Origin of the sequence: Rhodococcus sp. BP-261, assembly GCF_019835205.1 — a bacterium.
Lineage (GTDB): Bacteria > Actinomycetota > Actinomycetes > Mycobacteriales > Mycobacteriaceae > Rhodococcoides > Rhodococcoides kyotonensis_B.
The window spans coordinates 1-52,920 of sequence record NZ_JABUCO010000032.1 but is presented as its reverse complement, the minus strand read 5'-3'; the positions used below and the strand labels follow the sequence as shown (position 1 = coordinate 52,920).

Below are 52,920 nucleotides of genomic sequence, written 5' to 3'. Positions count from 1 at the left end.
CAGTTACCCACCGCCCGGCGGATATCCCCCACCGCAGGGCAGCACCCAGCCTCCCGGTGGCTATCCGCCGCCCGGAAACTACCCGCCGCCCGGTGGATATCCTCCACCGCCGCAGGGCGGCTACCCGCCCCCTCCCGGCAATTATCCACCGCCTCCTGGTAACTACCCGCCGCCTCCTGGTAACTACCCGCCGCCGCCCGGGAACTACGGACCCGGCAACTACGGCGCAGGAAACTACCGCGGCGTGCCGACGACGTTGAGCGTCGGCGACGCGGTGTCCTTCGGCTGGAATCGATTCAAGGACAACGCCGGAGTCTGGATCGGTATCGCGGTGATCGCCGCGGTCATCCAGATCGTGATCAACCTGATCTTCGGCGGTACCGACACGTCAGGAGATCTCTCGGCCGGGTTCGGCGCCCTGGCCATCATCGGCACGGTGATCAGCACCGTCGTCGGCTACCTCATTCAGGCGTCCCTCATTCGCGGCGCCCTGCACGAGGTCGACGGCAACAAGCCCGCGATCGGGTCGTTCTTCCAGTTCGGCAACGTGGCCGCGATCATTCTCGCGAGCTTCCTCGTCGGCATCCTGGTGTTGGTCGGGTTCGTCCTGCTGATCATTCCCGGCATCATCCTGACGTTCCTGACGTGGTGGACACTTCAGTTCGTCATCGATCGCAATCAGGATGCGATCACTGCCATCAAGTCGAGCGTCAAGGCGATCTCGTCGAATGCAGGCCAGCTGATTCTGCTGGCACTGGCACTCGTCGGCATCAACATTCTGGGCGTGATTCCGTGCGGCTTGGGCCTTCTCGTCACCATCCCGATCACAATGATCGCGTCGACGTACGCGTACCGCGTCGTCTCGCAGTCCCTGCCCGCCTGACGGGTCGCGAACCGACACCGAAGCCCTCCTGCGACAGATCGCAGGAGGGCTTCGTGGTGTTCGTGTTACTCCGACGCGGCGTCCGCGTCGACCTTCTCGTCCCGCTTCTCCGGCTTCGCGTCGATACCGGATTCCTTGCGCTGCAACGGTGTGATCGGCGCAGGCGCGTCCGTCAGCGGGTCGACGCCACCGCCGGACTTCGGAAATGCGATGACCTCACGGATCGAGTCGACGCCTGCCAGCAATGCCGTGATGCGGTCCCAGCCGAACGCGATCCCGCCGTGCGGGGGCGCGCCGTAGCTGAAGGCGTCGAGCAGGAAGCCGAACTTCTCCTGCGCCTCGGCCTCGTCGATACCCATGATCGCGAAGACGCGTTCCTGAATGTCCTTGCGGTGGATACGAATACTGCCGCCGCCGATCTCGTTGCCGTTGCACACGATGTCGTAGGCGTAGGCGAGAGCAGAGCCGGGATCGGTGTCGAACGTGTCCATCGACTCGGGCTTCGGCGACGTGAACGCATGGTGGACTGCGGTCCACGCGCCCGAACCGACGGCGACGTCACCGCTGGCGGTCGCGTCGGATGCGGGCTCGAACAGCGGCGCGTCGACGACCCAGACGAACGCCCACGCCTTCGGGTCGATGAGGTCGAGCTTGCGTGCGATCTCACCGCGTACCGCGCCGAGCAGTCCTCGCGACGCCTTGACCGGTCCGGCGGAGAAGAAGATCGCGTCACCGGGCGCGGCACCGACGTGCGCTGCGATGCCGTCGCGTTCGGCGTCGGTGAGGTTCTTCGCGACGGGTCCGCCGAGAGTTCCGTCCTCGCCGACGAGGACGTACGCCAGACCCTTGTGTCCGCGCTGCTTGGCGAACTCCTGCCATTTGTCGAGCTGCTTACGCGGCTGCGACGCACCGCCCGGCATCACGACGGCGCCGACGTACGGCGCCTGGAAGACGCGGAACGTGGTGTCGGAGAAGAAGTCCGTGCACTCGATGAGTTCGATGTCGAAGCGAAGGTCCGGCTTGTCCGAACCGTAGCGACGCATCGCCTCGGCGTAGGTGATGCGAGGAATCGCCGACGTGAACTCGTGTCCGACGAGCTTCCACAGCGCGGCGAGGATCTCCTCGGCGAGCAGAATCACGTCGTCCTGCGTGACGAAGCTCATCTCGATGTCGAGCTGCGTGAACTCCGGCTGCCGATCGGCGCGGAAGTCCTCGTCCCGGTAGCAGCGTGCGATCTGGTAGTACCGCTCGATGCCGCCGACCATCAGCAGCTGCTTGAACAGCTGGGGGCTTTGCGGCAGAGCGTAGAAGCTTCCGGGCTGCAACCGGGCGGGCACCAGGAAGTCGCGGGCACCCTCGGGCGTCGACCGAGTCAGCGTCGGTGTCTCGACCTCGACGAATTCGTGGTGCGCCAGAACACCGCGCGCCGCCGCGTTGACGTGCGAGCGCAGGCGAATGGCGTGACCCGGGCCCTCGCGGCGCAGATCCAGGTAGCGGTACTTCAGACGCGCTTCCTCACCCGGCTGGTCGTCCAGCTGGAACGGCAGCGGCGCGCTCTCGGACAACACCTCGATGTCGGTCGCATCGACCTCGATCGCGCCGGTGGGAATTTCGTAGTTCTGGTTTCCCTCGGGACGCTCTTCGACCTTGCCGACGACCTTGACCACGTACTCGGCGCGCAGACGGTGTGCCTTCTCGGCAACGTCGCCCTCGCGGAACACGACCTGCGCGACACCGGAAGCATCGCGGAGGTCGATGAAGATGACACCGCCGTGATCGCGACGACGCGCCACCCAACCCGTCAGTGTGACTGTTCGATCGACGTGCTCGGCTCTGAGGGAGCCGGCGAGGTGGGTGCGCAGCACGGGTTTCCTTTCGAAAAAATGGGGTCGAGAGTGTTCGTCGAGTACCGATCCTACGGAGACACGTACCCGGACCGGAAACGGATACCTCGCCCGCATGGGAAGCTGCTACTCGACCGACGGTTCATCCGACTCCGTCGGGGCACGGACTCCGCGAGAGGATTGGGCGATGACGTTCAGAGAAGGCGCACGGGCGCAGCCAGGCCGAGTGTCGGTCGGCGGCGGCGGTGGCGGCCGCGGAGGCAAGATCGCACTCGGCGGTGGTGCAGGCGGACTCGTCATCCTGGTGCTCGCGCTGCTGTTCGGCGGAGACCCCGGCTCGCTGCTCGGCCAGCTCAGCGGATCGGCCGACAACTCGGGTCAGTACGAGTCGGGAACGGGCACACTCGAGAACTGCGAGACCGGCGCCGACGCGAATGCGAACGTCGACTGCCGAGTCAGCTTCACGGCGAGCAGCCTCGACACCGTCTGGGAATCGCAGCTACAGCCGCAGACCGGAGTCGCGTACGTCCAGCCCGCAGTGCGTCTGTTCTCCGGCTCGACCAACACCGGCTGCGGCAACGCCACGAGCGCCGTCGGCCCGTTCTACTGCCCCGCCGACTCCACCGCGTACTTCGACACGAGCTTCTTTCAGGTTCTCGTCGACCGCTTCGGATCCAGCGGTGGCCCGCTGGCGCAGGAGTACGTCGTCGCCCACGAGGTCGGCCACCACATCCAGAACCAACTCGGCGACATCGGCCGCGCTCAGGCGGATCCGCAGGGTGCGGAATCGGGCGCGGTGCGCGTCGAACTGCAGGCCGACTGCTACGCCGGGATCTGGGCGCACCACGCCGCCGTCATCGATGATCCGAGCACCGGCGAGCCGTTCCTCGAACCTCTCACCGACACCGACATCCGGGACGCGCTGTCCGCGGCGTCGTCGGTCGGCGACGATCGAATCCAGCAAGCGTCGAGCGGACGCGTCAACCCCGAGGGGTGGACGCACGGCTCGTCCGAACAGCGTCAGCAATGGTTCCTGGCCGGCTACCGCACCGGCCAGGTAGCCGCGTGCGACACGTTCTCCGCGCGTGACCTCGATGCACCTCCGGCTCTGAGATGACGTATCAGAACAGAGTCAACGCGGGCGTGCGAGCGTCCGCTGCCCGGCCCGGATCCGCCGGCACGTTCTCGGGCATCGACCGGGACTCTCCGACGCCGAAGCCGTGCTCGTCGAGCAGAGGGTCGATGCGCTGACGCAGCCATGCCTTGTATTCGGGCGTGACGTAGGCGCCGTGGCCGTACAGCTGTCGGTACCGACGCACCAGCGCGGGATGCTGCTCGGCGAGCCACGACAGGAACCAGTCCTTGGTGGACGACCGCAGATGCATCGGCATCGCGGAGACGGACGTGGCGCCTGCGTCGGCGAGCGCGCCGATTAACGCGTCGAGTTGCCGGGCACCGTCGGTGAGGAACGGAATGACGGGCGCCACCAGGACACCGCACGTCAGTCCCGCGTCGCGCACTGCCCGAATCAGGTCGAGCCGCGCCCGCGGACTCGGCGTCCCCGGTTCGAGTTGCTTCTGCAGATCCGCGTCGTGGATGGCCAGACTGACGTTGATGCGTACCTCGACCTGCTGAGAGGCAAGCGTCAGCAACGGGAGGTCACGTCGCAACAACGTGCCCTTGGTGAGAATCGAGAACGGTGTGCCGGACTCCGCGAGCGCGCGAATGATGCCGGGCATCAACCGATACCGGCCCTCGGCACGCTGATACGGATCGGTGTTGGTTCCGAGCGCAACAGGCTCGCGCTTCCACGACTTGCGTGCGAGTTCCTTGCGGAGCACCGCGGCGATGTTGGTCTTGACGACGATCTGAGTGTCGAAATCCGTTCCGGCATCGAGATCGAGATACTCGTGCGTCGGCCGAGCGAAGCAGTAGCGACACGCGTGCGAGCACCCGCGCGCCGGATTGACGGTCCACGTGAACGGAAGCGACGCGTCACCGTTGATCTTGTTGAGCGCACTCTTGCACAGCACCTCGTGGAACGTGATGCCCTCGAACTCGGGTGTCTGTACGCTGCGCACCAGACCCGACCGCTCCAGACCGGGAAGCGCGCCCTCGTCGGCGGCATCGAGCGTCTGACCGGACCATCGCATGCCCACTAGTCGAACATGTGTTCTAGGCCGTGTCAAGACGCCACGAATCACGACGGGAAGATAGCGTGTACCCGATCCCTTTCGTCGCCCCGAGGAGCGTTCCCCCACGTGTCTGCACCCATCGCGCCCACTCTCGAACCCATTCTCCGCCTTGGCCTGACGCTCGGCGTTCCGATCGACGTCGGCAGCGTTCCCGGCGGTGCGCGCGTCGTGACTCCGATCCTCGGCGGTGCCGCGCCTGGCCCGGACATCGAAGGGACACTTGCGGGTTCGGCGTCCGTCGTCGGGGTGACACGCCCGGACGGCTGCACCGAATTCAGTGCCGAGCTGACGTTGGAACTGACCGACGGCGGTTATCTGTCGCTGACGTACCGGGGCTTTCAGTTCGGGCCTGCCGAGGTGATCGAATCGCTGAACGGAACCGAGGAAGTCGACCCCGCGACGTACTACTTCCGCGGCACACTCGACATCGCGACATCGGTGCCGCAGTTCACTTACTTGAACCGTGCTCTCGTCGTGACGTCGGGTACCAGGTCGGCCGAATCCGTTGTCCTCGACGCCTTTTTGGTGACGTAGACCCGTCAGCTCGACAAGCCTGCCACTTCACGATCGGTGAGGGTGGCCATCGGCGTCCGCCCGGCTTCCCTCACCAGCTCGATCGCACGGTACAGCGGGCGTTCGTTCAGGCCCGCGTCCCGTGCCTCCGCCTTGAGTTGGTCGACGAGGACCGACGCGACCGCAGCCGCGGGAACCAGCTCGCTCGTCCACAACGCGTCGGCGAGCGCCCGTAGCGACAGAATCGGCAGCTCGCGGCCGCCGCCCTGGGTGTAGAGAGCGAGCGGGATCGAGACGCGAGTTCGCCCGTCGTACAGGCGAAGCGAGATCTGATCGATGCGCGCGGTGCGTACTTGGACCTCCGCCGAGACGAGCGTGGGTACGTCGAGCGCCCGCGTGCGGACGGCGCCACGCGCATGCAGGGTCGTGCCGTCGAGCCACAGGCGTCGACGCAGCCCCACCCACGCCGATCCCGCTGCCGGGACCGCGACCACGACGCCGAGGACGACCGCGACCGCAACGGGCAGAAAGAAACTCGCGATCACGGCAAGCAGGACGCCGACGACGACGGCGCCGACGGCCACCTTGCGCAGGCGTGGCGCGATCAGTTCGGCCGGTACGAGATCGAGGTCGACGTGATCGGCGCCCCGGCCGTCAGCCGGCAAGTTCGGACTCCAACACGGCGACGACGTCGGCCAGCGGCGTTTCCTTCTGCTCACCGGTCGACAGATCCTTGACGACCACGACGCGTTCGGCCAGTTCCTTGTCGCCCAGAACCAACGCGTAGCGCGCGCCGGACCGGTCGGCGGCCTTCATCGCACCCTTGACTCCGCGGTTGCCGTACGCCAGATCGACGCTGATGTTCTTGGTCCGCAGCTGTCCGGCGATCGCCACGAGCTGAGCCTTCGCGTCGGTTCCGAGCGGCACTCCGAACACCTCGCAACGCGCCGCGGAACCGGCCGACTTGCCCTCGGCGGCGAGAGCGAGCATGGTGCGGTCGACGCCGAGCCCGAAACCGATACCCGACAACTCCTGACCGCCGAGCTGGGCCATCAGTCCGTCGTAGCGGCCGCCGCCCCCGATGCCGGACTGCGCCCCGAGGCCGTCGTGGACGAATTCGAACGTCGTCTTGGTGTAGTAGTCCAGGCCGCGGACCATACGTGGATTGACGACGTACGGGACCTTCAACGCGTCGAGGTGTCCGAGGACCTCGTCGAAGTGCGCCTTGGCGGTCTCGGACAGGTGATCGAGCATAAGCGGTGCGTCGGCGGTCATCTCACGCACGTCGGGCCGCTTGTCGTCCAGCACGCGCAACGGGTTGATCTCGGCGCGCTTACGCGTCTCGGGGTCGAGCGGAAGCGCGAACAGGAACTGCTGCAACAGCTCTCGATACTGCGGTCGGCACGTGTCGTCGCCGAGCGAGGTGATCTCCAGCCGGAAATCGGTCAGCCCGAGGCTGCGGAACCCCGCGTCGGCGACGGCGACGACCTCGGCGTCGAGTGCAGGGTCGTCGACGCCGATGGCCTCCACGCCGACCTGCTGCAGCTGCCGGTAGCGACCTGCCTGCGGACGTTCGTACCGGAAGAACGGTCCTGCGTACGCGAGCTTGACGGGGAGCGCGCCGCGATCGAGTCCGTGCTCGATGACCGCACGCATCACGCCGGCTGTCCCCTCGGGGCGCAGCGTGACGGACCGGTCACCGCGGTCCGCGAACGTGTACATCTCCTTGCTGACGACGTCCGTCGACTCGCCGACGCCGCGCGCGAACAATCCGGTGTCCTCGAATATCGGCAGTTCGATGTGTCCGTATCCGGCGTTGCGGGCTGCATTCAGCAGGCCCTCGCGGACGGCGACGAACTCGGCCGAGTTCGGAGGAACGTAGTCGGGAATGCCCTTGGGCGCAGAGAACGTAGACGGCTTGCTCACGGTCACAGTGTTCCTTGTTCGGGGCCGGACAGTCCAACGAGGAAAGGGTTCGACGCCCGTTCCTGGCCGATCGTGCTCTGGCCGCCATGGCCGGGCAGGATCACCGTCTCGTCGGCCAGCGGCAACAGTGTGGTCGCGATCGAGGCCAGCAGTTGCTCGTGGTTGCCGCCGGGTAGGTCGGTGCGCCCGATCGAACCCGCGAACAACGTGTCGCCCGTCAACGCGATCGTTGCCGTGCCGTCCGGGGTGTCGACGTCGGTCGTGAAGACAACCGATCCCTGCGTGTGCCCCGGCGTGTGCAGAACCTCGAACGTGATGCCCGCGAGCTCGAGTGTGGAACCTCCGACCAGATTCTCGACCGTCTCGGGCTCGTGGAACTCCGCGTCTCCCAACAGCGCGGCGAGCGTCGGACCTGTCCCGCGCAGCGGATCGGAGAGCATGTAGCGGTCGTCGTCGTGGATGTAGGCCGGGATACCGAACTTGGCGCACACCGGTGCGACCGACCACGTGTGATCGAGATGACCGTGTGTCAACAGCACCGCGACCGGCGTCATGGACGACGAGTTCAAGAACTCGATCAACGGTTCCGCAGCATCCTGTCCGGGATCGACGACGACACATTCGGTCGCATCGTCCTGCGCGAGGATGTAGCAGTTGGTCTGGAACATCCCCGCCGGGAATCCGGTGACGAGCACAGCACTAGCTCCTAAGGGTTGCGGCCAGGTAGTTCGTCCACAGTAATCCGGTCGTTCCTGCAGGCTCCACTCCGGCACTGTGCGCCTGTGATGCCCGTCAGTCACTTCTCAGGAAGTAATGGCACACTCACTCACGGCCGGTTTCGGCCCTGGACGAGCAGGAGGATACCGAAGTGCCCAGCAACGAGCAGCGGCGTGAGGCGGCGAAAAGGAAACTCGAGCGGCAGCTCGAACGCCGTGCCGAGCGTGCGAAGAAGCGCAAGCAGCTGACGATCGCAGGATCCGTACTGGGCGTCGTCGTTGTGGTCGGAGCGGTCGCCGTGGTGTTCGCGTTGACCCGAGGCGGCGACGACGAGTCGGAGACCACCGCGTCCGCCACGCCCTCCTCGGACACGCTCATCGCCGACGGCCGGTCCGAGCCGTTGGCCGACACCGTGACCTGCGCCTACCCTGCGTCGGCACAGCCCGCGGCGAAGGAGAACACTCCCCCGCGCACCGACGGCGTTCCGACGTCGGACGAACCGCTGAGCTACAGCATGGCGACGTCGCAGGGCAACATCGGCCTGACCCTGAACAACCCCCAGTCCCCGTGCACCGTGAACAGCTTCGTCTCCCTGGCCAATCAGGGCTACTTCGACGGCACCTCGTGCCACCGACTGACGACGAGCGCCTCGCTGAGCGTGCTCCAGTGCGGTGACCCGGCCGGTACCGGAATGGGCGGCCCCGGATACGAATTCGCCGACGAATTCCCCGCCGACCAGTTCGCCGAGGGTGACCCGGCAGCCGACGAACCGATCACGTACCCCCGTGGCACCATCGCGATGGCCAATGCCGGACCCGGCACCAACGGCAGCCAGTTCTTCCTCGTGTACGGCGACTCGACGCTTCCTCCCGCGTACACAGTGTTCGGCACCATCGACGAGACGGGACTGCAGACGTTGGACAAGATCGCAGCCGCAGGCGTGGAAGGCGGCGCCCAGGACGGCAAGCCCGCGCAGCCCGTGGACATCACGTCGATGGTGAGTGACCTGTGATGCGCCGTACCTCACCCGCAGTCCTCGCCGGCGCAGCCGCCGTCGCCCTTCTCGTGGCCGGCTGCTCGTCCGACGGTTCCGGCACCGCGTCGTCGACGACGTCCGGCTCGGCCGGCTCGACCACCTCGGCCGCGCCGACGACGGAGCAGCAGCAGCTCGACCTCAGCCGGTTCGGTTCTCTGCCCGCTGTTCCGTCACCCGAGGCGTCGACGACGACGTGCGACTACCCGGAGGCGACGCCCGCCATCAAGGACAACACCCCACCGGCGACCGACGGGGTGTCGACGCAAGGCACCGTCGACGTCGCGATCACGACGAGCCAAGGCCCGATTCAGCTGGTTCTCGACCGCGGCGAAGCTCCGTGCACCGTCAACAGTTTCACCAGTCTGGCGACGCAGAGCTACTTCGACGACACGACCTGCCACCGGCTGACCACGACGCCGGGACTCGAAGTCCTGCAGTGCGGTGACCCGTCCGGGCAGGGCAACCGCGGCCCGGGCTACGAGTTCGCGAACGAATACCCGACCACGGCATATCCCGTCGGAGATCCCGCGTCGTCGCAGCCGGTCGTGTACCCGCGTGGCACCGTCGCGATGGCGAACGCCGGTCCCGACACGAACGGAAGCCAGTTCTTCCTCGTCTACGCGGATTCCGTGTTGCCGCCGCAGTACACCGTGTTCGGCACGATCTCCGAGGAAGGACTCGCCACGCTCGACAAGGTCGCAGCCGCGGGCGTCGCGACCCCCGGCGGAGACGGTGCGCCGAACGCCGAGGTCACGCTCGAGACGGTAGTCGCGCAGTAGCGCCACGTGAGTGCGAATGTACAGCGGGCTGTACATTCGCACTCACGGGCGGCAAAGCCGCCTTACGCCGCCGACGTGAGCCGGTAGACGTCGTAGACGCCTTCGACGTTGCGTACGACGTTCAACACGTGGCCCAGGTGCTTCGGGTCGCCCATTTCGAACGTGAACTTGCTGATCGCGACGCGATCGCCCGACGTCGCCACCGACGCCGACAGGATGTTGACCTTCTCGTCCGCCAACGCCTTCGTCACGTCGGACAGAAGCCGATGCCGGTCGAGCGCCTCGATCTGAATCGCCACCAGGAACACCGACGACGCCGACGGAGCCCACTGCACGTCGATGAATCGTTCCGACTGCTCACCGAGCGACTTCGCGTTGGTGCAGTCGGTCCGGTGCACACTCACCGAACCTCCTCGCGTCACGAAGCCGAGAATCTCGTCACCCGGGACCGGGGTGCAGCACTTGGCGAGTTTGGCGACGACGCCCTCGGTACCGGACACGAGCACGCCCGCATCGCCGACGTGACGCGGCCGCGTCGGAATGGTCGACGGCGTTGCCCTCTCGGCCAACTGCTCCTCGACGTCACCGACCCCGCCCAGGTGCGCGACGAGCCGCTGGACGACGTGTTGCGCGGACACGTGGCTCTCGCCGACAGCCGTGTACAACGCCGACACGTCGACGTAGCGCAGTTCGTGAGCGATGGTCGACATCGACTCGGCATTCATCAACCGCTGCAACGGAAGACCGCCGCGGCGGACCTCCTTGGCGATCGCATCCTTGCCTGCTTCGAGTGCTTCCTCGCGGCGCTCCTTCGCGAACCACTGGCGGATCTTCGTCTTCGCGCGCGGCGAGACGACGAACCCCTGCCAGTCACGGCTCGGCCCGGCGTTGACGGCCTTCGACGTGAAGACCTCGACGACCTCACCGTTGTCGAGCGTGCGTTCCAAGGCGACGAGTCTGCCGTTGACGCGGGCGCCGATACAGCGGTGCCCGACCTCGGTGTGCACGGCGTACGCGAAGTCCACCGGACAGGACCCGGCGGGCAGCGTCACGACGTCGCCCTTCGGCGTGAAGACGAAGATTTCCTTGACCGCGAGGTCGTAGCGCAGTGATTCGAGGAACTCGCCCGGGTCGGCGGCTTCACGCTGCCAGTCGAGCAACTGACGCATCCACGCCATGTCGTCGACCTCGGCGTTGTCGCTGCCGTGCTTGCCGCGTGTCTCCTTGTAGCGCCAATGCGCGGCGATGCCGAACTCGGCCGTCCTGTGCATGTCGCGGGTGCGAATCTGCACTTCGAGCGGCTTGCCCTCCGGACCGACGACGGTGGTGTGCAACGACTGGTAGACCCCGTACCGCGGCTGCGCGATGTAGTCCTTGAACCGGCCTGCCATCGGCTGCCACAGCGAGTGCACGACGCCGACCGCGGCGTAACAGTCGCGAATTTCGTCGCACAGGATGCGAACGCCGACGAGATCGTGGATGTCGTCGAAGTCGCGCCCCTTGACGATCATCTTCTGGTAGATCGACCAGTAGTGCTTGGGACGCCCCTCGACCGCGGCACTGATGCGCGACGCGGACAGCGACGCGTTGATCTCGGCACGCACCTTCTCGAGGTAGGTGTCCCTCGACGGCGCCCGATCTGCGACCAGGCGGACGATCTCGTCGTACTTCTTGGGGTGCAGGATCGCGAACGCGAGGTCCTCGAGTTCCCACTTGACCGTCGCCATGCCGAGGCGATGCGCGAGCGGCGCGATGACCTCCAGCGTCTCCTTGGCCTTGCGCGCCTGCTTCTCCGGCGGCAGGAACCGCATCGTGCGCATGTTGTGCAACCGGTCGGCGACCTTGATGACGAGCACACGCGGGTCGCGGGCCATGGCGATGATCATCTTGCGGATGGTTTCGCCCTCGGCCGCGGACCCGAGAACGACCTTGTCCAGCTTGGTGACGCCGTCGACCAGGTGCGCGACCTCTTCGCCGAACTCGTCGGTCAGCTGAGTCAGCGAATACCCGGTGTCCTCGACGGTGTCGTGCAGCAGCGCGGCGACGAGCGTCGTCGTGTCCATGCCCAGCTCGGCGAGAATGTTCGCGACGGCGAGCGGATGGGTGATGTACGGATCGCCCGACTTGCGCATCTGCGTCGCATGCCGTTCGTCGGCGACGTCGTACGCCCGCTGCAGCAGCGCGAGATCGGCTTTCGGGTACAACTCCCGGTGCATGGACACCAGCGGCTCTAGCACCGGCTTGACCGCCGTGCTGCGTCCGGCCGTGATACGACGCGCCAGTCGCGCGCGGACTCGTCTCGACGCCGACGTCGGCACCGCGGGCGTGGTTCTACCGGTTGCCGCCCGAGACGGCGTGGCCTGCTGCTCCCCCGCGTCGTTCTGCTCGGTCTCCGGCCTGGATCGTTCTGGCACGGATCGGTCGACGGAACGGGTCATGTGATCGCCTCCTGCCGCGCTGTCTGCGTCGTGTCGCTCCCGCTTGGAACGCAGTATGGGACAACTTTAGTCCTCACACCTGCTTCAGGCAGGTGACCGGGTACCCCTCGCATCGCGAACGTCCACCGAGCGCAGCGATCTCGAGGACGACGGCGGCACCGACGATCTCGGCGCCGCGCCCTCGCAGCAGCTCCGCGGCCGCGGCGATGGTGCCACCGGTGGCCAGCACGTCGTCGACGACGAGAACACGGCGGCCCGAGACATCAATCGCCTCGGGGATCTCCAGTTCGGCTGCGCCGTATTCGAGTTCGTATCGCTGGGACACCACCGGCGGAGGAAGCTTGCCCGCTTTGCGCATGGCCAGAACTCCCGAACCGAGTGCCAACGCCACGCCTGCCCCGAGCAGGAATCCGCGGGCGTCGATACCGGCGACGAGATCGGTGCCCTCGCCCGCGACGGCCAGCTCGTCGATGACGGATGAAAGACCGACGGCGTCGGCGAACACCGGGGTCAGATCGGCGAAACGCACACCCGCGGTCGGGAAGTCGTCCGCCCACCGTACGAGTCGGTCGATGTTCTTCGACGCCGTGCTCTCGGTCGTCACGGACGGGTCGCTGTGTCTACTCACCGAAGAAGTATCCACCTGTCCATGTTCCAGCCGATACCCGCGGCCGTCGGATCGACGACGACGTTGCCCATACCGTCGGCCACGGCCGCGGTTCGCGGGGCCGAGAACAGTGGCAACGACGGCATGTCGTTCCACAGAATGTTCTCGCCCTCGGTCGACAGCGCGAGACGCGAGGCATCCGAGGTTTCCACGGACAGTTGGTCGACGATCGCGTCGATACGACCGTTCGCGTAGCCGCCGACGTTGCTGCCCGCACCGCTGTGCAGACTGTCGTGGGCAGTCGCGTCGGACACCGAACCCGCGGCACCGGACGCCGACGCCGTGGAACCGAGAATCGCGTCCACCTCGCCCGTTCGGAGTGCCGTCGGCGAGAACTGCGGTGAACCCGCGTCCTGCACCGTGATTCCGGCCGGTGCGCACGCGGCCGCGATGTCCGCGACGATCTGGGCGCGACGCGAATCCGGCGCGAGGTATCCGATACGGACGGTGAGGCCGTCGATGCCTGCACCGGCGAGTTCGGCCGTCGCCGTGGCGATGTCGGGCTGACGGAACCGGTTCGCCGCCGTCGCCGCCACCGGCGCGTACAGCAGATCGTCGACGCGAACGAGACGCGAATCGACGACGCCCGACCCGACACCGGTCGTCTCGTCGAAACCGGGGTGACCGTAGCTGTCGAACAAGGACTGTCGCGGCGTGCACAGCGCGATCGCACGACGCGCAGCCGACGGGGCGAGTGCACCGCTCGTCGCGAACGTCAGTTGCTCGATGCCGGTGGACGGATAGTCGGTACGTGCGAACCCGTCCGCCGGGACGTCGTTACCCGCCCCGTGGTCGATGACTTCCAGTTCGCCGTCACCGGCACGAGACTGAATGTCGGTTCCCTTGGGCCACACGACTATTCGATCGGTGGACGGGGCGATGCCCCACCACTTGTCGTTGGCGACGAGTACGAGACCGCCGTCCGCGGTGTAGGAATCGACCCGATACGGACCGTTCGACGGCAGCAACGACGTGTCGACCGAGCCGGGCGTCAGATTCCACCCGGTGTTCCAGAATTCGGCGATGCGGCCGACGACGTCGAGGTCGTCCGACGCGATCGGCGCGACGACGTCGGGAACGCCTGCCACCCGGGCTGCGACATGGGCGGGGAGAATGTCGGTGGCGCCGAACAGATTTCGCCAGTCCGAGTACGAGCGCCCGGCCCGGAACGTGACCGTGGCTTCCTTGGCTCCCGCGCTGCAGGCGACCTGATCGATGTCCTTGTACCCGGCCGTCGACGCCGCGTCGAACAGTGGCAGATCGTTCTCGCCCGCCACGAAGCGGCCGCTGTTGGCAGCCCATGTCAGCACGAGATCGTCGCACGTCATCGGAACCCCGTCGGAGTACACGGCCTGTGGCGCGATCACGTACCGCACCGTCAGCACGTCGCCGGGCACGACGGCCGCACTGCCGATGTCGTTGTCCGCCAGCGCTTCTCCCTCCGGCCCCAGATAGCTGAACCCGGTCTGCACCCGCGGGAACGCTTGTCGCGCACCCGATGCCGCGCCGTCGACGGTGTTCGCGTTGTACGTCGAGACGACGTTGTCGAGCGCGTACCCGATGGACGGAACCTGGTCCTCGGCTGCCGAACAGCCCGCTACGACCGATGCCGTGACGACGGCAGCCACCGCTGCCGTCGTCGTGCGCACTACCCCGATCCGTGCGTGCATCAACGCCTCTTCTTGTTCCGCTTTCCGGTCGGCCGCGAACCGGGCGTCGGAGTCACCGACGCGGGAGCCTTGGACGCGACGGCGACGGCAGGCGTGGCTCCCCCGCCGCGCTGGGCCGCCTCGGCGCGCTTGGCCAACACCTTCCTGGTGTGCGCTGCGACCGGACCCCACTTCTCCTTGAGCGTGACGAGCAGCGGCGTCGCGAAGAAGATCGACGAGTACGCGCCGACGATCATGCCGACGAGCTGGACGAGGGCCAGGTCCTTCAGCGTTCCGACGCCGAGCAGCCACACCGCCACGATCATCAACGCCAGCACCGGAAGCACACCGATGACGGTCGTGTTGATCGACCTCATCAACGTCTGGTTGACAGCCAGGTTGGCCTGTTCGGCGTAGGTCTTGCGGTTCAGGTGCAGGATGCCGCGAGTGTTCTCCTCGACCTTGTCGAACACGACGACGGAGTCGTAGAGCGAGAAACCGAGGATCGTGAGCAGACCGATGACCGTCGCCGGCGTCACCTCGAATCCGACGAGCGAGTAGACACCGGCTGTGACCAACAGGTCGAACCCGAGCGCGGCGAGCGCCGCCAACGCCATGTCCCGTTCGTAGCGTATCGAGATGTAGATACTGACGATCACCAGGAACACCACGAGCGCGATCAACGCCTTCTGCGTGATCTGACCACCCCACGTCTCACTGACGTCGGACACGCTGATCGCGTTCGGCGTGGCGGTTCCGCTGCCGTCGACGGGCTGGAACGCGTCGAACAAGGCAGTCTTCACGCTGTCGACCTGGCCTGCGTCGAGGGCCTCGGACCGCACCTGCACGGTGGCCGCGGCACCGGAACCGACGGTCTGCACGGACACCGGCTCGAATCCGAGCGTGTCGGAGAAGACGGTCTCGACCTGTTCGGTGCTGACATTGTCGGCGGCCGGGAGCTGGATCCTCGTTCCACCCTCGAAGTCGATGCCGAGCGTGAAGCCGCGGAAGACCATGCTCAGCAGGCAGATCAGGACGATCGCACCGGTCAGCAGGTAGTAGAAGCGCCGACGTCCGACGACCTCGAATGCACCGGTACCGGTGTAGAGGCGATTCAGCCAACCATGATGCGGCTGAGCGTCCTGTGCGACGTCGGCGTCCTTCACGAGCGTCGAACCCTCGACGTCGCTGCGGGGAGAATCGGACATGTCATGCCCCCTTGGTCGGCGCGGCGGCCGCAGTGTCGGGCTTCGGTCGCGCGGCCGCACGTTTGCGTTCCTGCGCGATCTCGGCGACGGCGCCGAGGCCGTTGACCCCGGGCTTGGACCAGAACGTGGACTTGGACGCCAGGTAGACGAGCGGCCACGTGACGAGAACGACGACGACGACGTCGAGGATCGTCGTCAAGCCGAGTGTGAACGCGAATCCACGCACCTGGCCGACAGCGAGCACGTACAGCACAGCGGCGGCGATGAAGCTGACCGCGTTACCGGACAGGATCGTCTTGCGGGCGCGGGCCCATCCTCGCGGAACGGCGGACCGGAAGCTGCGTCCCTCGCGAATCTCGTCCTTGATGCGTTCGAAGAACACCACGAACGAGTCGGCGGTCATACCGATGCCGATGATCAGACCGGCGATACCTGCCAGGTCGAGGGTGAAGTTGATCCACCGACCGAGCAGTACCAGGATGCCGTAGACCATCAACCCGGCCAGGACCAGTGACAACGCGGTCAGCAGTCCGAGCGCCCGATAGTAGATCAGGCAGTACACCAGCACGAGGGCCAGACCGATCGCGCCCGCGATGAGGCCCGCCTCGAGCGATGCAAGTCCGAGAGTCGCGGACACCGTTTCGGCTTCCGACGACGCGAACGACAGCGGCAGCGATCCGTACTTCAGGGTGTTCGCCAACTCGGCCGCGGACTGGGCGGTGAACTGCCCCGTGATCGACGTCGCGCTGCCGGCGGGGGTCGCGCCCTGGATCTGCGGGGCGCTGACGACCTTGGAGTCGAGCGTGAACGCGGCCTGACTACCGATGTTGGCACCGGTGAACTGTGCCCACGTGGTGCTTCCTTCGGAGTCGAAACTCAGACTGACCTCGTGACGCGACTGCTGGGTGTTGAAACCCGACGTCGCATCGGCGATCTGCTGTCCGTCGATGATGCTCGGGCCGAGGATGTAGACCGCGGTACCGTCCGTGGAGCACGCGACGAGGGGCAGCGCCGGGTCGTCGTTACCCTGCAGCGGGTCGGGCGCGTTGCAGTCGATCGTCGCGGCCGCAGTCTGCTGAACCTGAGGGTCTTCGCTCTGCCGCGAGGCTTTGGCCTCGGCGATCTGTGCGGCAGCCTGCTCGCTCTCGGTGCCTTCGGTCGCGGGCTCCTCGGACGAAGTGGTGTCCACAGCGGGGGCTTCGGGAGAGGGAGTCGGGTCGACTGCGCTCGGGTCCTGTGCCGGGAACGGGCGTCCCTGCGGGACCGAATCGCCTGCAGGTGCCGGTGCCTCGGTCGTCGGCGCGGCCGGAGCCGGCGTTTCGGTCGCAGGCGCCTGCGCGCCGGCCGACGGCTGCAAGGCGCTCTGGACGGGCCGAATGAACAGACGTGCCGTCTGTCCGAGCGATCGAGCCTGCGAGCTGTCGTCGCCGGGAACCGTGATGACCAGGTTGTCGCCGTCGATGACGACCTCGGACCCCGAGACGCCGAGACCGTTGACGCGCGTCTCGATGATCTGCTGAGCCTGCTTCAAGCTGTCCTGGCTCGGCGCGCTGCCGTCAGGGGTTCGTGCGGTCAAGGTGACGCGCGTGCCGCCCTGCAGGTCGATGCCCAGTTTGGGACTCGGCGACTTGTCTCCGGTGAAGAAGACCAGTGCATACACGGCAGCCATCAGAACCGCGAACACGGCTAGATAGCGACCTGGATGCACCGATCCGCTGGAAGGTGCCACGGTGTGTGATTCTCCTCTGGGCTTTCGGACGGCATGCTGGGTTGGACGAGGGGGACGCGTTCCCCGGCACGCGAAACCGCTGCCGGATCAGGTCCGACAGCGGCGACGGTGCTGGGCCGAGGTCACTCCTTGTCGAGGCGACGTGTGGTCTGCGAGGTGGTTTCGTCTGCGGGAGCCTGGGGTGCCGGCTTCTCGAGCGACGGAGTGGAGTCACCGATGCCGGACAGGTCGTCGGGCGCGGAGAATTCCTCGTCGCCCTCGGTGTCGGCGGGAAGAACTTCGCGGACGACGGCGCGCGACCACGTGGTGACGATGCCGTCGGCGATTTCGAGGTCGACGGTGTCGTCCTCGACGAGCACGACACGTGCGTACAGCCCGGCGGTGGTGACGACCTCGTCGCCGATCTTCAGCGAATCCTGCAGCGCCTGCGTGTCGGCCATGATTTTCTTCTGCTTGCGGACGTTCAGGAACATCGGTACGAGCAGGGCCACGATCAGGAGCGGGAAGAGCAGTTCCATCTTTACGTCAGTCCTCGAAGTTTCGTAGTACGGGGTGTTCGGAAAGTCATCGGTACGTGCGGTGCGCACGCTCGAACTCCGCAGCGGAGTCCGTGCATGGCCCCCAGTGTGCCATTACCGGGGTCGTCCACTGCTCGGCTCCCACCGATTATCAGCAGATTATTCGAATAGGCCCTGTTGAGGCTCGCTCGCCCGAACCGTGATACCGCCGATGGCGAGATCCGGAGGAGGCACGAGACCCAGGTGCTCCCACGCGGCTGCCGTGGCGACGCGTCCGCGCGGGGTGCGCGCGATCATTCCGGCTCGGACCAGGAACGGCTCGCACACTTCCTCGACCGTCGCAGGTTCTTCGCCGACCGCCACTGCCAGCGTCGACACGCCCACCGGCCCTCCCCCGAAGCTGCGGATCAGCGCGCTGAGGACGGCCCGGTCGAGTCGGTCGAGGCCCAGGTCGTCGACGTCGTAGACCACGAGCGCCGCTTTCGCGGTGTCCTTCGTCACGGTGCCGTCGCCGCGCACGTCGGCGTAGTCGCGGACACGTCGGAGCAGACGGTTGGCGATACGAGGCGTGCCCCTGGACCGTCCCGCGATCTCGGCGCACCCGCCCTTGTCGATCGGGACACCCAGGATTCCGGCCGACCGGAGCAGAATGCGCTCGAGTTCCTCCGGCTCGTAGAAATCCATGTGAGCGACGAAGCCGAACCGGTCTCGGAGCGGGCCGGTCAATGCGCCGGACCTGGTGGTGGCGCCGACGAGGGTGAACGGCGCGACTTCGAGGGGTATGGACGTGGCGCCGGGACCTTTGCCGACCACGACGTCGACCCGAAAGTCCTCCATCGCGAGATACAGCATTTCCTCGGCAGGTCGAGCGATGCGGTGGATCTCGTCGATGAACAGAACGTCACCCTCGACGAGGTTGCTGAGCATGGCGGCGAGATCGCCCGCCCGTTCGAGCGCGGGCCCCGACGTCAAGCGCAGGGACGTACCGAGTTCTTGAGCGATGATCATCGCCATCGAGGTCTTGCCGAGACCGGGAGGTCCCGACATCAGAATGTGGTCCGGAGTGCCACCGCGGAGCTTGGCACCGGACAGCACCAGTTGCAGCTGCTCCCGCACACGGGGTTGGCCGATGAAATCCGTCAGCGACTTCGGTCGCAGGCTCGTTTCGATGTCGAGATCGTCCGGGGTGGCCTGGGCGGTCACCTGCGACTCGTCGATGTCGGACTCGTCGGTCATTTGCTCTTGCTCAGGTAGGCCAGAGCCGACCGCAGCGCGGCCGATGTCGACGCGTCGGGCTGCGCCGCGAGGACCGAATCGGTGGCGTCCTCGGCCTGTTTGACGGCGAAGCCGAGTCCCGTGAGCGCTTCGACGATCTGATCACGTACCGGTGAACCGGCGGCGCTGCCGGACGGCAACGGAACACCCGACGATCCGACGATCGCGTCGACCTTGTCGCGCAGCTCGACGATCATGCGTTCGGCGCCGCGCTTGCCGATCCCGGGCACACGCGTCAACGCCGTCACATTGCTGTCCGCGAGTGCCGTACGCAGCGCATGCGGGTCGAGGACCGCCAACGTCGCCATCGCGATGCGCGGCCCGACGCCGGACACCGTCAACAGCAGCGAGAAGAGGTCACGCGTCTCGTTGTCCGAGAAGCCGTACAGGGTCATCGAGTCCTCGCGGACGATCATCGTGGTCAGCAACCTCGACTCGGCGCCGCGGCTCAACGTTCCGAGAGTCGCGGGCGTCGCGTTGACGCGGTATCCGACGCCCGACGCTTCCAACACGGCGTGATCGAGGGCGATCTCGAGGACTTCGCCGCGTATCGACGCGATCACCGCGCACCTGCCTTTCGTGCCACCTCACGCTCGGCTGCGGACTTGCGTGCCGCACGTGCCTTGCGCTCCTCGGCGAGCCTCGCTTCGTACTTGCGCTTCTGCTCCGCCGCCATCTTCTCGGCCTGTGCCATTCGGGCGATCATCGGAGCCCGCCAACAATGACAGATCCCGAGCGCGAGAGCATCCGCGGCGTCCGCGGGCGTCGGTGCGACCTGCAGGCCGAGAATACGCATCACCATCGCGGTGACCTGCGCCTTGTCGGCACTTCCGTTACCGGTGACGGCTGCCTTGACCTCACTGGGCGTGTGGAAGCAGACGTCGATGCCGCGCCTGGCGGCTGCGAGGGCGATGACACCCCCGGCCTGAGCCGTACCCATCGCCGTCCGCACGTTGTGCTGCGCGAAGACACGTTCGATCGCGACCACGGAGGGCTTGTGGGTGTCGAGCCAGTACTCGGCTGCCTCGGAAATACGGAGTAGACGCTGGGAGAGTTCCATGTCCGCGGGAGTACGGACGACGTCGACGTCGAGCGCGGTGACGCTCCTCCCGGTACCGCCTTCGATCAAACTCAACCCGCAGCGGGTCAAGCCGGGATCGACGCCCATCACACGCACTCTGGCACACCTTCCGCCTACGAACTGTTGTTCGATAGCGTAGCGGAGGGACGCCCGGGCGGGCGTGTGCGACACCCGCCCGGTGCGCCGACCTAGTCGACGTCGAGTTCGGCCAGCACCTCGTCCGAGATGTCGACGTTGGAGTACACGTTCTGTACGTCGTCGCTGTCCTCGAGTGCGTCGATCAGCTTGAACACCTTGCGTGCGCCGTCCGCGTCGACCGGAACGCTGACCGACGCCTGGAAGCTGGCCTCGGCGGAGTCGTAGTCGATGCCCGCGTCCTGCAGAGCGGTACGGACTGCGACGAGGTCGGTCGGCTCACTGACGATCTCGAACGTGTCACCGTTGTCGTTGACTTCCTCGGCACCGGCGTCGAGCACGGCCATGAGGACGTCGTCCTCGGACTGACCGTTCTTCTCGAGGGTGACCAGTCCCTTGCGGGAGAACAGATAGGACACCGAACCCGGGTCGGCCATGTTGCCGCCGTTGCGCGTCATCGCGACACGCACCTCGCCGGCTGCGCGATTGCGGTTGTCGGTGAGGCACTCGATCAGCACCGCGACACCGTTGGGGCCGTAGCCCTCGTACATGATGGTCTGCCAGTCGGCGCCACCGGCTTCCTCGCCCGCACCGCGCTTGCGTGCCCGCTCGATGTTGTCGTTGGGAACCGACGTCTTCTTCGCCTTCTGAATGGCGTCGTACAGCGTCGGGTTACCCGAGGGGTCTCCACCACCGGTGCGGGCCGCCACCTCGATGTTCTTGATCAGCTTGGCGAACGACTTGCCGCGCTTGGCGTCGATCACAGCCTTCTTGTGCTTGGTGGTGGCCCATTTGGAGTGGCCGCTCATACGATGGAGCCCCTTTCGTACTGCATACAAGTGTCTGCACAGTTTACGCGCGCCCTCGGGCGTCCGACGCCGCGATGGCGGTCGAACCCGATCAGGCCGCTAGGACGAGGTCCACGAACAGCCGGTGCACGCGGCGGTCACCGGTGACCTCGGGGTGGAAGCTGGTCGCCATGACGCTTCCCTGACGCACCGCGACGACGCGCCCCTCGGCTGGGCCGTCGGGGACGGTCGCGAGGACCTCGACGCCGGCGCCGACGCGTTCGACCCACGGTGCGCGAATGAAGACCGCGCGGACGGGATCCCCGTCGATGCCGACGACGTCGAGGTCGGTTTCGAAGGAATCGACCTGCCGACCGAACGCGTTGCGTCGAACGGTGATGTCGAGGCCGTCGAGATGCTGTGCGTCGGGCCGAGTGTCCAGTATCTCGCTCGCCAGCAGGATCATGCCCGCGCAGGACCCGTACGCGGGCAAGCCGTCCTTCAACCGGGCGCGGAGTGGTTCGAGCAGGTCGAACACCGAGAGCAGCGTGCTCATGGTGGTCGACTCTCCGCCGGGGACGATCAGACCGTCGACCGCGTCGAGTTCCTCGGGCCTGCGCACCGTGATGCCGTGTGCTCCGCTGGTTTCCAGCGCTACGAGGTGCTCGCGCACGTCGCCCTGCAGCGCCAGAACGCCGATCGTCGGCTCGGTCATCGAGGCGTGAACGGGTCTGTGGCGGACTTGCTCGTGTCACGTTCGAACCGCATCAGCCCCTCCTGCACGACGGCCGCGACCATTCGGCCCTGCCGATCGAAGATCCGGCCCTGCGCGAGAGCACGACCGAAATCCGCGGACGGCGACGTCTGGTCGTAGAGCAACCATTCGTCGGCACGGAACGGGCGCAGGAACCACAGCGCGTGATCGAGCGACGCGGTCTGCGTGACGACGTCCGGGTGCGGCACCTTCGCCGAGCCGATGAGCGTCATGTCCGACATGTACGCCAGTGCACAGACATGGAACACCTGGCTGTCCGGCAACCGATCGCGGTAGCGGAACCACACTCGTTGCTGCGCCGCGAAACTCGCATGCTTGTCCTGCTGATCGTCCGGGATACGCCGGATGTCCCACTCCTTCCACTCCGCGTAGAACGAGTGGTCGTAGTCGGGCAGTTCACGCGGATCGGGCAGAGATTCGGGGTCGACGGCACGCGGCATCGTGTCCTGGTGCGAGATGCCGTCGTCGTCGACATGGAAGGACGCCGACATCGTGAAGATGGCCTTGCCGTCCTGGATTCCGGTGACGCGCCGAGTGCAGAACGACCGGCCGTCGCGGATGCGATCCACGAGGTAGATCGTGGGTTCGGTCGGCTTCCCCGGTCGAATGAAGTAACCGTGCAGCGAGTGCACCCGATACTGCTCCTCGACGGTGTTCACCGCGGACACGAGCGCCTGACCGGCGACCTGTCCACCGAAGGTGCGCTGGAGCAGACTCGGGAACGTTCTGCCTCGAAAGATGTCGTTCTCGATGCGCTCTAGTTCGAGAATGTCCTCGATACTGGCCATGGGTCACCTTTCTCTAGCTGCCGAAGAAGGCTAACAAGCAGCCGTACAGGCAGGATGGTCGACGTGCCTGCCGTTCAACCGATCTTTCCGGATCGTCTCGCCCATACGATCGTCGAACGAACTCCGCGCGGACGTCGCGCCGTCGTCGCGATCGACGGCGCGGACGCGGCCGATCCGGTCGAATTCGCCACGCGCGTCCGTGATGTCGCCGCGTCCGACGGACGGTCGGCGACGGTGATCGACCTTCACGACTTCGTCAGACCCGCGTCGTTGCGCTTCGAGTACTCGCGGACCGACGAACTCACCTACCGGACCACGTGGTTCGACTTCGACGCCCTCGACCGTGAGGTGATCGCACCGCTGCAGCCCGGCGGTCGTGGCCGAATCCTGCCCCGGTTGTGGGACGAAGCGACGGACCGCTCGGCCCGCGCCACGCTGGTCGACGCGGCCCCGGACCACCTGGTGATCGTCGCCGGACCGATGCTGCTGGGACGGGTATCCGCTGCCGTCGTCGTACATCTGACGCTGTCCGCGGCGACTCTTCGCAGGAGGACCGGTGAATCCGAACAGTGGACTCTCGAACCGCTGGCCGAGTACTACCGGGACGTGACCGACCGGCCCGATTTCCTCGTCCGCTGGGACCATCCCGACCGGCCTGCGATCATCCCCTCGTGAGTGCGAATGCGTGCTGGAGCACGCATTCGCACTCACATGCGGTTCACCAGCCGCGCTCGGCCAGACGGTGGCCGACGGGCAGATCGTCGACGTTGATGCCGACCATCGCCTCGCCGAGACCACGCGAGACCTTGGCGAGGACATCGGGGTCGTCGTGGAACGTGGTGGCCTTGACGATGGCCTCGGCGCGCTGCTGCGGGTTGCCGGATTTGAAGATTCCCGATCCGACGAAGACACCCTCGGCGCCGAGCTGCATCATCATCGCCGCGTCGGCAGGCGTGGCGATGCCGCCCGCGGTGAACAGCGTCACCGGCAGCTTGCCTGCCTTCGCGACCTCGACCACGAGATCGTAGGGCGCCTGCAATTCCTTTGCGGCCACGTACAATTCGTCCTCGGGCAGCGACGTGAGTCGTCGGATCTCGTCACGGATCTTCCGCATGTGCGTGGTTGCGTTCGACACGTCACCCGTGCCCGCCTCGCCCTTGGAGCGAATCATGGCCGCGCCCTCGGTGATCCGGCGCAGCGCCTCGCCGAGGTTCGTGGCTCCACACACGAACGGGACGGTGAACTTCCACTTGTCGATGTGGTTGGCGTAGTCGGCCGGGGTGAGGACTTCGGACTCGTCGATGTAGTCGACCCCGAGGCTCTGCAGTATCTGCGCCTCGACGAAGTGACCGATGCGTGCCTTGGCCATGACGGGGATCGAGACGGACGAGATGATGCTGTCGATCATGTCCGGGTCGCTCATCCTCGACACGCCACCCTGAGCACGGATGTCGGCGGGCACGCGCTCGAGTGCCATCACCGCGACGGCGCCTGCATCCTCGGCGATCTTGGCCTGTTCGGCGGTGACGACGTCCATGATCACGCCGCCCTTGAGCATCTCGGCCATACCGCGCTTGACCCTGGCCGTTCCGACGCCGCCGTCGCCGCTGTCGGTGTGGCTGTTCACTGGCACGATGGGGGTACTCACGACGAACTCCTGTAGATATGGGAACGATGGCGTTGCCGGCACTGCTGCTCACGGCGCGACCGAGTGTAGGCAGGAGTGGACCGGCATTCCATAGCCAATCGGGATTTTCTGGACCTCTCGACGCCGTCGTTCTCAGCGAATCGCGCGGACCTCGGGTTCGACGCGTCGCGCCAACACGATGTTGACCTCGTCGAGCAGTTCGGCGAGATCCTGCGGGTAGACGGTCTCCCCCGTCGCCGCCAGCGACCGGATGTCGTCCTCGGTGCACCACCGATGTCCGGTGACCGTGCGCCGTTCCAGATCGGTGAACCCCGAGTGCTCGGGCTCGAACTCCTGCGTGCGGTAGGCGAAGAACAATTCCTCGGACCGCAGAAGCGTCCCGTTGAACGGGAACGTGGCGACGCGTCGCCACATCGGGCCCTTCAGATCCGCCGCCGCCGCGACGAGCCCGGTTTCTTCCAGTACCTCGCGTGCCGCCGCCTCGCGCAGGTTCTCGCCGGGTTCGACGGCGCCGCCGATCGTGAACCAGAAATAGACGTCGGGAACGGTCGGATCGTGGCCGCGCAGCAGCAGCACCCGTCCGCGCTCGTCGACGAGAACGACACGCGACGACGTCCGTTGCACGGCTCGACCCTCGGTTCCGTACGTCGCGGATGCAGACCGCTCGACGATCTCGAAGTAGGCAGGCAACGGCGCCGTGCCACCGAGATGCAGGACGCGGACCGGACGGGTCGTGCGGAGTGCCAGCGTGTCGCGCACCGCGTCGTTGTGGAACCGCCTCGCGATCAACACGCGCGCTTCGGCGTCGGCCAGTTCGGCGACGAGCTGCGGCGGAAGTTCGGTCGAATCGACCGCGGCGAGCGCGACGGACAGCGCGTTCTCGGCGTCCTCACGGTGCACGCGGTCCGCCCGTTCGGCGACGTCGGCGAGCGACGCGAGTTTCCTCGATTCGGTGAGCCGAGCGCGCGTCGCCGCCGACACCGCACGCGCGACGACCGCTCGACGCGCCAGCGCCGCGTCGAGCGACTGCCACGCGAGATCGGTGCGCACGTGCAGTCGGTCGAGCCGGTTCGCCGTCCCGTAAGCCCAGAGCCCGACGACCAGAATCACCGCCGCGATCGCCCCGAGAATCAGGATGGTCAGTGCCGAGAACGTCATCAGCTCGCCGCCCTGACCTTCTGACCTCCGACGGTCACCGTCTCGTACACCCGCATGATCTGTTCGGCGACCACCGGCCAGTCGTACTCGACGACGACCGCGCTGGCCGCGTCGACCAGTGCTTGCCGTGTGGCGTCGGACGACAGCACCGAGTCGAGCGCCGTCGCCAACGCTGCAGAGTCGTCGATCGGAACGAGCACCCCAGCGGTCCCGTCGCGCAACACCCGCCGGAACGCGTCGAGTTCGCTCGCCACCACCGCGGTTCCCGACGCCATCGCCTCGACCAGCACGATGCCGAAACTCTCGCCGCCGAGGTTGGGGGCGCAGTACACGTCGGCGCTGCGCATCGCCGACGCCTTGACGTCGTCGTCGACCTGTCCGAGGAACGTCAGGTGCCGCGCAAGCGGGCCTGCGTCGCGGCGCAGCTTCTCCTCGTCTCCACGTCCGACGACCAGAATCTCGAGGTCGGGGTGGTGTTCGACGAGCGTCGGTAACGCGCCGAGCAGGACCGCCATGCCCTTGCGTGGTTCGTCGAAGCGTCCGAGGAAAAGCACGGTTCGGCCTGCGCGTGGGTAACCCGAGAGCATCGGGGCGCGGGCGAACGCCTGCACGTCGACGCCGTTGGGGATTTCGACGGCGTCGCTTCCGAGCGCTTCGACCTGCCAGCGGCGGGCCAGCTCGGAGACAGCGATGCGTCCGCTGATCTTCTCGTGGTACGGCCGCAGCACCCCTTGAAAGGTGCTCAGTACCAACGATTTCGTCGTCGACGTGTGGAAGGTGGCGACGATCGGACCTTCGGCGGCCTTGAGGGCCAACATCGACAGACTCGGCGCGTTCGGTTCGTGAATGTGCAGGACGTCGAAGTCGTTCTCGGCGATCCAACGCCTGATGCGCGCGTAGGTGACGGGTCCGAAACGGAGCCGTGCAACGGATCCGTTGTAGGGAATCGCGAGCGCTTCGCCCGCGGAGACGACGAACTCCGGCAGCGTCGTTTCCTCGGATGCGGGCGCGAGGACGCTGACGCGATGGCCACGCTCGATGAACACGTCGGCGAGCTGTTCGACGTGGGCCTGGACGCCGCCCGGAACGTCGAACGAGTACGGGCAGACCATTCCGATCTTCACGTGCCCTCGATTCGATCGCGCCTGGCCTGGCTCAGGTCGGACAGCCACAGCGGCTGCAGCATGTGCCAGTCCTCCGGGTGCGCGGCGATGTTCGCCGCGAACACGTCCGCGAGAGCCTGTGTGGCGCTGTCGATCCCGGCCGTGACGTCGATGCGCGGCGAGATCGAAAAGCCCCAGCCGTCGCCGTCGAACCAGCAGTGCACGGGAAGCAGGTGGGCACCGGTGTCGATAGCGAGCTTCGCAGGGCCTGCGGCCATCCGCGTCTGCTCACCGAAGAACTCGACGGGAACACCGTGTCGGGCCAGATCGCGCTCACTGAGCAGGCACACGACCTTGTTGTCGCGCAGACGATCCGACAGCGCCGCGAACGGCGGAGTCTCGCCGCCGCTCAACGGGAAGATCTCGAAACCGAGGCTCTCGCGATAGTCGACGAAACGCTGATAGAGCGACTCCGGTTTCAGCCGCTCCGCGACCGTCGAGAATCGACCGTAGTAGCGCACGAGCCACATACCTGCCATGTCCCAGTTCCCGCTGTGCGGCAACGCGAGAACGGCCCCGGAGCCGTCGGCGAGGGCCGCGTCCAAGTGTTCTCGTCCCTGCACACACCCGTCGATGACGGCGGCCTGGGCGTCGAGATCCATCGAGGGCAGCCGGAACGCTTCACGCCAGTACCGTGCGTACGACCGCACGCTCGCCCGGATCAGATCGTCGGGGACCGCGTCCGGGGTGACGTCCAAGACCCGGGCTAGATTGCGCCTGAGTTGCTGTGGTCCCCCGTGCCGCGACGCCGCGACGTCGGCGCCCGTGTCGAACGCCCTCCTCGCCAGGCCGTGGGGCAGGGCACGCACTACTCGCCACCCTGCCGCGTACCCGGCATCGGTGGCGCGTTCGGCGAACGTCATGCCGATTCGGTCTTTCCCGTGGCGTCACTCGACGGCGGCGTGATGATGTCGCGGGCACCGTCCGATCCGCGCACGGCGAGCACGCGCTGGAACACGGTGACGACGCTGAGGGCTGCCAGCACCCACATCGCGGGGTAGAGAACACTCTGCAGGCCGGGGATGTCGAAGTGCCTGCCGATGCCGGTGAGACCGGCTGCGACGAGCACGATCACCAGGCGGTCGGGACGTTCGATCCAGCCACCGTCCGCCGACAGGCCGCTGGCCTCGGCGCGAGCCTTCGCATAGGAGATGACCTGCGACGTCACGAGGCACACCAGTGTCGCGACGAAGAGAACCTTGTCGTTCTCGCTGAACACGGCCCACCACGCGAGACCGGCGAAGATCGCACCGTCGGCGACGCGATCGCAGGTGGCATCGAGTACTGCCCCGTATTTCGTGCCGCCACCGCGCGCCCGGGCCATCGCCCCGTCGAGCATGTCGAACAGCACGAACAGCGTGATGACCATGGTGCCCCAGAACAGGTACCCGGCCGGGAACATCGTGATGGCGGCGACGACGGTGACGACCGTTCCGATCAGAGTCACCGAGTTGGGAGTCAGGCCGGTGGCATTGAGCGCACGTCCGAGTGGCGCCGTCACTTTGGACACCGGCGCTCGACCCAAGATACTCAGCACGACGCACCCCCCTGCAGAATCGTAGTCATTCGGCCCAGGCCGACGCCAGCAATGCCCGTGTGTCCCGAAGTAGTTGGGGCATGACCTTCGCACCGCCGACGACGGTGATGAAGTTCGCGTCGCCGCCCCACCTGGGGACGATGTGCTGATGCAGGTGTTCGGCGAGCGAACCACCCGCGGCGGCGCCCAGGTTCAAACCCACGTTGAACCCGTGCGGACGCGACACCGTCTTGATGACGCGGATGGCCTGCTGCGTGAAGGCCATCAACTCGTCGCTCTCGGCCCGGGTCAGGTCTTCGAGCGCGGCGACGCGCCGGTACGGCACGATCATCGTGTGGCCCGGGTTGTACGGGTACAGATTCAGCACCGCGTAGACCTGCTCGCCGCGCGCCACGACCAGCCCGTCCTCGTCCGTCATCTTCGGGATGTCGGTGAACGGTTCGCTGGAGTGATTCTTCGATTCCGGCGCTTCGGTGATGTACGACATCCGATGCGGCGTCCACAACCGCTCCAACCGATCCGGATCACCCACCCCGGTGTCGACGATCGTGGCGTCCTGTTCGGGCATGTTCAGCTCACTCCTGAAGTGTCGGGAAGAAAGAGCTCGGCCGTCGGAGATGCGTTGTCACGGGCGGCAATCCAGTCGGAGATCAGTTCGACGGCGCGTTCCGTCGGAACCCCGTTCACCTGGGTACCGTCGCGGAACCGGAAGCTGACCGCACCGGCTTCGACGTCGCGCTCACCGGCCAGGAGCATGAACGGGACCTTCTGAGCCGTCTGGTTGAAGATCTTCTTCTGCATCCGATCGTCGCTTGCGTCGACCTCGGCGCGAATTCCACGCTTCTTCAACTCGGCGACGACGGCGAACAGGTGGTCCTGGTGTACCTCGGCCACCGGAATTCCGACGACCTGAACCGGTGACAGCCATGCCGGGAACGCACCTGCGTAGTGTTCGGTCAGCACACCGAAGAACCGCTCGATCGACCCGAACAGTGCTCGGTGAATCATCACGGGGCGTTCCTTGACGCCGCCGGAACCGGTGTATTCGAGCTCGAAGCGTTCGGGCAGGTTGAAGTCCAATTGAATGGTCGACATCTGCCAGGTGCGTCCGAGCGCGTCCTTCGCCTGGACCGAGATCTTCGGACCGTAGAACGCGGCGCCACCCGGATCCGGAACCAGGTTCAGACCCGACGCGGCCGCCACCTCGGCGAGGGTGTTCGTCGCTTCCTCCCACACCTCGTCGCTACCGACGGACTTCTCGGGGTTACGGGTCGACAACTCCAGGTAGAAATCGTCGAGGCCGTAGTCCTTCAGCAACCCGAGCACGAATTCCAATGTGCGAGTGAGCTCGTCGCGCATCTGCTCGCGCGTGCAGAAGATGTGCGCGTCGTCCTGCGTCATGCCGCGCACACGGGTGAGTCCGTGGATGACGCCCGACTTCTCGTAGCGGTAGACCGAGCCGAACTCGAACAGCCTGAGCGGCAGTTCACGGTAGGAGCGACCGCGCGACCGGAAGATCAGGTTGTGCATCGGGCAGTTCATCGGCTTCAGGTAGTAGTCCTGGCCGGGCTTGCGGACAGCGCCGTCATCGTCCAGTTCGGCGTCGAGGTGCATCGCCGGGAACATGCCGTCGCGGTACCAGTCGAGGTGACCGGAGACCTCGTAGAGGTGCCCCTTGGTGATGTGCGGGGTGTTGACGAACTCGTACCCCTCCTCGATGTGACGCTGCCGTGAGTAGTTCTCCAGCTCGTTGCGGATCACGCCGCCCTTGGGATGGAACACGGGAAGGCCGGATCCGAGCTCGTCGGGGAAGCTGAACAGGTCGAGTTCCGAGCCGAGCTTGCGGTGGTCGCGACGCTCGGCTTCGGCGAGCAGCTCGAGGTGGTGATCGAGTGCCTCGGTCGACTCCCAGGCGGTGCCGTAGATGCGCTGCAGGCCCGCATTCTCCTGGTTACCGCGCCAGTACGCTGCGGAACTGCGCGTCAGCTTGAACGCGGGCACGTACTTGGTCGTCGGAATGTGGGGTCCGCGGCACAGGTCGCCCCAGATGCGTTCTCCGGTGCGCGGATTGAGGTTGTCGTACGCCGTCAGCTCACCGCCGCCGACCTCCATGATCTCGGGGTCGTCGATGTCGGACTTGTCGTCGACCAGTTCGAGCTTGTACGGCTCGTTCGCCAGTTCCTCGCGTGCCTGCTCGATCGACTCGTAGACGCGACGCGAGAAGCGCTGTCCCGCTTTGACGATCTGCTTCATCTTCTTCTCGAGCTTGGTCAGATCCTCGGGCGTGAAGGGTTCCTTCACGTCGAAGTCGTAGTAGAAGCCGTCCTTGATGAACGGGCCGATTCCGAGCTTGGCGTCGGGGAACAGCTCCTGCACGGCCTGCGCGAGAACGTGCGCCGCCGAATGCCGGATGACGTTGCGTCCGTCGTCGGTGTTCGCCGGTACCGGGTCGACCTCGGCGTCGACGTCGGGAGCCCACGAGAGGTCGCGTAGCTTGCCGTCCGCGTCACGAACGACGACGATCGCGTCGGGACCCTTGTTGGGTAACCCGGTGTCACGGAGCGCCGTTCCGGCGGTCGTTCCAGCCGGCACCATGATGCGTGCGGGCAAGACGGCGTTTCCGGGACTACTCACAGCGATGTGCTCCTCGTTCGTTCTTCGCGGCCGGTGAGACCGATGACAGCCTATCGGCTGAACACCCGGTACTTACCGCCACACGTCCGCGGCGTGGCTACAGCGGACTGGACAGCCAGTTCCAGTCGAGGCCGAACCATCCACCGACGAGCGAGAACGTGCCGAGCAGCCACAGGGTCAGCAGCACGACGAGGGTCGTGAACAGCACCCCTATCCCTTTGACCACGAGCGACTGCCGCGAGAACCACTCCATGAACCGGTCGTAGTGCTTCCGGACGAATTTCAGCAGGCGGTGCGCCCACGTGAACTCGGACGCAAGGATGCCGAGGCCCGCGAACACGATCAGCCAACCGGGACCCGGATACGGGATGGCGAGAATACCGAGGGCGAGAACGACGACACCCAGGACACCGACCGCGATGCGGTAGGCGAAATCCACGGTCGGGTTGGCCGCGATCTTCTTGCGGAACCGACGACGCCGTTCGGCGACCTTGTCGAAGACACCGCCCTTGTCGTCGCGCGGCGCGTCGTCGCGCGGAGGGTTGTCGGTGCGGGCGTCGTCTGCGGTCACGGATACAGGCTACCGACGTCCGGCGACAGTGCCCGGACGACGCAAAAGCCCGGACGACGAAGAAGCCCCGCACGAGTACGTGCGGGGCTTCTTCGATTCTGTGGTCCCGGCTGGGATCGAACCAGCGACCTTCCGCGTGTGAAGCGGACGCTCTTCCACTGAGCCACGGGACCGAGGGGATCTCGTCGAACGAGGCAAAACAGTAACACGCGCCCCACGCATTCCCCGAATCGCCTCCGTACGCCCCCTCACCCCCGAACGGACGAGCGTGCATCACGGGATTCCCGCCCGCTCATTCATACCTATGTGCGTGGCGTGAAGGCCACACAGCTGTGCTGACGAGGCGATTTGTGAGTTCGCCAGAAGTTGGTCTAGTGTTTTCACCGCACCACGGAGAGGGCAACCGCCTCCGGGGAGCGAATGCGGATGTAGCGCAGTGGTAGCGCATCACCTTGCCAAGGTGAGGGTCGCGGGTTCGAATCCCGTCATCCGCTCGAGGCTGGAACATTCTCGTAGTTCAGGGCAATCGAAAGAACGCCTGGCCCATGGTGGAGTGGCCGAGTGGTGAGGCAACGGCCTGCAAAGCCGTGCACACGGGTTCGATTCCCGTCTCCACCTCGTAAGCTTGCGCGATTAGCTCAGCGGGAGAGCGCTTCCCTGACACGGAAGAGGTCACTGGTTCAATCCCAGTATCGCGCACCACGAAGAGGAACCCCGACATCTCAGTGCCGGGGTTCTTTTCGTCAGAGACCGAAACGGTTTCGCATGCGGATGTAGCGCAGTGGTAGCGCATCACCTTGCCAAGGTGAGGGTCGCGGGTTCGAATCCCGTCATCCGCTCGTCGTCGGCTGCACTCGTGCAGTTCGGCTATAGTTTCGAGAACCCGCGCGATTAGCTCAGCGGGAGAGCGCTTCCCTGACACGGAAGAGGTCACTGGTTCAATCCCAGTATCGCGCACCACGCAGAAGAACCCCGGACACCCCCGTGTCCGGGGTTCTTCTGCTTTTCGGTGGTGGCCGAGCCGCGCGCAGTGCACGCTGTAGGGGCAGCCCCCCGAACGGAAGGAGGCCCATCGTGGCCGACGACAAGCAGACGGGAAGCGACATCTCCGTCGACGAGGAAACCAAGCGACAGGCAGAGGAGCAGGTCGCCGGACTCGACGAACGATACGAACCAGGAGCAAGGCCCACGGTCGTACTCCCCGGGACCGACGGGATGGTCTCGGGAACAGCATTCGCCGACATCGTTGAGGACAACACGGGCACATCCGACGAGCCGAAGGTCGACGCGGGCACCGATGAGTGAACCGACCGAGGGTGTCGAGCTCGTCGACGACGACGTCCATGGTTTTCTCCACACCCCCGGTGGCGATCCGGTCGGCGCGCTCGCGCTCACGCACGGAGCAGGCGGCAACTGCGCCTCGTCACTGTTGGTCGACATCGCCACGCGGTGGTCGTCGGCCGGATTCGTCGTTCTCCGTTTCGACATGGCGTTCCGGCGTACCAAGCCGAAAGGCCCTCCACACCCGTCGAAGTCGGCCGACGATCGAGCAAGCATTCGACGAGCCACAGACAGGCTGGCCGACGTCGACGGCCCGCTGATCGCCGCCGGTCACTCCTACGGTGGCCGCCAGATGTCGATGCTCGCGGCCGAGCACGCGTGGGCGATCCAGGGCCTCGTTCTGCTGTCCTATCCCCTGCATCCGCCCGGGAAACCGGAGAAGGCCCGGACCGCCCATCTGCCCGACCTGACGGTCCCCACGCTGTTCGTCTCCGGCACCAAGGACCCGTTCGGAACCCCAGCAGAGCTGTCGGACGCGATCGCGCTCGTCCCCGCGCCGACGCAATTTCTCGACATCGACGGAGCAGGACACGATCTGTCCGCAGCGAAGCATCACACGGCCGAACGCACTCTCGAGGCAGCGTCGGAATTCTTCGCGCCGAACACGCGGGACCGGACGACGTCGCCCTCATAGTCGAATGTTCTACTTAGGGCTATGCCCACCTGGGGATGGTTCATCGTCGCACTCGTTCTCGTCGACACTGCGGTTCTCGCCGCATGGCTGTTGGCTCGTAAGGCACCGGGCAAGAATTCTGCGACGACCACGCAGATGATGCTGGCCGGTCTGGACGACCACGCGCGCAACGAGATCTACCGCCTCGTCGGCGAGAAGAAACAGATCAACGCGGTCAAACTGTTCCGAGAACGAACGGGCGCCGGCCTGAAGGAAGCGAAGGACATCGTCGACTCGGTGGGACGAGGAGAACCCCTTCCGACGCCGGGTACGTACACGCACGCCACGGGGCTCGACACCGGAGCGTGGGAAGACATCATTCCGAAACTCCGCACACTCAAGTCCGAAGGCAGAACCATCGCGGCGATCAAGCTGCTGCGTGCGCGCACCGGCCTGACGTTGCGTGAGGCCAAGGAAGCGGTGGACCGGCTGTGACCGTGACGGTGGGTGTGGCCGGTCTGTGGGAAGCGGAGCAATTGGCCGACGTCGCGGCCGTCACGTTCCCGTTGGCGTGCCCACCCGGGTCGACGCGAGAATCGATCGATGCGTTCGTCGCCGACGTCCTGTCACACGAACGCTTCGGCGACTACCTCAGCGATCCTGGGCGCACCATTCTCGCTGCGAGAGAGAACGATTCGGTCGTCGGATACGCCATGCTCGTACACGGCGACCCTGCCGACCCAGCGCTTGCCGCGGTCGTCGCGCACTCCCCCACGATGGAACTGTCGAAGCTGTACGTGCTTCCCGGTCACCATGGTGGCCAGGTGGCACGTGCACTCATGACGGCTGCCCTCGAGCACGCGTCGGCGACCGGATGTGCGGGAGTCTGGCTCGGCGTCAACCAGGAGAACACGCGGGCGCAACGCTTCTACGCCAAGAACGGCTTCGAGATCGTCGGCACCAAGACGTTCACCGTCGGCACCGAGGTGCACGACGATTACGTCATGGAACGCGCCCTCTGACCGGCGCCCTCTGACCGGCGCCCTCTGACCGGCGGCCTCAGCCGACGGCAGCGAAGCGCGACAGTGCCAGCAGACGCGACGTCGCGCGAAGGTACTTCTTCCGGTAGCCACCGGCCAGCATTTCCTCGGTGAAGATCTCGTCCAGCTTCGCGCCCGACGAGGTGACCGGGATGCTGGCGTCGTAGAGCCGGTCGGCGAGCACGACGAGCCGCAAAGCGATGGACTGATCCGCAGCGGGGTGCACGTTCTTCAGGAACACCGCGCTGACGCCGTCGAGCAATTTGCCGTACCGCGACGGGTGCAGCGTGCTGAGATGCGCGAGAAGCTCGTCGAAGTCGTCGAGCGTCGCGCCCTCGACCTGTGCCGCGCGCTCGACGAGTTCGGCTTCCGACGTCGGTTCGGGGGCAGGCGGCAGATCACGGTGGCGGTAGTCGGGACCGTCGACGCGAATGGTCTCGAAGATCGAACCGAGCTTCTTGATCTCGCGGAGGAAATCGGCGGCCGCGAAGCGGCCCTCTCCGAGCTGTCCCGGCAGCGTGTTCGACGTCGCGACGATCGAGACACCGCGCGCGGACAGCTCCGTCAGAAGCCGGGAGACGAGCATCGTGTCGCCCGGGTCGTCGAGCTCGAACTCGTCGATGCACAACACGCTGTGACTCGACAGCTCTTCGAGGGCCTTGTTGAAGCCGAGAGCGCCGACGACGTGAGTCAGCTCGACGAACGTGCCGAACGCCTTGGGCTCGGGCACGCTGTGGAAGATCGATGCGAGAAGGTGGGTCTTTCCGACACCGAAGCCGCCGTCGAGGTACAGGCCTGCACCCGTCGCAGGGGCCTTCTTGCCGAAGAGTCCGCGCTTTCCGCCCTTGCCACGAATCTTCGCGACCTTCTGCGAGAACGCCTCGGCCTTGGCGACCGCTTCGGCCTGACTCGGCTCGTTCGGGTCCGGAATGTACGAGGAGAAACTGACGTCGTCGAACATGGCTGGCGGGACCATCTGGGCGATCAGCTGATCGGACGGCACCACAGGATTGCGGTCGACAAGACGTGCAGGCATTGACTGAGCGTATCGACGTGTTCTCATCTACTTTGTGCGGCTACTGGATTTTGCGACCTACTTCACATCCGACAACGATCTCGCGTCCCGGGTCGGTGCCGAGCTCGACGACGACGAGCTTCGTCGCGCATATGCGTACCCAGGCGCTCTGACCAGGCCGTGGGTTCGCGTCAACTTCGTGTCGAGCGTCGACGGCGCGGTCAGCGCCGACGGAGTCTCCGCCGGTCTCGGCACGCCGTCGGACAAACGAGTGTTCGGTGCACTGCGTGCGCTGGCCGATGTCGTGGTGGTCGGTGCGGGCACCGTCCGCGCCGAGGACTACGGCGGTGTGCACCTGGCCGACGACGAACGCGAGCGTCGGATCGCGGCCGGACAGTCGCCGGTTCCGCGGATCGTCGTCGTGACGGCGTCTGCGTCGCTCGATCCGCAGTCACGGCTGTTCACGGACACCGAGGTTTCCCCGACCGTCGTGACCGCGTCGTCGTCCTCCCCCGAGGCTCGACGACGCCTCGAAGCAGCGGGCGCGCGCGTCGTCGTCGACGACGGTGACGTCACCCCGGCAGCCGTGACTGCCGAGCTCGAACGCGCCGGAGAGCGACGGGTTCTCCTCGAAGGGGGGCCGGGCCTGTTCGGAACTTTTCTCGACGACGACGCCGTCGACGAGATCTGCTCGACGGTCTCCCCGGTCGCCGTCGCCGGCTCCGCGGGACGCATCGCGCACTCGGAACACGCGTCCATGCGCGCCATGAACCGCGCCCACGTGCTGGCCGACGACGACGGCACGCTGCTGACGCGTTGGGTTCGGGCCCGAAATGCAGAGACCGGGCAGAATGAGGTGCCGTGACGCCGAAACGATCGATACTCGCCGTCGGTGTGGCCGTGGCGCTCTTCGGATCGGCCTGCGCGGCGGGCCCGTCCTCGCGGCCGGATGTGGCCGTCGAGCAGAATTCGCCGGGGCAACCCGACCAGTCGGAAGCGAACGACGAACCGCAGGTTCCCGAGCTCGAGAAGCCGGTCGACGACCTGGCGTGGAGGGACTGCACGCAGAGCACGCTCGACGCGTACGGCCTGACGCCTGCCACACCTGGTCTCGTTCTGGACTGTGCCGACTTCGAATCGCCGGTGGACGCGTCGGGACAGATGTTCGGCTCGTTCTCGGTCGGTGTGATGCGGGCGCGACTCGACCGCACGCCTGCCGACGCGCCTCCCCTCGTCCTGACGTCCGGTGCCGACCGTTCGTCGATGGCGACGCTTGCCGACATCGCGGCCGGTCAGAGCGGAACGCTGTTGGGCGCCAATCCGATCGTGGCGGTCGACAGACGGGGCATCGGACGGTCCACGGCGGTGGATTGCATCAAGATCGACACCCGCGAGGCGCTCGAGGGCCTCGGTCAGTTCTCGGCGGGCTCGGGTGACGCGGCAGACCGTGCCGTCGACGTCGGCCGCGAGGCGACCATCGAGTGCACTGATCTTCTCCAGCCCCAGGAGCTGGCGTTCGCGACGAGTTACGCAGCCGACGATCTGGACCAGCTGCGGATGGCATGGGGCGTCGACACCCTCGGCATCATCGGAACCGGTAACGGCGCATCGACGGCGTTGGCCTACGCCGCGCAGTATCCGGAACACGTTGCCCGGCTCGTCCTCGACTCGCCGACCGGTGTCGGCGTCGACCAGATGACGCTGGCGGAACAGAAAACGCAGGGACGTGAGGCGGCGTTCGCCGCGTTCGCGCTGCGATGCCGAGCTCTGCAGTGCTCCCTCGGCGACGCACCGCAGGACGCCGTCGCCGACCTCGTCGGACGCGCCGCTGCGGGTGACCTCGCGCCACTGTCGTCGCACGAAGTGCTCGACGGCATCGCGTACGCCCTCGCATCGTCTGCGCGCGACGCATCGCGCCGGGCGCTCGATCTGTCCGACACCCTGTCGGCCGCGCGATCCGGCGACGTCGGCCGGCTGCAACTGCTGGCGTCGCGCGCGCACGCTGCCTACGGCACGGACGGCCAGTTCGTCGCGCGCTGCACCGACGGCAGGCAATGGCCGTCGCCGCAGGTCGTTCGAGACGCAGGCGCCGCGTGGTCCGAGCGCTACCCCGTCTTCGGCACGGACGCGGCGCTGACGGCGCTGAGCTGCTCGTCGTGGCCGACTGCGCCGGCTGCCCCGCTGCCGTCCTCGCTGGACATTCCGGTTCTGTCGCTCAGCGGGTCCGGCGATCCGATGGTCGGCAACGCCGGGTTCGCCGGAGTCACGGGCCTCGTCGCCTCCACCGGTGCGCGTTCGGCGTCGATGACGTGGCAAGGCGCGGGCCACCCCGTCGTCGGCGGATCGGTGTGTGCGCAGACTGCGGTCGGCAACTACGCGCTCGACGCCGCACTCCCGCCCGACGGCAGCGCATGCCCCGCCTGAGCTCATGGGCTCGGGGTGTCCGACACAGCGACGACAGCCGGTCAAGGTACCGTTCTGCGCGTGTCACTTAGCTTTCTCGAGCCTCGAAACGGCCGGACCACCACAGATGTAATCAAGTTCGCACTGTGGCCGTTCGCCGTCATGATGGTGCTCAACCGCGTGCTCGTGCGCGCGGTCAACGGTGACATCACCGACGACTTCAACCCCGTCTACAAGGCGGCGTTGGCGTTCCTGAACCGGCAGCCCGTGTACACGGCGAACTTCGACTCCGTCGATCCCCACTACCTGTACCCACCGGGTGCGACGATGCTGCTGTCTCCGATCGCCGTCATCGACCCGGAACGCTCACGCTGGTTGTTCATCCTCGCCAGCACGATCGCGATCATCGCGGCGCTCTACATCTTGCTGCGGATCTTCGGGTACGGCCTGAATTCGGTTGCAGCCCCCGCGCTGCTCCTGGCGGCGTTCGCCAGCGAAACCGTGACGAACACCCTCGTGTTCACGAACTTCAACGGGTTCGTCCTGCTCGGCGAGATCGCGTTCGTCTACTTCCTGCTGAAGCGCAAGGACTTGACTGCCGGTGTCGCGATCGGTCTCACCATCGTCGTCAAACCGATTCTGGTGCCGCTGCTCATCATCCCGTTGATGACGAAGCAGTGGAAGGTGTTCGTCACCGCGGCGGCGATACCTCTGGTGTTCACTGCGATCGCGTGGCCGCTGTCGGTCGATCCGATGGACTTCGTTCGACGCACCGTCCCGTACCTGCTCGAATCGCGCGACTACTTCAACAGCGCCATCGTCGGAAACGGCCGTTACTACGGTCTGCCGGAGTGGATGATCTTCGGCCTCCGCGGAGTCCTCGGCGTCATGGTGCTCGTCTCGCTGTGGATCCTGTACCGCTACTGCCGCGAAGATCGTCTGTTCTTTATCGCTACGACGTCGGGTCTGGTCCTCACGGCCCACTGGCTGCTCGGCTCGCTGGGCCAGATGTACTACTCCATGATGCTGTTCCCGCTGCTGATGACGGTGGTGCTGAAGAATTCGGTGCTCAGGAACTGGCCCGCTTGGCTCGCGATCTACGGGTTCATGAGCTACGACCGATGGCTGTCCGGTCGCTTCTACACCACGGGCAGAGCGTTCGACTACATGCGGACGACGTTCGGGTGGAGCTTGCTGATCATCGTCATCTTCGGCGTGCTCGTCGGACGGTATTTCGCTGCACGCAGCGACGGCCGCCTGGATCGAGGAATCGAACCCGAATGGATCGAGGCCGAGAATCGTCGCATCGACGCGGAGGCAACCACGAACGGCGACCGAGCTGCGAAAACCGCACGGGCAACGGAATCGTATTAGCGTGGTGGCATGAGTTCAGCGACCGACAACAATTCCGTGCCCGCCGTCCAGCACACCGATGCGGAGTGGCGCGAGAAGCTCACTCCCGAGGAGTTCGCGGTGCTGCGGCAGGCCGGTACCGAACGGCCGTTCGTCGGCGAGTACACCGACACCAAGACCGAAGGCGTCTACAACTGCCGCGCCTGCGGAGCCGAACTGTTCCGCAGCACCGAGAAGTTCGAATCCCACTGCGGTTGGCCGTCGTTCTACGATCCCGCCGACAGCGACGCAGTCATCCTGAAGGAGGACAACTCGCTCGGTATGCGTCGTGTCGAGGTCGTCTGCAGGAACTGCCACAGCCACCTCGGGCACGTGTTCGAGGGTGAGGGCTACCCGACACCGACCGACCAGCGGTACTGCATAAACTCGATCTCGCTGACGCTGCAGCCCTCGACGAATCAGGAGTAGGTGCGGCTACGCCGGCTGCGAACCCTGTCGAACGTAAACCGACCTCATGGTCCTGTAGTGCAGTATCTTTATCGAGCGCCGAACTCGATCAAGACATTCTGGTGGCGCCAGCTCAAGGTCACCGGTATTCGCCCCAATTTCGGCGATGAACTGACGCCGGGCCTCGTCGACGCGCTCTTCAGTAAGAAGTGCTCGTGGAGACGCCCGAAGAACAGCGACATGACAGGAGCTGGTTCGACGCTGGAGATGGTCCAGTTGATGAACGCCCCCGACACGTTGAAGATCTGGGGTTCCGGTTTCATGCTGAAGGACGGGCTCGACGGCCGGATCTTCGACTTCCCGAGTTTCGACTTCTATGCCGTGCGCGGGTATCTCTCGTTGGAGCGCGTCAAGTCGGACCGTGAAGTGGCCGTGGGGGATCCGGGGCTCTTGGCGAGCAGGGTCTACCCACGTTCCACCTCCGTGGCCGGCCGAGTCGGCCTGGTCTACCACTGGATGCACAAGACCGACCCTGTTGTTCTCGCTCTTGCGCGCGACAAGAAGATCACACTGATCGACCCGTCTCGTAAGCCCGCCAAGGTCATCGCCGACATCACGTCGTGCGACTTCGTCATGTCCACGAGCCTGCACGGGTTGATCGTCGCCGACTCCTACGGCATTCCGAACGCGTGGATCGAGCTCGACCGGGAAATCGGCGGGGCCGGATACAAATTCGAGGACTACTACTCGGTGTTCGACGGGAAAGCCGTTCAACACTCGTCGGATCTCACACGGGATGATGACGAAATCGCCCGATTGCGAACCGAATACCGGCCGATCCCGAACCTGACGGAGATTCAGGACAATCTGATTGCTGCCTTCCCGTATCGCGAAGGCATAATGTGACCATGCGCACTTTTTCGTCAGCAGAGCAGTTGAAGGCCGCCGTCGGCGAGGATCTCGGGACCAGCGATTGGTTGCAGATCACCCAGGATCGGGTGAACACGTTCGCCGACGCGACCGGTGACCATCAATGGATTCACGTCGACGTCGAACGAGCGAAGAAGGAAAGTCCCTTCGGTGCACCGGTGGCGCACGGCTACCTCAGTCTGTCGCTGATCCCACTGCTCAATGCGGAGATCTACTCCGTGGAGAACGTGAAGCTCGGAATCAACTACGGATCCAACAAGGTTCGGTTCGTCAACCCCGTCACGGTGGGGTCGCACGTACGGCTGCAGACGACGCTGACGTCGGTCGACGACGTGGCCGCAGGCGCGGTACAGATCGTCACGACGCAGACGCTGGAGATCGAGGGCGTCGACAAGCCGGCTCTGGTCGCCGAGACCATCACCCGATTCGTGTTCGAGTAACGATCGTCGGCGGATCGAACGCCGTGATCGGCGGCAGCTCGCCGTCGTAGCGTTCGATCTGCACGAGGACGTGTTGGCCGGTACAACCGTGCGACAGCGACGACGCACCCACGTCTGCCGTCAGCACATTGGGATTGCCGTGCTTGCACATCGACGCCGTGTCCGACGGGTCCTCCGGGTCGTACCACGCACCCGTCGACAGCTGCACGACGCGCTCGAGCATCCCGTCGTCGACGACGACCCCGGCGAGACAGGAGCCACGGTCGTTGAACACACGCACGACGTCACCGTCGGCGACACCGTATGCCCCCGCCACGGCCGGGTGCAGTCGAATCGGCTCGCGGCCCTGCACTTTCGACGCCTGGCTCGTGGCGCCGTGGTCGAGCTGACCGTGCAGCCTCGTGCGCGGTTGGTTCGCGATGAGATGCAGCGGAAATGCTTCTGCGCGTTCGCCGTTCAGCCACTCGTCGGGTTCGTACCACGCCGGGTGTCCGACGCAGTCGTCGTACCCGAAGCCGTCGACGACCTCGGAGAAGATCTCTATTTTGCCGCTCGGAGTGCGAAGCGGCGCGGCGACCGGGTCCTTTCTGTAGTCCCCGAGCAGCGTCAGCCCGTCTTCGGTCGACATGCGGAACGAGCCGTCGACCCAGAAGTCGTCGAACGTCGGTGTCGTGACGCCCGCCGACGCGAGATAGCCCTGCCACTGTCGGTAGAGATGTCGGAGCCACTCCCCTGACGTCCGGCCCTCAGTGAATTCCTCTGCGACGCCTAACTTCTCGGCGACTGCGGCGAACGTGTCGTAGTCGTCGCGCGCGTCGGCGAAACGGGGTACGGCCGGGTGCATCGCGACGAGAAGCGGGTCGTTGCGAGTGCAACTGATGTCGCTGCGTTCGAGCGACGTCGTCGACGGGACGACGATGTCGGCGTGTTTCGCCATCGGCGTCCAGTACGGATCGTGCACGACGATCGTGTCCGGACGTGCCAGCGCACGCCGAAGCCGTCCGATGTCTTGGTGGTGATGGAACGGATTGCCGCCTGCCCAGTGGACGAGCTTGATGTCCGGATAGGTCAGACGCCGGCCGTTGTAACGACATTCGTCACCTGGGTGCAGCAGCATGTCCGAGACCGCCGCGACGGGAACGAACGTCGACACCGGGTTGATCCCTTGCGGCAGCGTCGGCAGCGGATACGGTACCGGGGCGAGTCCTGGTTCGTTCATCGATCCGTACCCGTGGCCGAATCCGCCCCCGGGAATACCGATCTGGCCGAGCATCGACGCCAGCGTCAGCCCCATCCACGGCGCCTGCTCACCGCTCTTGACGCGCTGCAGCGACCACGTGACCGTCACCAGGGTTCGATGCGACGCCATCTCGCGCGCGAGATCCACGATGGTCTGCTCTGCAAGACCCGAGATGCCCGATGCCCAGGCAGCCGATTTCGGTATACCGTCGCTGTGCCCCAACAGATATCGCTCGAACCTGTCGTAGCCGGTGCAGTACGTGTCGAGAAACGCTGTGTCGTGCAGATTCTCGGTCGCCAGCACGTGGGCGAGACCCAGCATGACGGCGACGTCGCTGCCGGGAATGGGAGCCAACCACGTTGCGGCGCCGGTCATGTCGTCACGGAGCGGGCTGATCGTGACGATCTTGCCGCCACGAGCACGCAGCGCGGTCAACGCATCCTGGGTCGGGTGATTCGATGTGCCGCCGTGGTTGATGGAGGTGTTCTTCACCGGGACACCGCCGAACGCGACCAGCAGATCGGTGTTCGCGGCGATGACGTCCCAGGATGTGGAGCGCGAGAACATCTTCCAGTGTGCACCGACGACGTGCGGCATGATCACGCTCGTCGCGCCGGTCGAGTAGCTGTCGACCGAACGCGTGTAGCCGCCGAGACAGTTCAAGAAGCGGTGAACCTGGCTCTGCGCGTGATGGAATCGGCCCGCGCTGGCCCATCCGTAGGAGCCGCCGTAGATCGCCTCGTTCCCGAATGTGTCGACGACGCGCCGGAGCTCGGTCGCCAGCAGACCGGTGAGTTCGTCCCAGGACACCGCGACGAACTCGTCGTTGCCCCGACGATCGCACGGACCAGGGCCGTTCTCCAGCCATCCACGCCGCACCGCGGGCCCGGCGATACGCGAGCGGTGACGCACCGAACCTGGGATGTTCCCCAGTACCGGCGACGGATTCGCATCGTTCCGGTCCGGGTGGACCCCGGTGACTTCGCCGTCGGCCGCCGAGGCACGGAACATGCCCCAGTGGGCCATGTGCTGCGCGGCACCCTCGACGCTCACCTCGGGGTCAGAGTCCGTAGCGAGCAAGCGCGTCGCGCAGCGCGGTGGGACGTTCGGCCGTCGGACGCGGCTCGACCAGCGCGAACGAACATCCGATGGCCGTCGCAGCGCCGTCGGCTTCCTCGCTGTCGCCGACCATCAACGTCCGAGCCGGATCGACGCCGAGCGCCTGCGTCGCGTGCTGGAAGATTCCCGGCCGAGGTTTGACGACGCCGACCTCGTAGCTGAGGACGAATTCCGTCACGTACTTGTCGATCCCCAGCGCCTCGAACGCCGGCCGGATGTCGAACGCGATGTTGCTGAGCACCGCGACGGGAACGGACCGACTCGCAAGCGATTCGAGCACGTCGGCGGTGTCGGGATACGGCGTCCAGCAGGAGGGATCGATGACGCGTCCGTAGACGGACTCCGCCTGAGAGGCCTCGGTGACACCCGACTCGCGCAATACGTGCAGGTACGCCTGACGGTGCAGCGCCGGATCGAGATCGCGGTTCTGCCAGGCATGCCGCGACACGTCGTCGAACTCCACGACCTCGCCGACGGGGGCAGTCATCCGGCGCATCAGCTCGGCGACGTGATGCCCGTCGAGGGGCGACCCGTCGGGACGCGTCACTCCGTCGAACCAGGAATCGTCCTCGTCGAGTCGGAACAGCGTTCCGGAGAAGTCGAAAATGACCGCCTGGATCTCGCGTTCCGTCACGGCAGCGAGGCCACGAGGGTCTCGATGTCGACACGAGGTCCGGTGAAGAACGGCGTTTCCTCGCGCACGTGCCGCCGCGCTTCGGTGGCACGCAGGTCGCGCATCAAATCGACGATGCGGTCGAGCTGTGGCGCTTCGAAGGCCAGGATCCACTCGTAATCACCGAGCGCGAACGCGGGCACGGTGTTGGCGCGGACGTCCGCATAGCCGCGTGCAGCCTTGCCGTGATCGGCGAGCATGGTCCTGCGTTCCTCGTCGGGCAGCAGGTACCAATCGATGGACCGGACGAACGGGTACACGCAGATGTACGCGCCCGGCTCCTCGCCCGCGATGAACGACGGCACGTGGCTCTTGTTGAATTCGGCAGGCCGGTGCAGCGACGAGTTGCTCCACACCGGCGTGCTCGCGCGACCCAACGCCGTGGTGCGACGGAAGTCCGAGTACGTCGCCTGCAGGTCCTCGATACGCTCTGCGTGCGTCCAGACCATGAAGTCGGAGTCGGCCCGCATGCCCGCGATGTCGTAGATGCCGCGGACGACGACGTCCTCACCGCGGTTCTCGAAGAACGATCGCGCCTCTTTCGCAGCGTCCTCGCGGTCCTCACCCAGGACTCCGGGCGTGACCTTGTACACCGAGAACATCGAATAGCGAAGAGTCGAGTTGAGCGCTTGATAGTCGAGGCGTGCCATGGGCTCTATCGTGCCACTTCGCATATGGCCGCGGCCGCCCTGGTGGCGGACGCGACACACGCGGGCACACCGACGCCGTTGCTCCACGCGCCTGCGACGGCCACCCCGTCGACGTCCTCGACAGCCGAGAAGATCGCGGCGACGCGATCGAGATGCCCCGGCGCGTACTGCGGCAGTCCCCCGCGCCATCGCTGGACGACGCTCGACGACGGGTCGATCTCGATGCCGGTCACGCGCCGTAGATCCTGACGCGCAACATCGATCAGCGTGTCGTCCGTCCAGTCGAGCGCCCTGGTGTCACCGAATCGACCCAACGACGCACGAACCAGCGAGACCGACCGGTCGGCGAGGTGCCCCCATTTGCGACTCGACAGCGTGAACGCCTTGGTCTCGAGACCTGCGTCCGTCGCCACGAGTACACCCGAGTTGTCGGGTAGTTCGGCGTCCGACGGAAGTGCCATCGCGACGACCGCGGCCGATGCGAGTTCGATGTCGGCCGCGGCTGCCGACGCCTCGGGCACGGCAGCGGAGAGAATGGTTGCGAGCGCGGGCGCCGGAACTGCGAGAACGACGGCGTCGACCTCGCCGATCGGGTCGACATCCCAACCGCCGGACGTCCGACGGAGAGACGTGACCGCGGTCCCGAGGACGATGCGCGCGTCCGCGGCAGCGACGAGCGCGTCGATCAGAACACCGTAGCCGTCACGCAGTGCACCGAAGACCGGCCCTGCGCTCGGCGGCGGTATTGCTGCGGCGACCGCCGCGGTGAGACTCGTCGCCGAATCGTCCAGTGCCGCAGCCAGAGTCGGGAGCGCAGCGCGTACACCGATCGACGCGGACAGGCCCGAGTACACACCGCCGAGCAGCGGATCGACCGATCGGTGCAGCACCTGCTCACCGAACCGTCCGCCCACCAGCTCGGCGACACTGACGTCCGTGTGTCGATTCCACTGCAGCGGGGTTTCGGGCTCTGCCTCGATGGCGCGCACGGTCGCGTCGTCGACGAGTCCCACGACCGACGACGCGGACGCCGGGATGCCCATCAGCGTGCCGCCGGGCAACGGATGCAGCGCGTTCTGCGAGTAGATCAGTGGCCGCTTGCCTGCGGGGTGCACGAGCTGGCTCGCGAGACCCAGCTCCTCCATCAGGGCGGGAATCTCGGGTCGACGACCGATGAACGCCTCGGCCCCGACGTCGAGAGGGCCGTCTTCGAGGTGCACCGTCCGCAGCGTGCCACCGAGCCGATCCGACCCTTCGACGACGGTGACGACGGCGTCCGGACCGAGCGTCGAACGCAGCCGATACGCCGCGGTGAGACCGGTGATACCGCCGCCGACGACCGCTACCCGCCGCACGGTCACAGCGAATGCACCAGCTCCACGACGCGAGTCAGCACGTCCGGGTCGGTGTCCGGCAGCACGCCGTGTCCGAGGTTGAACACGTGCCCGGTGGCGCCGGCCGCCACGGCACGATCCGCCTCGCCGGCGATGCGTCGCACCTCGGATTCGACGGCGTCCCAGCCTGCGAACAGCACGGCGGGATCGAGGTTGCCCTGCAACGCTTTTCCGGGGCCGACGCGTCGGACGGCGTCGTCGAGCGGGATGCGCCAGTCGACGCCGACGACGTCCGCACCTGCCTCGCCCATCGCGCCCAGTAGTTCACCCGTGCCGACGCCGAAGTGGATCTTGGGAACGCCCGCCGCGCTGACGGCGTCGAACACCTTGGTCGAGTGCGGAAGCACGAATTCGCGGTAGTCGGCCAGCGACAGTGCGCCGGCCCAGGAGTCGAACAGCTGCAGGGCATCGATGCCCGCGTCGATCTGAGCCTGCAGGAACGTGATCGTGGTGTCCGCGAGGGTGTCGAGGAGTGCATGCCACGTCGCGGAATCCGAACGCATCAGCGCCTTGGTCTTCTCGTGGTTGCGGCTCGGACCACCCTCGACGAGGTACGACGCCAGTGTGAACGGCGCGCCGGCGAACCCGATGAGGGCGGTCTGCCCGAGCTCCTCGGTCAGCAACGTCACTGCCTTCGCCACCGGCTCGACCTGCTCGCTGTGCAGCGTGGGCAGCGCGGCGACGTCCGCCGCCGAACGCACCGGATTCGCGACGACCGGGCCGGTGCCGGCGACGATGTCGAGATCGATACCCGCAGCCTTGAGCGGAACGACGATGTCGGAGAACAGAATTGCCGCATCGACGTCGTGGCGACGCACCGGCTGCATCGTGATCTCGGCGACGAGCGCCGGATCGAAGCACGAGTCGAGCATTCCGATACCGGCACGAATCTTCCGGTACTCGGGAAGCGAACGTCCTGCTTGTCGCATGAACCAGACAGGTCGTCGCGACGCCTTCCTTCCGGCGGCGGCCGCCAGAAGAGGGGCGTCGGGCAGCTGGCGACGGGTCGAAGGCGTGTCGTTGTTCATCGCCGTCCATGCTGCCACGCGGCGGCGACACTTCCTTCATGCAGGTACGCCACGGTTTCGGGTCACGCGAACGAACCAGAAGCGACATTTGTTCCGAATCGGCGCGCCTCCGACGCCGAAATACGTGAGAAGTCTAACGTCCGGAGTCGTGACCAAACCCGGACCCTCTGCCGAGCCTGCGCCGTTTCGATCGGCGATCGAGGCGATGCACCGGGCCGTCGTGCACCCGGCGATCGAGATCGGGCCGATCCGGCCTCCGCAGCGTCTTGCCCCCTACAGCTATGCAGTGGGCGCCGAGGTGCAACAGCAGGCGCGCGAGAACACCGACGAGCAGTTCGACGGCGACGCATTCGGCCGATTGATCCTGCTGTACGACCCCGACGGGGACGAAGCCTGGAACGGCACGATGCGTCTCGTGGCCTACATCCAGGCCGACGTCGACGAATCGCTCGCGTCGGACCCCCTTCTCCCCGAGGTCGGATGGAGCTGGCTCGTCGACGCGCTCGAGAGTCGATCGGAGCCGCTGACCGCGCTCGGGGGCACGGTGACGTCCACCAGCTCGGTGCGCTACGGCGACATCGCCGGCCCACCGAAGGCTCACCAGCTCGAGCTGCGCGCGTCGTGGACGGCGACGTCGATCGAGTTGGCATCGCACGTCGAAGCGTTCTGCGAAGTGCTGGCGTACGCCGCCGGATTGCCGCCGGCAGGCATCACCGAGCTGAAGGGACGGGACGCGAGCCGCACGTAGCGCGGTACGCAGGTCACTCGTGAGGGCCTAGAGTCTCCTCTCATGTCAGTGACCAGTTCCGACGACTCCTCGGACACACCGAACCCGGTACCTCTGCTCGCCCCGGCCGACGGTGTGCCCGACGTCGTCACGACGGCCGACGGTGTACGCGCGGCTGCCGAACTGCTCGCGGGCGGCGACGGACCACTGGCAGTCGACGCGGAACGCGCGTCGGGATTTCGCTACTCGCAACGCGCCTACCTGCTTCAGTTCCGACGACGTGGTGCGGGGACGGTGCTGCTCGATCCGATCCCGGTCGCCGACGCTCTCGCTCCCCTCGCCGAGGTCGTCAATCCGCTCGAATGGGTGTTGCATTCGGCCGACCAGGATCTACCGGGCCTCGCCGAACTCGGCCTCGTGCCTGCCTCTCTCTACGACACCGAGCTCGCGGGCCGTCTCGCGGGATTCGAACGCGTCGGGCTCGGTGCCATCGTCGAGCGGATGCTCGGTCTGTCGTTGCAGAAGGGCCACGGCGCAGCCGACTGGTCGACGCGTCCACTGCCCGAGACGTGGCTGAACTACGCCGCTCTCGACGTCGAGGTCCTCGTCGAACTGCGCGATGCGATGGCTGCGGAACTGGAACGTCAGGGCAAGACCGAATGGGCTCGTCAGGAATTCGAGCACATCCTCACTCTCGGACCGCCCAAGCCGAAGGGCGATCGGTGGCGCAAGACGTCGGGCATCCACTCCGTGAAGTCACCGCGCGTGCTCGCCGCGGTGCGTGAGCTGTGGCAGACACGCGACGGGGTCGCGCACCGTCGCGACCTCGCGGCCGGCCGCGTCCTTCCGGACTCCGCGATCATCTCCGCGGCGACCGCAGACCCCAAGACCGAGAGCGAACTACGCGCCCTTCCGGTGTTCGGCGGTCCGCGTCAACGCAGGTCGACGCGTCTGTGGCTGAGCGCGCTCGAGCGTGCGCGCTCTCTGGACGCGCGTGACCTGCCACCCAAGACGCTTCCGTTCGACGGTCCGCCGCCGCCGAGTCGGTGGGCCCGCAAGGACCCCGACGCGGCCGACCGCCTCTCCGCTGTGCGTGCTGCGATGTCGGAGTTGAGCGAGAACGTGTCGGTGCCCGTCGAGAACCTTCTGATGCCGGATCAGTTGCGCCGTCTGGTCTGGGACTGGCAACCGTCGGACGACGCCGCGTCGTTCGAGTCGAGACTCACGGAAGCAGGCGCCCGGCCGTGGCAGCGTGAGCTGGTCGTTCCCGTCCTCGTCGAGGCACTGACCCCTCCTCAAGTTACCGACCGGTAATACCGGCTACAGTGGGGGCATCCCGGCGTCGGCCGGGCAAGAACGTCCGCATCAGTCGGGAGGATCGAAGCGTGTCTGTACCCGCGTCCAACTCACAGCGGAATGTCGTGTTCGTCGACGGCATCCGCACCCCGTTCGGCAAAGCAGGCCCCAAGGGCATCTACGCCGACACCCGCGCCGACGACCTCGTCGTCAAGGCCATCCGCGAGCTGCTCCGCAAGAATCCGAATCTGCCGCCCGAGCGGATCGACGAGGTCGCCATTGCTGCGACCACCCAGACCGGCGATCAGGGACTGACCATCGGTCGTACCTCGGCACTTCTCGCCGGACTCCCCCGCAGCGTCCCCGGATTCGCGATCGACCGCATGTGCGCCGGCGCGATGACGTCGGTCACCACGACCGGCTCGGGCATCGGCTTCGGCCAGTACGACGTCGTCATCGCCGGCGGAGTCGAGCACATGGGACGGCACCCGATGGGCGAGGGCGTCGACCCGAACCCGCGCTTCCTCGCCGACAAGCTCGTCGATCCGAGCGCCCTCGTCATGGGCAACACGGCCGAGAACTTGCACGATCGCTTCCCGTCGATCACCAAAGATCGTACCGACGCCTACGCCGCCGCGAGCCAGGAGAAGTACGACGCCGCGAAGAAGGCCGGCTTCATCGCCGACACGCTCGTACCCGTCGCGACCAAGTCCGCCGCAGGCTGGGGCCTGGCGACCGAGGACGAGCCGCCTCGCCCCGGCACCACCGTGGAGGATCTCGCGAAGCTGAAGACGCCGTTCCGTCCCGCGGGGCGCGTCACCGCCGGCAACGCCGCAGGCCTGAACGACGGGGCCACCGCCGCGATCCTGGCAGGCGAGGACACGGCCCACGAGTTGGGCCTGAACGTCGGCATGCGGATGGTCGGCTTCTCCTTCGCAGGCGTCGATCCTGCTGTGATGGGCATCGGTCCGGTCCCGGCCACCGAGAAGGTGCTCGCACGGACGGGCCTCGGCATCGACGACATCGGCCTGTTCGAGATCAACGAGGCGTTCGCCGTCCAGGTTCTGGCGTTCCTCGAGCACTACGGCATCGCCGACGACGACCCCCGCGTGAACAAGTGGGGTGGCGCGATCGCGTGCGGTCACCCACTCGCCTCGTCGGGCGTGCGACTGATGACGCAGCTGAGCCGTCAGTTCGCGCAGCAGCCGGAGGTCCGCTACGGCCTGACGACCATGTGCATCGGTCTCGGCATGGGCGGAACCGTCATCTGGGAGAACCCGAACCACGCCGATTACTCAGGAGCTTCCAAATGAGCGACATCACCACGGCGTTCACGGACGAGGTAGTCACGAACGCGTTCACCAAGCTCGTTGCCGTCCCTGGTCTCGACGGCCCGATCGCACTGGTGACGTTGGACAACGGCTACGACCACACCAAGCCGTCGACGTTCGGTCCCGGCGGACTGACGCAGCTCGACGCGGCCCTCGACGAGGCGTTCGCGGCAAACCCGGTTGCCATCGCGGTCACCGGCAAGCCGTTCATCTTCGCCGTCGGCGCGGATCTCAACGGCGTACCGAACATCGAGACCAAGGATGAGGCGCTGCAGATCGGGCAGCTCGGCCACAAGGTGTTCCGACGCCTGCGCGAGTCCGAGATTCCGACGTTCGCGTTCATCAACGGCGCAGCATTGGGTGGCGGCCTCGAGGTCGGTCTGCACTCGCACTACCGCACGGTCGCCGACAACGCAGCGGCACTGGGCCTTCCGGAGGCCTTCCTCGGCCTCGTTCCCGGCTGGGGCGGAACTCAGTTGCTGCCCAACATCATCGGTGCATCGAACGCGGTCACGGTGATCATCGAGAACTCGCTCAACCAGAACCGCACCCTGAAGCCGCAGCAGGCGCTGGACCTCGGCATCGCCGACGTCGTGCTCGGCGGGGCGGACTTCATCGAGCAGTCCCTCGCATGGGCCGCACAGGTCGTCAAGGGCGAGATCACCCCGGCACGCCCGGACATCGATCGCGGCCAGGCATGGGACGACGCCGTCGCCCGAGCCAAGGGAATCGTCGCAGGCAAGACCGGCAACTTCGCACCGGGACCGGTCGCTGCCGTCGAGCTCATCGAGCTCGCCAAATCGACGGACATCACCGACTCGACGTCGCTCGACACGGCATTCGCCGCCGAGGACGAAGCGTTGTCGACGCTTCTCGTCAAGGACGAGTTGCGCGCAGGCCTGTACGCGTTCGACCTGGTGCAGAAGCGCGCGAAGCGTCCGGCGGGCGCACCAGACAAGTCGTTGGCGCGCAAGATCTCCGGCGTCGGCATCGTCGGTGCGGGTCTGATGGCCAGCCAGCTGGCTCTGCTGTTCGTACGCCAGCTGAAGGTGCCGGTCATCCTCACCGACATCGATCAGGAGCGCATCGACAAGGGCGTCGGCTACGTCCACGACGAGATCGACAAGCTTCTCGGCAAGAAGCGCCTGTCCCCCGACGCCGCGAACCGCCTGAAGGCGTTGGTGTCCGGATCCATCGACAAGGCTGCGTTCGCGAAGACCGACTTCGTCATCGAGGCCGTGTTCGAGAACCTGGACGTGAAGAAGAAGGTCTTCGCCGAGGTCGAGGAGTTCGTCTCTCCGGAAACGATTCTCGCGACCAACACGTCGTCGCTGTCGATCACGAAGATGGCTGCCGACCTGTCGCACCCCGAACGCGTCGTCGGCTTCCACTTCTTCAATCCCGTTGCCGTGCTTCCACTTCTGGAGGTCGTCAAGGGCGAGAAGACCGACGATGCCACGCTCGCAACGGCGTTCGCGACGGCCAAGACGCTCAAGAAGTCCGCGGTACTGTCCGCCGACCTTCCTGGCTTCGTGTTCAACCGACTCGTGACGCGTGCGTCGGGCGAGATCATCGCCGCCATCGACGAAGGCACCCCGTTCGAGGTCGCCGACGGTGCCGTCGGTGAACTCGGCATGCCGATGAGCCCGCTGACGCTGCTCGGACTCGTCGGACCTGCCGTGGCGTTGCACACTGCCGAGACGCTCGGCGAGGCGTACCCGGATCGGTTCAAGGACTCCGCAGGTTTCCGCGCACTCGTCGACGCCAAGAAGCCCGGCGTGTGGACCTGGGGACCGGAAGGCCAGGTCGTCGACCCCGAGGTCGCCGCGCTGTGGCCGCAGGGTGATTCGCCCTCGACTGCCGAAGAGGTGCTCGACCGGACGCGTCGGGCCTTCGCCGACGAGATCCGCATCATGCTCGACGAGGGCGTCGTCGCAGCACCCGAGGACATCGATCTCTGCCTGCTCCTCGGTGGTGGATTCGGATTCTGGAACGGCGGCATCACGCCGTACCTCGACCGCACCGGAACGTCGGAAGCGGTGACCGGCAAGCGTTTCCTGGCTCCGGGCGTCGCCAGCGTGTAGCTGCGGCGTAGCCACCCGTGATGCTCCTATGAGTGTCAACTGCGGATTTTCTGTGTGAGTAGTTGGAACATTTCGCGGGCGACGGCTCGTTTGAGGCAGCGGATGATGTCGCGTTTGCTTTTGCCTTGGGCGAGTCGTTTG

At 66.3% G+C, this 52,920-nt stretch carries 51 protein-coding genes and 6 tRNA genes; 25 read left to right on the top strand and 32 right to left on the bottom strand.

Features of this window, described 5'->3' with window-relative positions; genetic code table 11:
* Positions 1–883, top strand: an 883-nt coding sequence (locus tag HQ354_RS23350; RefSeq protein WP_222644346.1) for a hypothetical protein, incomplete at its 5' end; no start/stop codon positions are given.
* A 65-nt stretch (positions 884–948) separates the two neighbouring features.
* Here HQ354_RS23350 and aspS read toward each other — a convergent pair.
* Positions 949–2,748 (bottom strand): aspartate--tRNA ligase, encoded by a 1,800-nt coding sequence (gene aspS / locus HQ354_RS23345; RefSeq protein ID WP_068424345.1) that lies wholly within the window; start codon positions 2,746–2,748, stop codon positions 949–951.
* Positions 2,749–2,914: 166 nt separating this feature from the next.
* Here aspS and HQ354_RS23340 point away from each other — a divergent pair, with 166 nt between their 5' ends.
* Positions 2,915–3,844: a neutral zinc metallopeptidase gene (locus HQ354_RS23340; RefSeq protein WP_068425949.1), complete on the top strand. Its 930-nt coding sequence runs from the start codon at positions 2,915–2,917 to the stop codon at positions 3,842–3,844.
* A 4-nt stretch (positions 3,845–3,848) separates the two neighbouring features.
* Here the strand turns inward: HQ354_RS23340 and HQ354_RS23335 are convergent, their stop codons facing one another.
* The gene (locus HQ354_RS23335; RefSeq protein ID WP_068425952.1) at positions 3,849–4,880 is read right to left on the bottom strand and encodes an Rv2578c family radical SAM protein; all 1,032 of its coding nucleotides are present in this window, start codon (positions 4,878–4,880) and stop codon (positions 3,849–3,851) included.
* A 108-nt stretch (positions 4,881–4,988) separates the two neighbouring features.
* Between HQ354_RS23335 and HQ354_RS23330 the strand changes: the two genes are divergently transcribed.
* Positions 4,989–5,456, top strand: coding sequence for a DUF3237 family protein (locus HQ354_RS23330; protein WP_068424346.1), 468 nt, complete (start codon positions 4,989–4,991; stop codon positions 5,454–5,456).
* A gap of 5 nt (positions 5,457–5,461) precedes the next feature.
* Here HQ354_RS23330 and HQ354_RS23325 read toward each other — a convergent pair whose 3' ends face one another.
* The 3 genes from HQ354_RS23325 to HQ354_RS23315 are packed head-to-tail and all read right to left on the bottom strand — an operon-like array spanning position 5,462 to position 8,056.
* Positions 5,462–6,100 (bottom strand): hypothetical protein, encoded by a 639-nt coding sequence (locus HQ354_RS23325; protein WP_068424347.1) that lies wholly within the window; start codon positions 6,098–6,100, stop codon positions 5,462–5,464.
* On the bottom strand, positions 6,090–7,361 hold the full coding sequence (hisS, locus tag HQ354_RS23320; protein WP_068425955.1) for a histidine--tRNA ligase: 1,272 nt from the start codon (positions 7,359–7,361) through the stop codon (positions 6,090–6,092). The genes HQ354_RS23325 and hisS overlap by 11 nt, the downstream gene beginning before the upstream one ends.
* Before the next feature lie 2 nt (positions 7,362–7,363).
* A complete protein-coding gene (locus HQ354_RS23315) occupies positions 7,364–8,056 on the bottom strand; it encodes an MBL fold metallo-hydrolase (RefSeq protein WP_167677010.1) in 693 nt (230 codons plus the stop codon).
* 173 nt (positions 8,057–8,229) lie between these two features.
* Here HQ354_RS23315 and HQ354_RS23310 point away from each other — a divergent pair, with 173 nt between their 5' ends.
* Both HQ354_RS23310 and HQ354_RS23305 read left to right on the top strand, forming a co-directional pair.
* Complete coding sequence (locus HQ354_RS23310; RefSeq protein WP_222634106.1) at positions 8,230–9,090, top strand: peptidylprolyl isomerase; 861 nt, start codon at positions 8,230–8,232, stop codon at positions 9,088–9,090.
* Positions 9,090–9,893 carry a peptidylprolyl isomerase gene (locus tag HQ354_RS23305; protein ID WP_222634223.1) on the top strand — a complete coding sequence of 268 codons (804 nt, stop codon included), beginning with the start codon at positions 9,090–9,092 and terminating at the stop codon, positions 9,891–9,893. The genes HQ354_RS23310 and HQ354_RS23305 overlap by 1 nt, the downstream gene beginning before the upstream one ends.
* A 62-nt stretch (positions 9,894–9,955) precedes the next feature.
* Here HQ354_RS23305 and HQ354_RS23300 read toward each other — a convergent pair whose 3' ends face one another.
* From HQ354_RS23300 to HQ354_RS23245, 12 genes are all read right to left on the bottom strand, one after another.
* A complete protein-coding gene (locus HQ354_RS23300) occupies positions 9,956–12,331 on the bottom strand; it encodes a bifunctional (p)ppGpp synthetase/guanosine-3',5'-bis(diphosphate) 3'-pyrophosphohydrolase (RefSeq protein ID WP_068424355.1) in 2,376 nt (791 codons plus the stop codon).
* A gap of 73 nt (positions 12,332–12,404) precedes the next feature.
* Positions 12,405–12,959, bottom strand: a complete 555-nt coding sequence (locus HQ354_RS23295) for an adenine phosphoribosyltransferase (RefSeq protein ID WP_068424358.1) — start codon at positions 12,957–12,959, stop codon at positions 12,405–12,407.
* On the bottom strand, positions 12,956–14,668 hold the full coding sequence (locus HQ354_RS23290) for an ABC transporter substrate-binding protein (RefSeq protein WP_167677008.1): 1,713 nt from the start codon (positions 14,666–14,668) through the stop codon (positions 12,956–12,958). The genes HQ354_RS23295 and HQ354_RS23290 overlap by 4 nt, the downstream gene beginning before the upstream one ends.
* Positions 14,668–15,855 (bottom strand): protein translocase subunit SecF, encoded by a 1,188-nt coding sequence (secF, locus tag HQ354_RS23285; RefSeq protein WP_068424364.1) that lies wholly within the window; start codon positions 15,853–15,855, stop codon positions 14,668–14,670. Before secF ends, HQ354_RS23290 begins: the two co-directional genes overlap by 1 nt.
* Position 15,856: 1 nt before the next feature.
* A complete protein-coding gene (gene secD, locus HQ354_RS23280) occupies positions 15,857–17,584 on the bottom strand; it encodes a protein translocase subunit SecD (RefSeq protein WP_222634105.1) in 1,728 nt (575 codons plus the stop codon).
* Between the two features lie 122 nt (positions 17,585–17,706).
* On the bottom strand, positions 17,707–18,102 hold the full coding sequence (gene yajC, locus HQ354_RS23275; RefSeq protein ID WP_222634104.1) for a preprotein translocase subunit YajC: 396 nt from the start codon (positions 18,100–18,102) through the stop codon (positions 17,707–17,709).
* Between the two features lie 159 nt (positions 18,103–18,261).
* Positions 18,262–19,338 (bottom strand): Holliday junction branch migration DNA helicase RuvB, encoded by a 1,077-nt coding sequence (gene ruvB, locus HQ354_RS23270; RefSeq protein WP_068424368.1) that lies wholly within the window; start codon positions 19,336–19,338, stop codon positions 18,262–18,264.
* Positions 19,335–19,940 carry a Holliday junction branch migration protein RuvA gene (gene ruvA / locus HQ354_RS23265; protein WP_114329629.1) on the bottom strand — a complete coding sequence of 202 codons (606 nt, stop codon included), beginning with the start codon at positions 19,938–19,940 and terminating at the stop codon, positions 19,335–19,337. Before ruvA ends, ruvB begins: the two co-directional genes overlap by 4 nt.
* Entirely contained in the window at positions 19,937–20,554 is a 618-nt protein-coding gene (gene ruvC, locus HQ354_RS23260; protein WP_114329631.1) for a crossover junction endodeoxyribonuclease RuvC, read from the bottom strand. The genes ruvA and ruvC overlap by 4 nt, the downstream gene beginning before the upstream one ends.
* Before the next feature lie 92 nt (positions 20,555–20,646).
* A complete protein-coding gene (locus tag HQ354_RS23255; protein ID WP_222634103.1) occupies positions 20,647–21,402 on the bottom strand; it encodes a YebC/PmpR family DNA-binding transcriptional regulator in 756 nt (251 codons plus the stop codon).
* A 91-nt stretch (positions 21,403–21,493) separates the two neighbouring features.
* Complete coding sequence (gene pdxT, locus HQ354_RS23250) at positions 21,494–22,096, bottom strand: pyridoxal 5'-phosphate synthase glutaminase subunit PdxT (protein ID WP_222634102.1); 603 nt, start codon at positions 22,094–22,096, stop codon at positions 21,494–21,496.
* Positions 22,093–22,944, bottom strand: coding sequence for an acyl-CoA thioesterase II (locus HQ354_RS23245; protein ID WP_222634101.1), 852 nt, complete (start codon positions 22,942–22,944; stop codon positions 22,093–22,095). Before HQ354_RS23245 ends, pdxT begins: the two co-directional genes overlap by 4 nt.
* Before the next feature lie 54 nt (positions 22,945–22,998).
* On the opposite strand from HQ354_RS23245, the gene HQ354_RS23240 reads away from it, so the two are divergent.
* Positions 22,999–23,619, top strand: coding sequence for a hypothetical protein (locus HQ354_RS23240; RefSeq protein WP_261769038.1), 621 nt, complete (start codon positions 22,999–23,001; stop codon positions 23,617–23,619).
* Positions 23,620–23,662: 43 nt separating this feature from the next.
* Here the strand turns inward: HQ354_RS23240 and pdxS are convergent, their stop codons facing one another.
* The 9 genes from pdxS to HQ354_RS23195 form a co-directional block, all read right to left on the bottom strand.
* Positions 23,663–24,592: a pyridoxal 5'-phosphate synthase lyase subunit PdxS gene (gene pdxS, locus HQ354_RS23235; RefSeq protein ID WP_308115102.1), complete on the bottom strand. Its 930-nt coding sequence runs from the start codon at positions 24,590–24,592 to the stop codon at positions 23,663–23,665.
* A gap of 132 nt (positions 24,593–24,724) precedes the next feature.
* A complete protein-coding gene (locus HQ354_RS23230; RefSeq protein WP_222634100.1) occupies positions 24,725–25,750 on the bottom strand; it encodes an NUDIX domain-containing protein in 1,026 nt (341 codons plus the stop codon).
* Positions 25,750–26,874 (bottom strand): glycosyltransferase family 4 protein, encoded by a 1,125-nt coding sequence (locus HQ354_RS23225; protein ID WP_222634099.1) that lies wholly within the window; start codon positions 26,872–26,874, stop codon positions 25,750–25,752. Before HQ354_RS23225 ends, HQ354_RS23230 begins: the two co-directional genes overlap by 1 nt.
* Positions 26,871–27,776 (bottom strand): phosphatidylinositol mannoside acyltransferase, encoded by a 906-nt coding sequence (locus HQ354_RS23220; RefSeq protein ID WP_222634098.1) that lies wholly within the window; start codon positions 27,774–27,776, stop codon positions 26,871–26,873. Before HQ354_RS23220 ends, HQ354_RS23225 begins: the two co-directional genes overlap by 4 nt.
* Positions 27,773–28,450 (bottom strand): phosphatidylinositol phosphate synthase, encoded by a 678-nt coding sequence (gene pgsA / locus HQ354_RS23215; RefSeq protein ID WP_114329641.1) that lies wholly within the window; start codon positions 28,448–28,450, stop codon positions 27,773–27,775. The genes HQ354_RS23220 and pgsA overlap by 4 nt, the downstream gene beginning before the upstream one ends.
* A 25-nt stretch (positions 28,451–28,475) precedes the next feature.
* Complete coding sequence (locus HQ354_RS23210) at positions 28,476–29,018, bottom strand: HIT domain-containing protein (RefSeq protein ID WP_068424394.1); 543 nt, start codon at positions 29,016–29,018, stop codon at positions 28,476–28,478.
* A gap of 2 nt (positions 29,019–29,020) precedes the next feature.
* Positions 29,021–31,045, bottom strand: coding sequence for a threonine--tRNA ligase (gene thrS, locus HQ354_RS23205; protein WP_207890760.1), 2,025 nt, complete (start codon positions 31,043–31,045; stop codon positions 29,021–29,023).
* A gap of 136 nt (positions 31,046–31,181) precedes the next feature.
* On the bottom strand, positions 31,182–31,655 hold the full coding sequence (locus tag HQ354_RS23200; protein WP_068424398.1) for a TIGR02611 family protein: 474 nt from the start codon (positions 31,653–31,655) through the stop codon (positions 31,182–31,184).
* 101 nt (positions 31,656–31,756) lie between these two features.
* A tRNA-Val gene (locus HQ354_RS23195) sits at positions 31,757–31,828 on the bottom strand.
* 249 nt (positions 31,829–32,077) lie between these two features.
* Between HQ354_RS23195 and HQ354_RS23190 the strand changes: the two genes are divergently transcribed.
* The 9 genes from HQ354_RS23190 (at position 32,078) to HQ354_RS23145 (ending at position 34,631) form a co-directional block, all read left to right on the top strand.
* Positions 32,078–32,149, top strand: a tRNA-Gly gene (locus tag HQ354_RS23190).
* Positions 32,150–32,202: 53 nt separating this feature from the next.
* A tRNA-Cys gene (locus HQ354_RS23185) sits at positions 32,203–32,273 on the top strand.
* 9 nt (positions 32,274–32,282) lie between these two features.
* A tRNA-Val gene (locus tag HQ354_RS23180) sits at positions 32,283–32,357 on the top strand.
* 65 nt (positions 32,358–32,422) lie between these two features.
* A tRNA-Gly gene (locus HQ354_RS23175) sits at positions 32,423–32,494 on the top strand.
* Between the two features lie 46 nt (positions 32,495–32,540).
* Positions 32,541–32,615 (top strand) — tRNA-Val (locus HQ354_RS23170).
* Between the two features lie 114 nt (positions 32,616–32,729).
* Complete coding sequence (locus HQ354_RS23165; protein ID WP_114329647.1) at positions 32,730–32,960, top strand: hypothetical protein; 231 nt, start codon at positions 32,730–32,732, stop codon at positions 32,958–32,960.
* On the top strand, positions 32,953–33,630 hold the full coding sequence (locus tag HQ354_RS23160) for an alpha/beta family hydrolase (RefSeq protein ID WP_114329649.1): 678 nt from the start codon (positions 32,953–32,955) through the stop codon (positions 33,628–33,630). The genes HQ354_RS23165 and HQ354_RS23160 overlap by 8 nt, the downstream gene beginning before the upstream one ends.
* Before the next feature lie 21 nt (positions 33,631–33,651).
* A complete protein-coding gene (locus tag HQ354_RS25785; RefSeq protein WP_240931111.1) occupies positions 33,652–34,104 on the top strand; it encodes a ribosomal protein L7/L12 in 453 nt (150 codons plus the stop codon).
* The gene (locus HQ354_RS23145; protein WP_167677006.1) at positions 34,101–34,631 is read left to right on the top strand and encodes an N-acetyltransferase; all 531 of its coding nucleotides are present in this window, start codon (positions 34,101–34,103) and stop codon (positions 34,629–34,631) included. Before HQ354_RS25785 ends, HQ354_RS23145 begins: the two co-directional genes overlap by 4 nt.
* A gap of 37 nt (positions 34,632–34,668) precedes the next feature.
* Here the strand turns inward: HQ354_RS23145 and zapE are convergent, their stop codons facing one another.
* Positions 34,669–35,685: a cell division protein ZapE gene (gene zapE, locus HQ354_RS23140; protein WP_114329653.1), complete on the bottom strand. Its 1,017-nt coding sequence runs from the start codon at positions 35,683–35,685 to the stop codon at positions 34,669–34,671.
* Positions 35,686–35,728: 43 nt separating this feature from the next.
* Here zapE and HQ354_RS23135 point away from each other — a divergent pair, with 43 nt between their 5' ends.
* From HQ354_RS23135 to HQ354_RS23110, 6 genes are read left to right on the top strand one after another with little or no spacing between them, the layout of a single operon-like run.
* Complete coding sequence (locus HQ354_RS23135; RefSeq protein ID WP_206030965.1) at positions 35,729–36,529, top strand: pyrimidine reductase family protein; 801 nt, start codon at positions 35,729–35,731, stop codon at positions 36,527–36,529.
* Complete coding sequence (locus HQ354_RS23130) at positions 36,526–38,088, top strand: alpha/beta hydrolase (RefSeq protein ID WP_068424413.1); 1,563 nt, start codon at positions 36,526–36,528, stop codon at positions 38,086–38,088. The genes HQ354_RS23135 and HQ354_RS23130 overlap by 4 nt, the downstream gene beginning before the upstream one ends.
* A gap of 60 nt (positions 38,089–38,148) precedes the next feature.
* Complete coding sequence (locus tag HQ354_RS23125; protein ID WP_308115101.1) at positions 38,149–39,441, top strand: glycosyltransferase family 87 protein; 1,293 nt, start codon at positions 38,149–38,151, stop codon at positions 39,439–39,441.
* Positions 39,442–39,450: 9 nt separating this feature from the next.
* Positions 39,451–39,888, top strand: coding sequence for a peptide-methionine (R)-S-oxide reductase MsrB (gene msrB, locus HQ354_RS23120; protein WP_068424416.1), 438 nt, complete (start codon positions 39,451–39,453; stop codon positions 39,886–39,888).
* A gap of 57 nt (positions 39,889–39,945) precedes the next feature.
* Entirely contained in the window at positions 39,946–40,773 is an 828-nt protein-coding gene (locus HQ354_RS23115; RefSeq protein ID WP_222634097.1) for a polysaccharide pyruvyl transferase family protein, read from the top strand.
* A 2-nt stretch (positions 40,774–40,775) separates the two neighbouring features.
* The gene (locus HQ354_RS23110) at positions 40,776–41,237 is read left to right on the top strand and encodes a MaoC family dehydratase (RefSeq protein ID WP_167674270.1); all 462 of its coding nucleotides are present in this window, start codon (positions 40,776–40,778) and stop codon (positions 41,235–41,237) included.
* Here HQ354_RS23110 and HQ354_RS23105 read toward each other — a convergent pair.
* From HQ354_RS23105 to hemE, 5 genes are read right to left on the bottom strand one after another with little or no spacing between them, the layout of a single operon-like run.
* Positions 41,215–43,503: a molybdopterin-dependent oxidoreductase gene (locus tag HQ354_RS23105; RefSeq protein ID WP_222634220.1), complete on the bottom strand. Its 2,289-nt coding sequence runs from the start codon at positions 43,501–43,503 to the stop codon at positions 41,215–41,217. The genes HQ354_RS23110 and HQ354_RS23105 overlap by 23 nt on opposite strands.
* 34 nt (positions 43,504–43,537) lie before the next feature.
* A complete protein-coding gene (locus tag HQ354_RS23100; protein WP_222634096.1) occupies positions 43,538–44,230 on the bottom strand; it encodes an HAD family hydrolase in 693 nt (230 codons plus the stop codon).
* Positions 44,227–44,919, bottom strand: a complete 693-nt coding sequence (hemQ, locus tag HQ354_RS23095) for a hydrogen peroxide-dependent heme synthase (RefSeq protein ID WP_114329665.1) — start codon at positions 44,917–44,919, stop codon at positions 44,227–44,229. The genes HQ354_RS23100 and hemQ overlap by 4 nt, the downstream gene beginning before the upstream one ends.
* A 5-nt stretch (positions 44,920–44,924) precedes the next feature.
* Positions 44,925–46,280, bottom strand: coding sequence for a protoporphyrinogen oxidase (locus HQ354_RS23090; RefSeq protein ID WP_222634095.1), 1,356 nt, complete (start codon positions 46,278–46,280; stop codon positions 44,925–44,927).
* A complete protein-coding gene (hemE, locus tag HQ354_RS23085; protein WP_068425971.1) occupies positions 46,277–47,341 on the bottom strand; it encodes a uroporphyrinogen decarboxylase in 1,065 nt (354 codons plus the stop codon). Before hemE ends, HQ354_RS23090 begins: the two co-directional genes overlap by 4 nt.
* A gap of 148 nt (positions 47,342–47,489) precedes the next feature.
* Here hemE and HQ354_RS23080 point away from each other — a divergent pair, with 148 nt between their 5' ends.
* The 4 genes from HQ354_RS23080 (at position 47,490) to HQ354_RS23065 (ending at position 52,779) form a co-directional block, all read left to right on the top strand.
* On the top strand, positions 47,490–48,089 hold the full coding sequence (locus tag HQ354_RS23080; protein ID WP_068424428.1) for a DUF3000 domain-containing protein: 600 nt from the start codon (positions 47,490–47,492) through the stop codon (positions 48,087–48,089).
* 42 nt (positions 48,090–48,131) lie between these two features.
* The gene (locus HQ354_RS23075; RefSeq protein WP_222634094.1) at positions 48,132–49,382 is read left to right on the top strand and encodes a ribonuclease D; all 1,251 of its coding nucleotides are present in this window, start codon (positions 48,132–48,134) and stop codon (positions 49,380–49,382) included.
* A gap of 71 nt (positions 49,383–49,453) precedes the next feature.
* The gene (locus tag HQ354_RS23070; RefSeq protein WP_068424430.1) at positions 49,454–50,677 is read left to right on the top strand and encodes an acetyl-CoA C-acyltransferase; all 1,224 of its coding nucleotides are present in this window, start codon (positions 49,454–49,456) and stop codon (positions 50,675–50,677) included.
* Positions 50,674–52,779, top strand: coding sequence for a 3-hydroxyacyl-CoA dehydrogenase NAD-binding domain-containing protein (locus HQ354_RS23065; protein ID WP_222634093.1), 2,106 nt, complete (start codon positions 50,674–50,676; stop codon positions 52,777–52,779). Before HQ354_RS23070 ends, HQ354_RS23065 begins: the two co-directional genes overlap by 4 nt.
* The last annotated feature ends 141 nt before the right edge of the window (positions 52,780–52,920 follow it).

Bases quoted from the DNA above. Each gene is read 5' to 3' on its own strand.
- pdxT (WP_222634102.1), bottom strand. From the start codon at position 22,096: ATGACCGAGCCGACGATCGGCGTTCTGGCGCTGCAGGGCGACGTGCGC.
- HQ354_RS23210 (WP_068424394.1), bottom strand. From the start codon at position 29,018: ATGCCCGAACAGGACGCCACGATCGTCGACACCGGGGTGGGTGATCCG.
- secF (WP_068424364.1), bottom strand. From the start codon at position 15,855: ATGTCCGATTCTCCCCGCAGCGACGTCGAGGGTTCGACGCTCGTGAAG.
- HQ354_RS23340 (WP_068425949.1), top strand. From the start codon at position 2,915: ATGACGTTCAGAGAAGGCGCACGGGCGCAGCCAGGCCGAGTGTCGGTC.
- HQ354_RS23240 (WP_261769038.1), top strand. From the start codon at position 22,999: ATGGTCGACGTGCCTGCCGTTCAACCGATCTTTCCGGATCGTCTCGCC.
- HQ354_RS23290 (WP_167677008.1), bottom strand. From the start codon at position 14,668: ATGCACGCACGGATCGGGGTAGTGCGCACGACGACGGCAGCGGTGGCT.
- zapE (WP_114329653.1), bottom strand. From the start codon at position 35,685: ATGCCTGCACGTCTTGTCGACCGCAATCCTGTGGTGCCGTCCGATCAG.
- HQ354_RS25785 (WP_240931111.1), top strand. From the start codon at position 33,652: ATGCCCACCTGGGGATGGTTCATCGTCGCACTCGTTCTCGTCGACACT.
- HQ354_RS23160 (WP_114329649.1), top strand. From the start codon at position 32,953: ATGAGTGAACCGACCGAGGGTGTCGAGCTCGTCGACGACGACGTCCAT.
- HQ354_RS23220 (WP_222634098.1), bottom strand. From the start codon at position 27,776: ATGACGTTCGCCGAACGCGCCACCGATGCCGGGTACGCGGCAGGGTGG.
- HQ354_RS23300 (WP_068424355.1), bottom strand. From the start codon at position 12,331: ATGACCCGTTCCGTCGACCGATCCGTGCCAGAACGATCCAGGCCGGAG.
- HQ354_RS23075 (WP_222634094.1), top strand. From the start codon at position 48,132: ATGTCAGTGACCAGTTCCGACGACTCCTCGGACACACCGAACCCGGTA.
- hemE (WP_068425971.1), bottom strand. From the start codon at position 47,341: ATGAACAACGACACGCCTTCGACCCGTCGCCAGCTGCCCGACGCCCCT.
- thrS (WP_207890760.1), bottom strand. From the start codon at position 31,045: ATGGTGCCGGCTGGAACGACCGCCGGAACGGCGCTCCGTGACACCGGG.
- HQ354_RS23245 (WP_222634101.1), bottom strand. From the start codon at position 22,944: ATGGCCAGTATCGAGGACATTCTCGAACTAGAGCGCATCGAGAACGAC.
- HQ354_RS23255 (WP_222634103.1), bottom strand. From the start codon at position 21,402: ATGAGCGGCCACTCCAAATGGGCCACCACCAAGCACAAGAAGGCTGTG.
- yajC (WP_222634104.1), bottom strand. From the start codon at position 18,102: ATGGAACTGCTCTTCCCGCTCCTGATCGTGGCCCTGCTCGTACCGATG.
- HQ354_RS23105 (WP_222634220.1), bottom strand. From the start codon at position 43,503: ATGGCCCACTGGGGCATGTTCCGTGCCTCGGCGGCCGACGGCGAAGTC.
- ruvB (WP_068424368.1), bottom strand. From the start codon at position 19,338: ATGACCGACGAGTCCGACATCGACGAGTCGCAGGTGACCGCCCAGGCC.
- msrB (WP_068424416.1), top strand. From the start codon at position 39,451: ATGAGTTCAGCGACCGACAACAATTCCGTGCCCGCCGTCCAGCACACC.
- HQ354_RS23230 (WP_222634100.1), bottom strand. From the start codon at position 25,750: ATGACGTTCTCGGCACTGACCATCCTGATTCTCGGGGCGATCGCGGCG.
- HQ354_RS23305 (WP_222634223.1), top strand. From the start codon at position 9,090: ATGCGCCGTACCTCACCCGCAGTCCTCGCCGGCGCAGCCGCCGTCGCC.
- HQ354_RS23110 (WP_167674270.1), top strand. From the start codon at position 40,776: ATGCGCACTTTTTCGTCAGCAGAGCAGTTGAAGGCCGCCGTCGGCGAG.
- HQ354_RS23335 (WP_068425952.1), bottom strand. From the start codon at position 4,880: ATGCGATGGTCCGGTCAGACGCTCGATGCCGCCGACGAGGGCGCGCTT.
- hemQ (WP_114329665.1), bottom strand. From the start codon at position 44,919: ATGGCACGCCTCGACTATCAAGCGCTCAACTCGACTCTTCGCTATTCG.
- HQ354_RS23065 (WP_222634093.1), top strand. From the start codon at position 50,674: ATGAGCGACATCACCACGGCGTTCACGGACGAGGTAGTCACGAACGCG.